The organism is Xylophilus sp. PBN-3R, assembly GCF_057747805.1.
The window spans coordinates 657,501-714,687 of the sequence record NZ_CM173225.1; the positions used below are offsets into that span (position 1 = coordinate 657,501).

Consider the following 57,187-nt stretch of genomic DNA (forward strand, 5'->3'; position numbering starts at 1 on the left):
ATGAGCTGTGGATAGGGGTGAAAGGCTAAACAAACTTGGAAATAGCTGGTTCTCTCCGAAAACTATTTAGGTAGTGCCTCGCGTATTACCTTCGGGGGTAGAGCACTGTTTTGGCTAGGGGGTCATGGCGACTTACCAACCCAAGGCAAACTCCGAATACCGAAGAGTACAGCGCGGGAGACAGAGCACCGGGTGCTAACGTCCGGACTCAAGAGGGAAACAACCCAGACCGCCAGCTAAGGTCCCTAAAATTGGCTAAGTGGGAAACGAAGTGGGAAGGCTAAAACAGTCAGGATGTTGGCTTAGAAGCAGCCATCATTTAAAGAAAGCGTAATAGCTCACTGATCGAGTCGTCCTGCGCGGAAGATGTAACGGGGCTAAGCCAGTTACCGAAGCTGCGGATGTGCAATTTATTGCACGTGGTAGGAGAGCGTTCTGTAGGCCTGTGAAGGTGTCTTGTAAAGGATGCTGGAGGTATCAGAAGTGCGAATGCTGACATGAGTAGCGTTAAAGGGGGTGAAAAGCCCCCTCGCCGTAAGCGCAAGGTTTTCTACGCAACGTTCATCGGCGTAGAGTGAGTCGGCCCCTAAGGCGAGGCAGAGATGCGTAGCTGATGGGAAACAGGTCAATATTCCTGTACCGATCAATAGTGCGATGTGGGGACGGAGAAGGTTAGCTCAGCCAACTGTTGGACATGTTGGTTCAAGCCTGTAGTCGTGCCTGGTAGGCAAATCCGCCGGGCTTAGATGAGGGGTGATAACGAGTCTGCTTACAGACGAAGTGAGTGATACCCTGCTTCCAGGAAAAGCCACTAAGCTTCAGCTATTGACGACCGTACCGCAAACCGACACTGGTGCGCGAGATGAGTATTCTAAGGCGCTTGAGAGAACTCGGGAGAAGGAACTCGGCAAATTGACACCGTAACTTCGGAAGAAGGTGTGCCTTTAGTAGGTGAAGGGATTTACTCCTGGAGCTGAGAAAGGTTGCAAAAAATCGGTGGCTGCGACTGTTTATTAAAAACACAGCACTCTGCAAACACGAAAGTGGACGTATAGGGTGTGACGCCTGCCCGGTGCTGGAAGATTAAATGATGGGGTGCAAGCTCTTGATTGAAGTCCCAGTAAACGGCGGCCGTAACTATAACGGTCCTAAGGTAGCGAAATTCCTTGTCGGGTAAGTTCCGACCTGCACGAATGGCGTAACGATGGCCACACTGTCTCCTCCCGAGACTCAGCGAAGTTGAAATGTTTGTGATGATGCAATCTCCCCGCGGAAAGACGGAAAGACCCCATGAACCTTTACTGTAGCTTTGTATTGGACTTTGAACGGATCTGTGTAGGATAGGTGGGAGGCTTTGAAGCAGGGTCGCTAGATCTTGTGGAGCCAACGTTGAAATACCACCCTGGTGCGTTTGAGGTTCTAACCTAGGTCCATTATCTGGATCGGGGACAGTGCATGGTAGGCAGTTTGACTGGGGCGGTCTCCTCCCAAAGCGTAACGGAGGAGTTCGAAGGTACGCTAGTTACGGTCGGACATCGTGACGATAGTGCAATGGCATAAGCGTGCTTAACTGCGAGACTGACAAGTCGAGCAGATGCGAAAGCAGGACATAGTGATCCGGTGGTTCTGTATGGAAGGGCCATCGCTCAACGGATAAAAGGTACTCTGGGGATAACAGGCTGATACCGCCCAAGAGTTCATATCGACGGCGGTGTTTGGCACCTCGATGTCGGCTCATCTCATCCTGGGGCTGTAGCCGGTCCCAAGGGTATGGCTGTTCGCCATTTAAAGAGGTACGTGAGCTGGGTTTAAAACGTCGTGAGACAGTTTGGTCCCTATCTTCCGTGGGCGCTGCAGATTTGAGGAAGCCTGCTCCTAGTACGAGAGGACCGGAGTGGACGCACCTCTGGTGTATCGGTTGTCACGCCAGTGGCATTGCCGAGTAGCTAAGTGCGGAAGAGATAACCGCTGAAAGCATCTAAGCGGGAAACTCGTTTCAAGATGAGATCTGCCGGGGCCTTGAGCCCCCTGAAGAGTCGTTCTAGACCAGGACGTTGATAGGTCAGGTGTGGAAGCGCAGTAATGCGTTAAGCTAACTGATACTAATTGCTCGTGCGGCTTGACCCTATAACTTTGATAGCCCCCCCAAAGGGAAACAGCTTCAAGGTGTTATGCCAAGACGTAATCAAAATATAAGCTGATTCCAAACTCTATGAATTCGCCGTCCTGAACTCAACAGCAGGACAGCAACCCTTTATGCCTGATGACCATAGCGAGTTGGTACCACTCCTTCCCATCCCGAACAGGACAGTGAAACGACTCCGCGCCGATGATAGTGCGGGTTCCCGTGTGAAAGTAGGTCATCGTCAGGCTCTTACAGCCAGCAATACCCCTCAGTCGAAAGATTGAGGGGTTTTGTCTTTGGAGAGTGGAAGTTTTTTATTAAAGGCGCATTCCTGAATGACGAAACCGCACGCTAATTGCCGGCGAATTTCGTAATAATGATCAACCATTTATAAGCGTGGAACAATATGACATTCCTTGCGATTGATGTTGGGAACACGCGCCTTAAGTGGGCTCAGTATGCTCGCGCGCAGCCAGGCGAGCACCCGATCGCGCAAGGCGTAGAGTTTCTCGAAAACATCGACCGTCTGGCAGAGGGGGCTTGGCGAAATCTGACTGCTCCCAAAAGCATGCTCGGCTGTATCGTTGCCGGCGATGCGATGCGACGACTGGTAGAAGAGCAGATGGAAATTTGGGACGTTCTTCCGCAATGGGTTGTGGCGTCTACTCAAGAGGCAGGGGTCGTGAACGGATATGACCATCCTTCTCGACTTGGTCCGGACCGGTGGGTGGCAATGATAGGAGCCAGGCGCCGCATGCTGCAGTCTGGTGTGGCCCGTCCGCTGGTCGTTGTCATGGTTGGAACGGCCGTCACGGTCGATGCGCTGGACGAGTCGGGTCGATTCCTAGGTGGACTGATCTTGCCAGGGCACGGCATCATGTTGCGCGCGTTGGAGAACGGAACCGCAGGATTGCATGTCCCCACTGGTGAGGTTGTTCCCTTTCCGACTAATACGAGCGACGCGTTGACTAGCGGTGGAACGTATGCAATTGCGGGCGCTGTTGAGCGCACAGTTGAGCATTTGCGCTGCAAGTCAGGTAAGGAACCTTTGTGCATGATGGGCGGTGGTGCTGGTTGGAAGATGGCACCGAACATGGTGCGAGCTATCGAATTAGTTGATATGTTGATCTTTGACGGGTTGCTTGAAATAGGTTGGCAACGAGCGCTGTAACCTGAAGACAGGTCATGGGCGCGTCTCCATATCGCAGCTTCATATGAAATAATGCCGGATCTTCAGCCGCTTGCAAGTCCGAACCAGGCAAAGCGTGCTTGCTTTATCAAATCGGGCGTAGATTTGGTGCAACATTTGATCATTTAAAAATATAAGGATTATTTTGAATCCCCATGCGGCGGCACCAGTTGGTTTGGTTTCATTGTTGCGAAGCCTTTGGGTCTACAGGCAGCTAATTATTCAGATGACCAAACGCGAAGTAGTTGGGCGATACAAGGGCTCTATTATGGGGCTTTTGTGGTCTTTTCTGAACCCGCTGTTTATGTTGGTGGTTTATACCTTCGTATTTTCGGTTGTCTTCAAGGCAAAATGGGGGGGCGGTGATGAATCGCGAACACAATTTGCGGTCATTCTTTTCGCAGGGATGATCGTGCAGGCTTTGTTTGCCGACATTCTAAATCGTTCATCTTCGTTGATTCTGGCAAACGCAAACTATGTGAAGAAGGTCGTTTTTCCTCTGGAAATTCTGGTTGTTATTACCGCTGGTTCAGCCATGTTTCATGCGCTTATCAGCATCGTCGTACTTTTGGCGGCGTTTTTGGTATTGAATGGGTATCTTCACTGGACCTGCATTTTTTTCCCATTTATATTTTTGCCGTTGGTTTTTCTTTCCATGGGTTGCGCCTGGATAGTTTCTTCCATTGGCGTATTCGCCCGAGATGTCGGCCAAGTGGTTGGAATTTTTACGACCGTTCTGCTGTTTTTGTCACCGGTGTTTTTTCCGGTTAGCGCGCTTCCTGCCAAGATCCAGCCGTGGATAATGGCTAATCCATTGACTTTCATCATTGAGCAGGCGCGCGCGGTGATGGTATGGGGACGTTTTCCGAACGTCACAGGATTGCTCGAATATATGGCCGGATCGATTCTCTTTGCCTGGGCGGGTTACGCCTGGTTCCAGAAAACACGTAAGGGGTTCGCGGATGTCCTCTGAAGATTGGGCTATCCGGGTTCAGTCCCTTTCAAAGTGTTTTCAGATCTATAACCGTCCTAGTGATCGGCTGAGGCAGTTCGTTATGCCTCGCGTCAATGCTTTGATTGGCAGGCCCCCACCACACTTCTTTAGAGACTTCTGGGCCGTAAAGGATGTCTCATTCGAAATTCGCCGTGGGGACACCGTTGGCATCGTTGGCCGTAACGGTTCCGGAAAGTCAACGCTGCTTCAGCTGATTTGTGGGACCTTGATGCCGACGGGCGGTTCTGTCGAAACTCGCGGCCGAGTAGCTGCGCTACTCGAATTGGGCGCCGGCTTCAATCCGGAATTCAGTGGTCGTGAGAATGTATTTCTCAATGCAACCCTTTTTGGTCTGAATAGTCAGGAGATTCGTGAGCGGTTTGATCGCATTGCTGCATTCGCGGACATTGGCAGTTTCATGGATCAGCCCGTCAAGACATATTCCAGTGGCATGTATGTCCGGTTGGCCTTTGCTGTAATCGCGCATGTGGATGCGGATATTTTGATTGTCGACGAAGCCCTGTCGGTTGGGGACGCGGTATTTACTCAAAAATGCATGCGTTTCATTCGTGCATTCCAGCAACGTGGCACTTTGCTTTTTGTTAGCCATGACATGGGTTCCGTCCAGAACTTATGCAAGAAGTCCTTGTGGCTTGGTCACGGCCAGATGCGGGAGTTCGGAGAATCCAAAGGGGTGGTAGAGGCCTATCTGCAGTACACCTTGCAGGAAGTTTACGGGGAAGAGGCCGAACTGATCGATTCAGAGGCAGGGTCCGCGGAAAAATCCACAATGCCTTTGAGCGAAGTTCAAGTGGACGAACAGTTGGGAAATGTGGTTCCTTATGATTCCCGCGCCGAGGTATCTTCAAGCCGGATAGACGACGCCCGTGGATGGAAAACCGGAACGGCCGAGATCTTGTCCGTTGCACTCCGGAAGGCTGAAGGGGGTATATCAGCAGTGTTTGAAGGTGGGGAGCGCGTTCAAATGGTGGTTGAGGCAATAGCCCATGAACAACTGGATCGTCCAATCGTCGGTTTTATCGTCAAGGATCGCTTGGGCCAGGATCTTTTTGGCGAAAACACGCTTCCCCTTACAGCTCATTCTCCACTTACCGTGCCGGCGGCTACAAAGTTCAAAGCGATTTATACGTTTCGGTTGCCGATGCTGCCCAACGGTTCATATGCGGTGATGGCATCGGTCGCGAATGGGGATTTGTACGATAATGTGCAGCATCATTATTTGCATGATGCGCTGATTATCAATGTTTCTTCCAGCAAGGTGAGGTGGGGTTTGGTGGGAATTCCCTTCGAGAAGATCGCTTTAGAGGTTGATAATGTCTGACGTGTCGCTGCAGCGCTTGTACGAAATTCATCGGGGCAAGGCATCGGATAAATGGAGCATTTATCTTAAGGAATATGATCGCCTTTTGGGTCCTTTTCGTGATGATCCACTGCGGATGCTTGAGATTGGCATTCAGAATGGCGGTTCGCTCGATATATGGTCACGTTATTTCTCCCAGCCAGAGGTGATTGTCGGTTGCGACATCAATCCTGACTGCGCCAGGCTGCAGTACGCAGATCCGCGCATTTCAGTGGTTATTGGTGATGCCAATTTGGATGACATCGAACGCCAGATATTGGAGAAGTCGAATCGATTCGACGTCATAATCGACGATGGTTCGCACATGTCGAGCGATATTGTCCGCTCTTTTGCACGATATTTCCCTCATCTTTCGGATGGCGGCCTATTTATCGCCGAAGACATGCACTGCGGCTATTGGGAGCATTTTCAGGGCGGCTTGTTGTTTCCCGCGTCGTCGATCGAATTTTTCAAAAGGCTTGCTGACATCGTCAGCTTTGAGCATTGGGGAGTGCCTCGAGCAAGAAAGGACCTGCTGGCGAGTTTTCGGCGTGAATATGACTTCGATATAGATGAAGAAGTATTGAGTCACATCCACTCTGTCGAGTTCATCAATTCCCTCTGTGTAGTGCGTAAAGCGCCGCTTTCTGAAAATGTGGCGGGCTTGCGGTTCATCGCGGGAGATGACGAATTGGTGGTCGGGGGCCATCGCCATCTGCACATGGCACCAGGAGCGCCGGTGGACGAGTCGGGTAATGTCTGGTCATCCCGGACCGATCTTCCCGAAGATGTTGCCGTCGCTGCGCAGCGGGATATCGAGCGGCTCAAGCAGCAGGTTGTCGAATTAAAAGCCGAAACCAACGCGTTGGCGAACAAGCTTGATGCCGAATGCGCAGAGCAAGCAAGGCGTGATTCGCTTGCGCGGGATGCGCTGCTTCGATATGCCGGCCTTGAAGGCGAGATTGCCGCTTTGCGCAGATCGTCCAGCTGGCGAATTACGGCTCCCTTGCGCCGGCTGGGGACGCAGAAGCTGCGCGCTCGGCGACTGGCTCGTGTCGTACCCGCCGGCATCGCGATGAACGGCGGATTGGTACCTACGGTCAAGAAAGCGGTCAGCATCCTGCGTATGTCGGGGTTCGGCGGGCTGCGACGTGCTCTCGGACTGGTGGAAAAGGCCACGGTTGGCATCGATGCGTCGGCGCTGGAAGGCGGCATGCCTGAGGGCGGACGTTACGCCGAATGGATCGAGGCGCACGACAAAATGAACCCCGAACGCAGGGATTCTTTGGTGGTTCGGATGGGCCGCTTTGCGTTTCGTCCCAAGATTTCTATCGTCATGCCGAGCTATAACGGCGACGCCCGATGGTTGCGCGAAGCCGTAGAGTCGGTAAAACGACAAATCTACCCTCACTGGGAACTTTGCATTGCCGATGACGCTTCGTCGCTGGCTGAATCAAAGGCGCTGTTGTCCGAGCTGGCCGCGACCGACGATCGAATCAAGCTGTTGTTCCGCAATACGAACGGCCATATCTCGGCTGCCTCCAACAGTGCCCTGACGTTGGCTACCGGCGACTGGATCGCCCTGATGGATCACGACGACCTGCTGCCCGAACATGCCTTGTTTTGGGTAGCCGACCGTATCAACCAGCAGCCGGACGCGCAGCTCATCTATTCCGACGAAGACAAGGTGGACGAGGCGGGGCGTCGTTCGCAGCCATATTTCAAGCCGGACTGGAATATCGACCTGTTTTATTCGCAGAACGTCTTCTGTCACCTCGGAGTAATACGAGCTGATCTCATGCGTGAGGTCGGCGGATTTCGGTTGGGGTTCGAGGGAGCACAGGACTATGACCTGATCCTGCGCTGCATCGAGCACGTTTCGCCGGCGCAAATTCAACACATTCCGCGCGTGCTTTACCACTGGCGCATGCATGCGGCCAGCACCGCACAATCAGGCGACGCGAAGCCTTATGCAGTGTTGGCGGGCGAGAGGGCTCTTAACGAACATTGCCAGCGCATGGGGCTGGATGCGATGGCGGAGCATGTGGGACCCGGCTACCGCATGCGTTATGCGCTGCCGGCCGAGCGGCCATTGGTCACGCTGGTGATCCCAACGCGCAATGCCCATGAGCTCTTGCGGCAGTGCGTGGACAGCATCACGTCACGGACCACGTACAAGTCCTACGAAATCATCATCGTCGACAACGGGTCGGACGAACCCAAGTCACTCGCCTACTTCGCCGAACTGGCTCAGCGGCCAAACTTTTCGGTGATCCGCGACGACAACGAATTCAACTATTCGGCCCTTAACAATCTGGCCGTACGGCACGCCCAAGGTTCTGTCATCGGGCTGATAAACAACGACATCGAGGTCATTTCACCCGACTGGCTTGGTGAGATGGTATCAATTGCCCTTCAGCCCGGAGTGGGAGCGGTCGGTGCGCGCCTGCTGTTCCCGGATCGTCGCCTGCAGCACGGGGGAGTAGTGCTGGGCATCGGTGGCGTGGCCGGACATTCGCACAAATATCTGGATGAATGGCAATCGGGCTACTTCAGCCGTGCACGCCTGATTCAGTCTTATTCGGCGGTCACGGCCGCCTGCCTGCTGGTGCGCAAGGAGCATTACCTGGCAGTGGGCGGGCTTAACGAAAAAGAATTGAAAGTCGCGTTCAACGACGTCGATTTTTGCCTTCGCCTGCGCGAAGTCGGTTTGCGCAATGTCTGGACTCCCTATGCGGAACTCTTTCACCACGAGTCGGCGACCCGGGGCGCAGAGATATCTCCAGCCAAGCAGCGTCGCTTCAATTCAGAGGTGGACTACATGCTTCGGCGTTGGGGACCGTGGTTGAGCAACGACCCTGCCTACAGTCCCAATCTGACTCTGATCCGTGAAGACTTTTCGTACGCAGCAGCACCCCGGCTGCATTCTTACAGGGCGGGTTAAGTCTTGAGCCCTAACGTGTCCGCTGGCAAGAATCTCGCGCGTCGGGTAATCGCCGTCGACCTGGACGGAACGCTGGTGCGTTCAGACATGTTGGTCGAGAGCCTGTTCCTATTTCTCAAGGCGCACCCGCTGCAGTTGTTCCGAGTGCTGGGATGGCTGTTGCACGGCAAGGCGTTCTTTAAACGTCAGTTGGCCAATCATGTTCTGCCGGATGTCCGCCTGCTGCCCTATAACCAGCTACTGATCGATTGGCTGGTGACCCAGCGGGCTGCAGGTGCCTCGCTGGTACTGGCGACGGCGTCAGACCTGCGTATCGGCCACGGCATTGCCAAGCACCTGGGTCTTTTCGACGATGTGATGGGCACGGAAGGCCACAACCTTGCGGCCGGCCGGAAACGTGACGCGTTGATCGAACGGTTCGGCGAGGACGGGTTCGAATACGTCGGAAACTCCAAGGCTGACCTGGCCATATGGCAGGTGGCCAGCCTTTCGCATGTTGTCGAACCCGAATCGGGTGTCATGCGCAGGTTCAAGGCTCTGGGCCGGCCAGTCGGTGAAGTGTTCGATGACCGTGTGCCGTATCTGCGAGTTCTGCGCCGCGCTTTGCGCATGCATCAGTGGGCCAAGAACCTGCTGATCTTTGTGCCGCTGTTCGCTTCGCATCGGCTGACGGGTTTGGGGTTTGCAGAGTGTTTGCTGGCCTTCCTGTGTTTCGGCGCATGCGCTTCCAGCGTGTATCTGCTGAACGACATGCTGGACCTGCCGGAAGATCGGCAGCACCGCAGCAAATGCCGGCGTCCGCTGGCTGCTGGCACCTTTCCGGTGTTTCACGCGATGCTTTGGATGCCGACGCTGCTGGTGGGTGCCTTCGGCATGGCCCTGATCGGGTTGCCGCTGTTCTTTTCGGGTGTACTGCTGGGTTACTACCTGCTGACCCTGGCGTATTCGTTCGGACTCAAACGCATCGTCATGCTTGACGTCGTAGCGCTTGCCATGCTCTACACCGTGCGGGTCATCGCAGGCGCCGCAGCCGTGGCATTGCCCATGACGTTCTGGATTCTCGCGTTCTGTGTCTTCATTTTCCTGAGCCTTGCGTTTGTCAAACGCTATACGGAGTTGTATGACGCCCATCAGGAGGGCAGCACCCGCAAAGCGCTGGGACGTGGTTACGTTGCCAGCGACTTCCCGCTGCTGGGCTCACTCGGCACCGCGGCCGGTTACCTGTCGGTTCTGGTGCTGGCGCTCTACATCAACGACAGCACCGCGCAGCGCTTGTATCGCCACCCCCATGTAATGTGGATGGCCTGCCCGCTGCTCCTGTATTGGCTCAGCCGGGTCTGGCTGCTGGCGCATCGTGGCCAGATGAACGACGACCCGATCGTGTTTGCTTTGCGAGACCGTGCCAGTCGATGGGTGGGGCTGTGTTTCATCCTCACCTTCGTGCTGGCGGCTCTTTGATGCCGCCGCTGCTTTCCTGGGGCCGATATCCGAAGTTCCCCCAGACCCCCCACGCTGTCGCCTGGCCGTCCGAAGTGCCCGGCGGCATGGCCGCGGCGCTGGCGGCCGGTGCCGGCCGCACGCTGGCTTACGGCAAGGGCCGCAGCTACGGCGATTCGTGCCTGGCCGAATCGGACCATGTGCTTTCGACGCAGGGCATGGACCGGGTGCTGTCGTTCGACTGGACGACCGGGGTGGTGCATGCGCAGGCCGGTTTGACGCTCGATGCGCTGATCCGCACGGCTCTGCCGCACGGCTGGTTTTTACCGGTCACGCCGGGCACCAAGTTCGTCACGCTGGGCGGCGCGCTGGCCAACGACGTGCACGGCAAGAACCACCATGTGATGGGGACGTTCGGCCGCCATGTGCGCCGTTTCTGCATGTTGCGGTCGGACACCGGCGTGCGCGACTACCTGCCCGGGGACGCGGACGGCCTGTTCGCCGCGACCGTGGGGGGGCTGGGCCTGACCGGCGTGGTTTTGTCGGTCGAGCTGCAATTGCGCCGCGTCGCGTCGGCGCTGATCGAACAGCGCAACATCCGTTTCGGCGGCCTCGACGAGTTCTTTGCCATCTCGGCCGAACACGACACATCGCATGAATACGCCGTGGCATGGATCGACTGCCTGGCGACCGGCGCCTCGGCCGGCCGAGGCCATTACACGCTGGGCAACCACGCGGCGGCCGGACCCCTGGAAGCCGCGGCCGCCACGGCCCGCAGCATGCCTTTCGACCCGCCGTTCTCGCTGGTCAACGCGCCCAGCCTGCGGGCTTTCAACACGCTGTATTACCACCGGCAGGCTGAGCGCGAGACGCAGGCGCAGGTCTCCTACGATCCGTTTTTCTATCCGCTCGACAAACTGCTGCACTGGAACCGCATGTACGGCCGGGCAGGGTTCCAGCAGTACCAGTGCGTGGTGCCGCACCAGGACGCGCGTGCGGTCATCGCAGACGTGCTGAAAGCCATCGCAGCCAGCGGCTCGGGGTCGTTCCTGGCGGTGCTCAAGCGCTGCGGCGATGCGGTATCGCCCGGAATGTTGTCGTTTCCCATGCCGGGCGTTTCGCTGGCGCTCGACTTCGCCCAGCACGACGCCGCCAACCGGCGTTTGTTCGCCACCCTCGACGGCCTCGTCCACGAGGCCGGCGGCCGCCTGTATCCCGCCAAGGACGCGCATATGGGCGCGGCCGATTTCCAGCGTGCCTATCCGGCCTGGCGCGAGGTCGAGCGCCGGCGCGACCCGCAGCTCATGTCGCGTTTCTGGCAGCGCGCCACCGTCGAAACCTCATCCCGACCTCTATGAAAAAAATCCTCATCATCGGAGCCACTTCCGGCATGGCCGAAGCCGTCGCCCGCCGATATGCCGCCCAGGGCGTCAGTTTCGCGCTGGTGGCGCGTGATCTCGGAAAGCTGGCCGTCGTGCGCACCGACCTGCAGGCGCGCGGCGCAACCGATGTCACGCCGGTGGTCTGGGACGCCCGCGACGTGCCGGCGCTGCCGGGCGCGATCGCCGCGGCCTGGGACGCACTGGGCGCGGTCGACCTGGCGCTGATCGCGCACGGCACGCTGCCCGATCAGGTCCGGGCCGAATCCGACCTCGACTACGCGCTGGAGCATTACCGGCTGAACGGCGAAAGCGCGGTGGCCTGCATGCTCGGATTGGCGAGCCGCTTCGAGGCCCAGGGCCACGGGGTGCTGGCGGTCATCGGTTCGGTGGCCGGCGACCGGGGCCGCGGCAGCAACTATCTGTATGGCTCGGCCAAGGCATCGGTCGATGCTTTCGCTTCCGGGCTGCGGGCGCGCTTGTTCAAGAAAGGCGTGCACGTGCTGACCATCAAGCCGGGTTTCGTCGCCACCCCGATGACCGCGGGCCTCGCCTTGCCGGCCAAGCTGACGGTCGGCCCGGACCGCGTCGCCGCCGATATTGAGAAGGCGGTCGCCGCCAGGCGCGACGTGCTGTACACGCCCTGGTTCTGGTCGCTGATCATGCGGATCATCCGGGCGGTGCCGGGGCCGATCTTCAAGCGGAGCAAGTTGTGACCGGACTCAAATCGTCCGCGACGCGCACAGGTTCTGACAGTTTCGGGCGGGTGCCGGCTGTTTGGCAGTTTCTGGCCTTCGGTCTGGTGCTGTTCGGTGTGAAACTCTGGCTTATCCGTCATTACGGCAACGGGACGCCTTTCTGGGACCAATGGGACGCAGAAGCGGCGGCATTGTACGAACCCTTTCTGACCGGCAACCTTGATTGGCGCAATCTATTTTCCGCGCACAACGAACATCGAATCTTCACCACCCGGCTGGTCGGGCTGGCGCTGCTGCAGATCAACGGACTTTGGAGCCCGCTGCTTGAAATGGTCGTCAACGCGGCACTGCATGTTTGCGTGCTCGGATTACTTGTCCATTTGCTCGCCAAGGTAATCGGTTGCAGTTTTCTGCCCGCCTTGCTGGTTTTCGTCGCCATTGTCTTCGCAGTTCCTTATGCCTGGGAAAACACGTTGGCCGGGTTTCAGACGCAGTTTTATCTCGTGCTGCTTTTCAGTATTCTCGCGATCTGGTGCCTCATGCGTGCGGAGGCTTTGACGCCTGGCTGGTGGTGCGGATTATCGTTATGTTTCGCCGCATTCTTTTCGCTGGCCTCCGGGTTGTTCGCGGCCGCTGCCGCCGTCAGTGCGCTGGTATTGCGGGCGATGGTCACGAGACCCGGACGCCGCGATCTTTTCGCCATCGGCCTGCTTCTCGTCCTGTTCGTCGCCGGATACAAGGCGACGCCTGCGCTCGCCCGTCACGAATATTTGAAAGCCAGCAGTCTTCACCAATTTTTCGATGCCTTGATGCAGGTGATGGCGTGGCCTGGATCGGGTCAAAACCCGGGACAGCGGGTCACGATGGCGCTGCTGCGCAATCTGCCGTGGATTATTTTCGTGATGGCGGTCATACGGATGCGGCTGGCGCGCGCCGATGCGGGATGGTTTCTGGTGGCCCTGGGTCTCTGGGTATGCGGCCAAGCCGCGAGCATTGCCTATGGAAGGGCATTGGACGCAAGGAGCTCCCGTTATCTCGATCTGCATGCGATGGCGTTGGTGGTCAATTTAGCCGCCTTGATGTGGCTGATGGTGACGACGAAAGGGCGCTGGAAACTGGCTTGGGGCGCCTACGCGCTCGGATGGCTGATATACGTAGGCGCAGGCTTGGCGCGGCCGATGCTCGGGCCACTGCCCGCTGCGCTGGAGAGTCGCTATGAAAGCACCCTGATCCAGGAAAGATCGGTACGCGCCTATCTCGCGAATCCTGACCGTGCCGCGTTTGCAGCGCTGCCGTTCTTTCACATTCCTTATCCCGATGCCGACCGCCTGGCCGGCCTTTTGGATAATCCGGTGATCAAGTCGATACTGCCGGAAAACCTGCAGCAACGCCTGATTCCCACGCAGGTCGAAGATGTTCAACCGGGATTTTCGGCGGGCGGCGTATATCCGACGACCCCGGACTGCCTGTGCGGCGCATCCGGAAGTTATGCCGGTGAAGGCGTCCAGAGTGAAATACGCCTGCATTATCTTCCGCCGCTGGCGGACGGCGCGAAGCGGGGGATCGCATTTCCGGTCGCCGGTTATCCGTCCAAGGCCGGCAGTATCGAAGTCATGCAAGATGGTGTGGCGCATCGTGTTCGGCTGGTTCTGGATCCTGGAGAAAGCTGGGTCATGGCGCATGCGTCGATCCGTTCGGCGCCTTTTGAAATCCGCGTGCAAGACAAAAGTGCAACGTCGTGGCTCGCCGTGGGTCGGCCCACCATTACCGGGTGGCTGGACAGATATGTCCAATCGATGCTCGATGCCTCGCTCCTATTCATTGCCGCTGGCGCTGCTTTATTGTGTTTTTTAATGGTGCTGCAGCTGGCGCGGACAGCGAGCGGGAATCCAGAAGGAACACGTGCGCAGGTGCGCCATCAGTGACTGACATATTCTGATTCATGGAGCTAGCGTGAATAATCGATCACACCATCAAAAAATCATTCTCCCCGGCGGCGCCGGCCTGGTCGGCCAGAACCTGGTCGCCCGCCTGCTGGCCAAGGGCTACACCGACATCGTCGTCATCGACAAACATGCTGCCAACCTGGCCGTGCTGAAGCGTGTGCAACCCGCCATCACCACCGAACTCGGTGACTTGTCAAAACCCGGCCAGTGGCAGCGCCATTTCGCCGGCGCCGACGTCGTGGTCATGCTGCAGGCCCAGATCGGCGGCCTGGTCTACCAGGAGTTCATCGACAACAACGTCACGTCGACCGCACTGGTGCTGGAAGAAATCCGCAAGAACGCCGTACCGCAATTGGTGCACATCAGTTCGTCGGTGGTTGAGTCGGTGGCCGACGACTTCTACACGCGCTCCAAGAAAGAGCAGGAGCAGCTGGTGCTGGCCAGCGGCATCGAGTGCCCGATCCTGCGGCCGACGCTGATGTTCGGCTGGTTCGATCGCAAGCACCTGGGCTGGCTTTCGCGTTTCATGGGAAAGGTGCCGCTTTTCCCGATACCTGGCGATGGCAAATACATGCGCCAGCCGCTGTATGTCGGTGATTTCTGCGCCGTGATCATCAGCTGCATCGAGAACAACATCCGCACCGGCATCCACAACATCACCGGCCATGAGCAGGTCGACTACATCGACATCATCCGGCAGATCAAGCGTGCAACGCGAGCCAGGGCGCGTATCGTCAAGATACCGTTCGGGCTGTTCCATGCGCTGCTGACCGCCTGGGCCCTGTTCGACAAGAACCCTCCGTTCACCACCCAGCAACTCGAGGCTCTGGTGGCCAAGGACGAGTTCGAGGTGACCGATTGGCCAGGCCTGTTCGGCGTCCGCTACACACCCTTTTCGCAGGCGCTCGACGAGACTTTCAACGACCCGACTTACAGCGCAGTGGTCCTCGATTTTTGATATGTCACAGCAACAAAGAATCGCCGTTCTAGGTGCGGGCCCGATGGGGCTGGCGGTCGCTTATCAATTGGCTCTTGACGGCCACCGTCCCGTGGTTTTCGAGGCCGACGACCGTGTCGGCGGCATGACCGCCACCTTCGATTTCAACGGCCTGCAGATCGAGCGCTACTACCACTTCCACTGCACCTCGGACACCGCTTTCCTGCAGGTGCTAGATGAGCTCGGACTGGCCGCCAAGATGCGCTGGGTCGCTACCAGGATGGGTTATTGGTACCGCGACATGTTGCAACCCTGGGGTACTCCCACCGCGCTGCTGACCTTCAAGGGTTTGAGTCCGGTCGCCAAGTTCCGTTATGCGCTGCATGCCTTCCTGTCGGTCAAACGAAACGACTGGAAGCCGCTGGACCATGTGGAAGCCACCGGCTGGATCAAGCGCTGGGTGGGCGCCGAGGCCTGGGAAGTGATGTGGCGCCGGCTGTTCGACTACAAGTTCTACGACTACAGCGACAACCTTTCGGCCGCCTGGATCTGGAGCCGCATCCGCCGCATCGGCCGATCGCGCTACAACCTGTTCAAGGAAAAGCTGGGCTACCTCGATGGCGGTTCGCAAACATTGCTCGACGGCATGAAAGCCGCCATCGAATCGCATGGCGGCGAAGTCAGGCTTAAATCGCCGGTATCCCGTGTCGTCATCGAGAGCGGTCGGGTGACAGGCGTGCAAACCGCCGCCGGGACGGAGGCTTTCGACAAGGTCGTCAGCACGGTGCCGCTGCCTTATGTGCCAAACCTCATTCCCGACCTGCCGGCCGACATTCGGGCGAAGTTCGCGGCCCTGAAAAACATCGCAGTGGTGTGTGTCATCACCAAGCTGAAGAAACCATTGACCGATAACTTCTGGCTCAACATCAACGACCCGGAAATGGATATCCCCGGTTTGGTGGAATACAGCAACCTGCGCCCGCTCGACGACCATGTGCTGTACGTGCCGTTCTACATGCCCGGCGAACATCCGAAATATCAGGAGCCTGACGAGGTGTTCCTCGAAAAAGTGCGGCGCTATTGCATGAAGATCAATCCGGCCCTCGTGGCGGAAGACTTCATCGACATGCGGGCCAGCCGTTACCGTTATGCCCAGCCGATCTGCGATCCCGGCTACCTGGACCGATTGCCTCCGGCGGCGCTTCCGGTGCAGGGCCTGTGGGTGGCCGACACCTCGTATTACTACCCCGAAGACCGTGGCATTTCGGAAAGCATCGGGTTCGGCCGCAAGCTGGCGCAGGATGCTGCCGCCGCCAAATGATGACGACACTTTCTTCTCCCCAGTTGATGCAGTTCATGCGTTTCCTGGTGGCGGGCGGCATCGCCGCTGGAGCCAATTTCGGCTCGCGTTTCGTCTTCAGCCGCTGGTTCGACTATCCGGTGGCGATCGTGCTTGCCTACCTGGTCGGCATGGCGGTGGCCTTCTGGCTGATGCGCCAGCGGGTGTTCGTCGATGGGCGTGGCCCGATGCTGCCGCAGATCGCCAAGTTCGCCGCGGTCAACCTGGTGGCAGTGGCGCAGACCCTGGTCATCAGCCTTGTGCTGGCCCGCTGGGTATTTCCCGCAATCGGTCATGTCGAGCATGCGCAGGCGCTGGCGCACCTGATCGGTGTGATGGTGCCGGTCGTCAGCAGCTATTTCGGGCATCGCCTGCTGACTTTTCGATGAACTCGCGGGTTTCGCTGTCCGGCCGGTCGTCGCGTTTTGTACGCTGGCTGGTGGTTTTTGTCCTGGGCGGCGCAGCCCTGTATCTGGCGGCCGTGATCTGGAGTGGCTGGAGTCAGGTCGAGCATGCCTTTGCACGGCTAGGGTGGGTCGCATTGACAAGCGGTGCCGCGGTCGCCAGCCTGGCCTATCTGCTGCGGTTCTGGCGTTGGCACATGGCACTCGCTGCGTTGCAGAGCGCGGTGCCGGTAGCTTTCAACCTGCGGGTCTACCTGTCGGGCCTGGCCTTGACCACATCGCCCGGCAAACTTGGTGAAACCTTGCGGTCGGTATTGCTGGCCGCACACGCGGTCCCGGTGCGGCGCAGCCTGGCGTGTTTTCTGGCCGACCGGCTGTCCGACGTGCTGGGCGTATGCCTGCTGGGGGCCTGTGCCGGCGCCTGGTTGGGCAGGCCTTTGAATCTTGCTGCTGCGGCCCTGGTGGTCTTGCTGGCGGGAAGCCTGGTCTTCCGTGCCGGCGTGCGTCGACCGGTCGGGCTGCAGGCCTGGCACCGGCACCTGCCCCGATGGATGCAGGGCTCAGGCGCACTAGCGGGCGGTACGCTCGAAGACTGGGCATCGCTTTGGCGGCCGCAACGGGTGCTGCGGTTCAGCGGAATAGCGGCTGCGGCCTATGGTTTGCAGGCGCTCGTCTTCGGCTTTTTCTGCGAGGGCCTGGAGATCACGGTCGAGCCTGCACGAATGCTGGAAATCTTCGTGAACGCCACCTTGCTCGGGGCTGCCAGCATGGTGCCCGGCGGGCTGGGCACCATGGAGGCCACCATGGTGGTGCAGCTTGTAGGCGAGGGCGCGACGACGGCCGATTCAGTGTCGGTCGCCATTGCGACGCGTCTTGCCACGCTGTGGACCGGCGTTGTCATCGGACTTGTTTCGCTGGCGAGCGTCAGCCGGTCACTGCGTGAGAACCGGCCGTAATGACAGTGCGTATTTCGGTAGCGCTCTGCACTCACAACGGCGCGCAGTTCATCGCCGAGCAGATCCGCAGCATCTGCACACAGACGCGGATGCCCGACGAAATCGTGCTATCCGACGACGCGTCGTCCGACGACTGCGTCGACCGGGCCAGGGACGCCTTTTCGGAGTGCCTCCGGGACCGGCCCGGCACCGCGGTCGACTTGCGGATCATCTGCAATGCGTCGCCGCTCAGGGTGACTCGAAACTTCGAGCAGGCAATCCGGGCGTGTTCCGGCGATCTGATCGTCCTTTGCGACCAGGATGACCGCTGGCACGGGCGACGTATCGAGCAGATGGCCGACCTGTTCGCGCAGCGCCGAGATCTGCTGCTCCTGCACAGCGATGCCCGCATGGTCGATGGCGAGGGAGCCCCGCTGGGCCGAACCTTGTTCCATGCCCTGGAGGTCAAGCCTTTCGAACTCGCCGCCATCCATGCGGGGCGTGGTGTCGACGTCTTCCTTCGGCGCAACCTGGTCACCGGTGCGACGACCATGCTGCGTCGCGAAATGCTGGACTTCGCGTTACCGATTCCGGTCGAATGGGTGCACGACGAATGGCTGGCGCTGATGGCCGCGGCAGCCGGAGCGATGGATGTGGTCGAGGAGGCGTTGATCGACTACCGCCAGCATCAGAACAACCAGATCGGCGCTAGACGGTTCAGCCTGCGCGAAAAGATACGGTTGGCGACGGAGTCGCGCGGGCAGCGTTACGCTGCAAGGGCCCGGAAATCGCAATTGCTGCTCGACCGCCTGTTGTCGCTCGGTGATCGTGTGGGTCCGTCCACGCTGGCCAAGGTCCGCGGAAAACTGACGCATCAGCGATTTCGCGCCGCCTTGCCGGCAAACCGGATCGCCCGGATATTTCCAATCACCCTGGAAGCGCTGTCCGGACGTTACTTCCGTTTCAGCCGGCCCCTGCAGGCGCTGGTGCAGGATCTTTTCGAACGGCCCTGACATTTAACGGTCCAGGCCGGCCGGGCGGCTGCCGCGCAGCAGCGCACGCCAGAAGGCCGGCGACGTCCAGGTCTTGAGCAGGCTGGAGACATGCCACCAGAGATGCCGCCGGTCGCCATGGCTTGCGCGCTGGGCGTCGTGTATCACCGTCACCGATGCAGCCGGAACCAGTGGCCAGCCCAACGCCTGCAGGCGGACGCACAAGTCGAAGTCTTCGCAATACATGAAGAAGCGCTCGTCGAAACCGCCGACCTGCCGGTAGGCGTCCGATCGCAACAGCATGAACATGCCGGCGACCCAGGCCGGCCGAGTCGGAGCGGTGTATCCGGGCAGGCGCCTCAGCACCAATTCCCAGGGGGTGAGCAGTCTGCGGTAAGGCTCTGGCGCCGGTTTTCCTGGTTCTTGAATGCGAGGGGCCAGCAGGCCGGCCTTGGCATCGCCGATGGTCAGCAGGCTTTCGATGACGTCGCCGTCCAGCCGGATGTCGGGGTTGGCAACCAGAAACCACTCGGTGTCGCAATGTTCGAAGGCGGCGTTGTGGTTGGCACCGAACCCTTTCGGCGCCGGGTTCTGCCGGCACACCCACTCGAAACGCCAGGCGGGATCGGGGTGGATGGATTCCGGCAGGTTCAGGGTCAGCACGACTTTTGCAAGATGCGCATGGCTCCACCGGTCGAGCTGCTGAAGCAGCGGCAACACCAGCGACCACTGGCCGTGGCTCACGACCGAGACGGTGACCCGGCCCGGCTTTTTTGTCATTTCCTTCATGGTCTAATTTGGCTCGCGGCTTCCTGCTTCCGCACCCTCGATGATCATTCTCATAGTTCTCAGTTTTCTGATGGCAGTCCTGTCCGTCTATGTGCTCGTCAGACGCGCAAGACGACATGCCGAACAGTATGCCGCCGACCTGCCGCAGCGATTTCATCGCGGAGCTGTGCCGCGCGTGGGCGGCGCCGGCATTCTGGCGGGCCTGGCCGTCGGCTGGCTGGTGGCCGGGATTGCGCCGGGCGACCCGTTCCAGTTGCGCTGGTCTGCCAGCGGCGCGCTGATCGCACTGGGATCGCTGCTGCCTGCCGTGGTGGGCGGCATCGTGGAAGACATTACCCAACGTGTGCGCATCTCGCTGCGGCTCGCGCTCACCCTGGGTTCGGCCGGTTTTTTCTGTTATTTCTATGGCCTCTCGATCCAGCGCACCGACCTGGCCTGGGTGGACCAGGCCTTGCGGGCCTGGCCGTTGCTCGGCGTGCTGTTCGCCGTGTTCGCCATCGGCGGCCTGCCGCATGCGTTCAACCTGATCGACGGCTACAACGGCCTGGCTGGCACGGTGGCCGTGGCCACCTGCGCGGCCATCGCGCACGTGGCACTGCAGGTCGGCGATCGGCAACTGGCCGCGATGATGGTCTGCCTGTGCGGCGCCACCGGCGGTTTCCTGATCTTCAACTATCCCAGGGGCAAGATCTTTGCCGGCGACAGCGGGGCCTACGTGTGGGGCATGGTCATCGCCGTGGGTTGCGTGGCGCTGGTCGAGCGCAATGTGGCGGTGTCACCCTGGTTCCCCATCCTGCTGCTGGTCTACCCGGTCAGCGAGACGCTGTTCTCCATCTATCGCAAGCTGGCGCGTGGCCAGTCGCCCGGTACCGCCGATGCCCTGCATTTTCACCAGCTGATCTTTCGTCGTATCGTGCGGCCGGTGCTGCTCGACGACGAGGACCGCCAGCTGCTCAGGCGCAACAACAAGACCGCTCCGTATCTCTGGATGTTCTCGGCGCTTTCGGTCCTGCCTGCGGTGGTCCTGTGGCGTCACTCGGTGGCGCTCGGCGTCTGCAGCCTGCTGTTCGTGCTGGCGTATGTGGCCGCCTACCTGACCATCGTGCGCTTCAAGGTGCCGGGCTGGCTGCGCTTCTGACCCAGTCCTGCCTTCGTCTTCCATCAACCGTTTTTTGCCACCATGGACAACCTCGAATCCATCGCCCCACGTGACAAGGCCGAAATCCTGGCCCAGGCCCTGCCTTACATCCGCCGCTTCCACGGTAAGACCATGGTCATCAAATACGGTGGCAACGCCATGACCGACCCCGCATTGCAGGCCGACTTCGCCGAAGACGTCGTGTTGCTCAAGCTGGTCGGCATCAACCCTGTCGTGGTGCACGGTGGCGGCCCGCAGATCGAGACGGCCCTGAAACGGCTGGGAAAGAAGGGCGAATTCGTGCAGGGCATGCGGGTCACCGACCCCGAGACCATGGAAGTCGTGGAGTGGGTGCTGGCGGGCGAAGTGCAGCAGGACATCGTCGGCCTGATCAACCAGGCAGGCGGCAAGGCGGTGGGCCTGACCGGACGCGACGGCGGCATGATCCGTGCGAAGAAGCTGCGCATGCCGGACCGCGAAGACCCGAACAAGTTCCACGATGTGGGGCAGGTCGGCGACATCGTGCAGATCGACCCGTCGGTGGTGAAGGCACTGCAGGACGACCAGTTCATCCCCGTCATCAGTCCCCTGGGCTTCGGCGAAGAGAACGAAAGCTACAACATCAACGCCGATGTCGTGGCCGGCAAGCTGGCCACCGTATTGCAGGCAGAGAAATTGCTTCTCCTCACCAACACGCCCGGTGTCCTGGACAAATCGGGCACGCTGCTGACCGATTTAAGCGCACGCGAGATCGACGAGCTGTTCGCCGACGGCACCATTTCCGGCGGCATGCTGCCCAAGATCGAAGGTGCCCTCGATGCGGCCCGCAGCGGCGTCAACTCGGTGCACATCATCGATGGCCGAGTGCCGCATGCCCTGCTTCTGGAAATCCTGACCGACCAGGCCTTCGGCACCATGATCCGTTCGCACTAAGCGCTCGAAATCGTTTTGCCGATACCACGATCAAGAATTCCTGTTGTGTCAGACACTGTGCGAGAATGAACAAAGATTACGCACGGTTACAGATATGTCCGAAGCTGCATTGAATTCTATCGAGGAGCCGCAATCCGCTGATGCTCCCGCCGCTGGTACACGCAAGCGTCCCAAGCCGGGGGAGCGTCGTGTGCAGATACTGCGCGCACTGGCAGAAATGCTGGAAAAGCCGGGCGCCGAGCGCGTCACGACGGCGGCCCTGGCTGCACGTCTCGATGTGAGCGAAGCCGCGCTGTACCGACATTTCGCCAGCAAGGCGCAGATGCTCGAGGGACTCATCGAATTCATCGAACAATCGGTCTTCAGCCTGGTCGAGCAGATGGGTGAGCGTCGCGAAGCAGGGCATACGCAGGCCGGCCTGCTGGTCGGCATGCTGCTGCAATTCGCCGAAAAGAACCCGGGCATGACCCGGGTGATGGTCGGCGACGCACTGGTGTTCGAGAACGAGCGCCTGCAGCAACGCATGAACCTGTTCTTCGACAAGTTCGAGGCCGCCCTGCTGAAGTCGCTGGGCGATGGTGCCGAGACGTCCGATGCCGCCTTGCGTGCGTCGGTGCTGTGCGCTTTTTCGGTCGGTCGACTGCAGCGTTTTGCGCGCTCGGGTTTCCGCCGGCTGCCTTCGGAGCACCTCGACGCGAGCCTTGCCACCATGCTGTAAGGGGCAGTGCGGACTTGATCCGCGCTGTTTGCATGTGTAATTGGGCACATGCCCATACACATGTCGCCCGACGCCATTCATCCCTTCGACCTTTCCACCGGCCTGCAGCCCGCAGGGCCGCACCATTGGCGTGGCCAGCCCGGGCGGTACTACTGGAACATGGTGGGCCCTTTCGGTGGCACCACGGCGGCGACGTTGCTCAGGGCAGTGCTGGCTCATCCTGAACGTATCGGTGACCCGGCGGCCCTGACGGTCAACTACGCCGCACCGCTGGCCGACGCGCCATTCCTGCTGGAAGCACGACCGGTGCGCACCAACCGGGCCTCCCAGCACTGGAGCCTGGTGCTGACCCAGCCGGACGCCGATGGCAGCACCCTCACCGTGTGCACCGGCAGCGCCCTGACGGCGATCCGCCGTGAGACATGGTCAGGGTCTGAACTGCCCATGCCGCATGTCGTCGCGCCAGAAGCGCTTGCCCGCCGCCCGTCGACAGCCAACCTGGCCTGGGTCGAACGCTACGACATCCGGTTTGCCGAAGGCTCGCTTCACCAAGAGGCTGTATCGCCAGCCGACGACAGCATCAGCCGGGTATGGATGCGCGACGAGCCGCCGCGCCCGCTGGACTTCCTGGCGCTGGCCGCCAAGAGTGACCTGTTCTTTCCGCGCCTTTGGCGCCGCCGCGGCCAGCGTTCGCCGGCGGGCACCGTCTCGATGACGGTTTATTTCCACGCCGACCAGGCCACGCTGGACGCCAGCGGCGACGGCTACCTGCTGGGCGAGGCCCGCGGCCAGGAATACCGCCACGGATTCTTCGACCAGCGTGCGCAGCTCTGGAACAGCCAGGGCAAGGTGCTGACCACGACCCATCAACTGGTCTACTACCGCGACTGAGCGGCGGCAAAATCTCCGCTTCCGGCGCTTCGCCAATCCAGAACCAGACCTTCCCGAGATCTTCCATGAGCGACATCCTCAGCCATACCGAAGCCGGCGTCGTCACCCTGACGCTGCACCGACCCGACAGCAAGAATTCGCTCACCCGCGGCATGTACACCACCTTGTCCGACGCCCTGGACGGCGCAGCCGGCGATCCGGCCGTGCGGGTGGTGGTGCTGCAGGGTAGCGAGACCGTGTTCTCGGCCGGCAACGACATTTCGGAATTCCTGGCGTCGCCGCCCACCAGTGCCGACGAGCCGGTGTTCCGTTTCATGCGCACCATCGCTGCGTTCCCCAAGCCGCTGCTGGCGGCGGTATGTGGGCCGGCGGTGGGCATCGGGACCACCTTGCTGTTCCATTGCGACCTGGTCTACGCAGGCGACAACGCGGCATTCTCGATGCCTTTCGTCAACCTGGGTGTGTGCCCCGAAGCGGGTTCCAGCCTGCTGGCGCCGCGCATGTTCGGTTATCACCGGGCTGCCGAGGCACTGCTGCTGGGCGAGCCCTTCATGGCCGAAGCCGCGCAAGAGGTCGGGCTGGTCAACCGCGTGGTGCCGCCGAGCGAGGCCTCGTCCGTCGCCGCCAGCCAGGCCCGCAAGCTGGCGCTGAAGCCGCTGGCGTCGCTGGTGGAGACCAAACGCCTGCTGAAGCTGGACACGGTAGAAGCCGTGGCCCGGCAGATCCAGGCCGAGGCCGACAGTTTCGCCCGCATGGTGCAGGCGCCGGCTGCGCTGGAAGCCTTCTCTGCCTTCATGGAAAAGCGCCGCCCGGACTTCTCGGCGCTCTGAAGCCACAACCGGGAACCCGGCCTCAGGCGGCGGGCGTCAACTGGCCGTCGCGGCTGGGCAGTTCCCGAGGCCGGCCGCTTTCGTCGATCGCCACATAAGTCAGGGTGGCCTCGGTTACCTTCACATAACGGCCCTGATCGACATAACGTTCGGCGAACACCTCGATCTCGACCGTGACCGAGGTGGTGCCCACCTTCACCACCTTGCCGAAGAACGACAGGATGTCGCCGACCCGCACCGGCTGCTTGAAGATGAATTCCTTCACGGCCACCGTCGCCATCCGGCCACGGGTGTAGCGCGCGGGAATGATGGAGCCGGCGACATCGACCTGGGCCATCACCCAGCCGCCGAAGATATCGCCGTTCAAATTGCAGTCCGACGGGCGTGGTGTGAGCTTCAACACCAGTTCCTTGTCGGAGGGCAATGCCACGCCGTGGGGCATGCGCAAGTCGGTCATGGGCACAATCTCCTGCCTAAGGCAAAAACAAACCAAAGAAATACAACGGACGTGATTGTCCGGCCACAAGATGAGAAGTTACGGCGAGGCGGCATCACGGCCGTCGCCAACCCCGGCCGCAAGTGTTCCGCCGGCGGTCGTTCCCGCTCGCAGATCCGATCTCGAAACCCTCGGTCGCCTGATGCCCTACCTGTGGCGCTACAAGTGGAGGGTGGCGGCCGCGCTGGCCTTCATGGTGGCGGCGAAGGTCGCGAACGTGGGTGTTCCGGTGCTGCTCAAGACGCTGGTCGACCGCATGACTCCGCACGGCCCGCTCGGCGTCGAGGCAGTGGCCATCGTGCCGGTGGCTCTGCTGATGGGTTACGGGCTGCTGAGGTTGTCGACCTCGCTGTTCACCGAGTTGCGCGAACTGGTGTTCGCCAAGGCGACAGAAGGTGCTTCACGCAGCATTTCGCTGGAAGTGTTCCGCCACCTGCATGCCATGTCGCTCAGGTTCCACCTCGAGCGGCAGACGGGCGGACTGACGCGCGACATCGAGCGCGGCACACGTGGTGTGCAGTCGTTGGTGTCGTATTCGCTCTACAGCATCATTCCGACGCTGATCGAGGTCACGCTGGTGCTGAGCTTGCTGGCGGTGAAGTTCGACGTCTGGTTCGCCGTCATCACGGCGGCAGCGCTGATCGTCTACATCGTTTTCACGGTCAGCCTGACCGAATACCGCACCAAGTTCCGGCGCCGCATGAACGACCTGGACTCGGCGGCACATAGCCGCGCCATCGATTCGCTGCTCAACTACGAAACGGTGAAGTATTTCGGCAACGAAGACTTCGAGGCGGGCCGCTACGACGAAAACCTGGAGCGATACCGGCAGGCAGCGGTCAAGAGCCAGCGCACCCTGTCGCTGCTCAACGGCGGCCAGCAATTCATCATCGCCGTCGCACTGGTGGGCATGCTGTGGCGTGCCACCGAGGGCGTGGCGGCGGGCCGCATGACACTCGGCGACCTGGTGATGGTCAACGCCTTCATGATCCAGCTCTACATACCGTTGGGTTTCCTGGGCGTGATCTACCGCGAGATCAAGCAGAGCCTGACCGACCTCGACAAGATGTTCGGTTTGCTCGAGCAGGCGCGTGAAGTCGCCGATGTGCCCGGTGCGCAGGCGCTGGTCGTGCCGCCGCACGGTGCATCGGTGAGGTTCGAGGACGTCGACTTTGCCTACCATCCGTCCCGGCCCATCCTGCACGGCGTGAGCTTCGAGATCCCGGCCGGCGAAACGGTGGCAGTGGTGGGGCCTTCGGGCTCGGGCAAGTCCACGCTGGCGCGGCTGCTGTACCGGTTCTACGATGTCGATTCCGGCCATATCCGCATCGCCGGGCAGGACCTGCGCCAGGTCACGCAGGACAGCGTGCGCCGGTCCATCGGCATCGTGCCGCAGGACACGGTGCTGTTCAACGACAGCATCGGCTACAACATCGGCTACGGACGACCGGATGCCGACCAGCACGAAATCGAATCCGCTGCACGCGCCGCGCGGATCCACGACTTCATCGTGGCCCTTCCGCAGGGCTACGAAACGCCGGTCGGCGAGCGCGGGCTCAAGCTTTCAGGCGGTGAAAAACAGCGGGTCGCCATCGCCCGCACCTTGCTCAAGAACCCGCCGGTGCTGATCTTCGACGAAGCCACTTCGGCACTCGATTCGGCCAACGAGCGGGCCATCCAGTCCGAACTGCAGACGGCCGCCGCCGGCAAGACCGCGCTGGTCATCGCCCACCGCCTGTCCACCGTGGCCGATGCCCACCAGATCCTGGTGATGGACGCCGGACGCATCGTCGAACGCGGCACGCATGCAGAACTGCTGGCCGCCTCCGGTGTCTATGCCCGCATGTGGTCGCTGCAGCAAAGCGGCGACGCCGCCTGATCGAACCGACCTTTTGCCTTCAACGAAACCGCAACATGAAACCTGTCGTCCTGATGCTCAACACCCTGGGTGATGCCTACCGCGCCCAGATCGAAAAACACTACGAACTGATTTACGCGCCGACCGACGCCGAACGCGCCGCCAGCATCGCTGCGCGTGGCGCCGACGTGACGGTGGTGCTGACCATCGGCACGGTCGGGCTGAAAGCCGCCGAGATCGACGCCATGCCCCGGCTGGCGCTGGTCTGCACCCTGGGCGTCGGCTACGAGCGGGTCGACACCGAACACGCCCGCGCGCGTGGCATCGCGCTGGCCAACGGCGCCGGCACCAATGCCGACGTGGTGGCCGACCAGGCATTTGCATTGCTGCTGGCCACGGTGCGGCAGGTGCCCGCCAACGACAGGTCCGCGCGCCAGGGCGTCAGCCGGGACCACCTGCCGATGCTGCCGCAACTCGCCCACAAACGCATGGGCATCCTGGGCCTGGGCGCCATCGGCGCCAAGATCGCGCAGCGTGCGGTGGGCTTCGACATGCCGGTGGGTTATCACAGCCGCAAGCCACGCGCCGATTCCCCGCATCGCTATTTCGCGAACCTGGCCGAACTGGCCGATTGGTGCGACGTGCTGGTGGTGGCGGCGCCCGGCGGTGCCGAGACCCATCACGCGGTCGATGCCGATGTCCTGAAGGCCATCGGCGCCAGGGGTTACCTGGTCAACATCTCGCGCGGTAGCGTGGTCGATACCGAGGCGCTGGCCGCTGCGCTCAAGGCCGGCGGGCTGGCAGGCGCCGGGCTCGACGTCTATGAAAGCGAACCCGAGCCGCCGCTGCCGCTGGTCGAACTGCAGAACGTCGTGCTCAGCCCGCACATCGGTGGCCGTTCGCCGCAGGCCGTGCAGAACACCATCGACCGTTTCCTGGCCAACGCCGACGGTCATTTCAGCGGCCGTGGCGTGGTTTCGCCGATCTGATCACCCGATCCCCGAACGTCCTGATTTCATAATCCCGCGATGGAAACCAAGTGGCTCGAAGATTTTGTCAGCCTGGCTGAAACCCACAGTTTCAGCCGGTCGGCGCAGCTGCGGCATGTGACCCAGCCGGCGTTTTCGCGTCGGATCCAGGCGCTGGAAGCCTGGGCGGGCACCGACCTGGTCGACCGGAGTTCGTATCCGACCCGGCTGACCCCGGCGGGGGAGACGCTTTATGCCCAGTCGCTCGAAGTGCTGCAGGCGCTGCAAGCCACCCGGGCCATGCTGCGCGGCCACACTTCGGCCGGCAAGGACGTCATCGAATTCGCAGTGCCGCACACGCTCGCCTTCACCTTTTTCCCCAGCTGGCTGACGGGGCTGCGATCAGGTTTCGGGCCTATCAAGAGCCGGCTGATCGCGTTGAACGTGCATGACGCGGTGTTGCGGCTGGTCGAGGGCAGCTGCGACCTGCTGATCGCCTATCACCATCCTGACCAGCCCTTCCAGCTCGATCCCGACCGATACGAAATGGTCAGCCTGGGCGAAGAGACGGTGGCGCCTTTCGTGCGACCAGACGCTGCAGGCCAGCCGATGTTCTGCCTGCCGGGCCGCAGCGTCCAGCCTTTGCCCTACCTGGGCTACGCGCCAGGCGCCTACCTGGGACGGGTTGTCGAGGGGCTGCTCAAGCAGTCCGACACGCCGATCCATCTCGACCGGGTGTACGAGACCGACATGGCCGAAGGCCTGAAAGCCATGGCACTCGAAGGTCACGGCGTCGCGTTTCTACCGCATAGCGCGGTGAGGCGTGAATTGCGCAGTCGCCGCCTGGTCAGCGCCGGGCCCACCGACCGCACCGATCTGGAGGTAAAGCTGGACATCCGGGCCTATCGGGAGAAGCCCGCTGCACCAAAAGAAGCAGGTGCTCGCACCCGAACGGGGAGTCGTATCGGCAAAATGGCGGGAAAACGCGTTGCCGATGCTCTGTGGACTTACCTATCGTCCCAACAGACGTTTCCATCTCATGACGATATTGCATAACCTTCGCATTAAACGGCATTGGCGGGAGCGCGTGCCCAGCCCCTACAGTCCGGCCACTCTCAGAGGTGCGGACGCCAGTCGTAACGGTATTTTTACCGGGCACGAAGGCTGCTTTCCACAACGTTAGGATCGGCATTCGCCCTAATGCACCATAGACGGGCGTAGCGCTTAATCTAGACATTCATTTCGCTTTGATATTTAGGAGTACGCATGAAAAAGCAACTGTTGACGCTGGCAGCCATCCTGGCCCTTTCGTCGGGAGCCATGGCCCAAAGCAACGACACGCTGGCCAAGATCAAGTCCTCGGGTTCCATCACCCAGGGCGTGCGTGAATCCTCCGGTGCACTGGCCTACACGCTGGGCAACGGCGTGTACACCGGTTTCCACTACGAAGTCTGCGCGAACATCATCAAGGACCTGCGTCGCGACCTGGGCATGAGCTCGCTCGAGATCAAGTACCAGCCGGTCACCTCGGCCAACCGTATTCCGCTCGTCAAGAACGGCACGGTCGACCTGGAATGCGGTTCGACCACCAATGACGCTTCGCGCCAGAAGGAAGTCGCCTTCGCCAACACGCTGTACGTCGAAGAAGTGCGTATCGCGGTCAAGGCCGACTCGCCGATCAAGTCGATCGCCGACCTGAACGGCAAGACCGTCGCCACCACCACCGGCACCACTTCGGTCCAGCTGATCCGTCAGAACAAGCGTGCCAAGAGCATCGAGTTCAAGGAAGTCACCGGCAAGGACCACGCCGACAGCTTCCTGCTGCTCGAGTCGGGCCGCGCCGATGCGTTCGTGATGGACGGCCAGATCCTGGCCGGCAACATCAGCAAGTCCAAGGCTCCGAAGGATTTCAAGATCCTGCCGGATGTCCTGTCGGTCGAGCCGATCGCCATCATGATCCGCAAGGATGACCCGGCCTTCAAGAAGGCCGTGGACGACAGCATCGCCGCACAAGTCAAGTCGGGCGAAATCGCCCGCCTGTACGACAAGTGGTTCCTGAAACCCATCGCTCCTACCAACACGGCCGTCGGCCTGCCTTTGTCCGCTGCCACCAAGGCTGCCTGGGCCAACCTGAACGACAAGCCGAAAGAACAGTACGAGCAGCAATAAGCGATTCGTCGCCTAGTCTGCAAAGCGCCCGCCCAAGACAAGCGGGCGCTTTTTGTTTAATGAAGGTGTTAGCGGTGCCACCGGTACCGGTACGTAAATCAAAATAAGGAGAGCTCGATGGGATCGAGTTGGGACTGGGAGGTCTTCCTGCGGGACCCGGGTGGTGCAGACCCCACTTACTGGCAGTGGATGCTGTCGTGCTGGGGCTGGACGGTTTCGGTTTCGATCTGCGCCTTGCTGCTGGCGCTGGTCGTCGGCACCGCCATCGGCATCATGCGCACGCTGCCCGAGAAGCCGGGCCTGGTGCGCCTGGGCACGATCTGGGTCGAGGCTTTTCGCAACGTGCCCTTGCTGGTGCAGATCTTCATCTGGTACCACGTGGTGCCGGCCTTCATCCCCGCGATGAAGAGCCTTCCAAGTTTTGTGCTGGTGGTGCTGGCGCTGGGTTTCTTCACCTCGTCGCGTATTGCCGAGCAGGTGCGCTCGGGCATCCAGACCCTGCCGCGCGGTCAGCGTTATGCCGGCATGGCGATGGGTTTCACCACCTCGCAGTACTACCGCTACGTGCTGCTGCCGATGGCTTTCCGCATCATCATTCCGCCGCTCACCAGCGAGGCAATGAACATCTTCAAGAATTCGTCCGTGGCGTTCGCGGTGTCGGTGACCGAACTGACCTGGTTCGCCATCCAGGTGGGTGAAGAGACATCGCGCCCGATCGAGATCTACTTCGGCGTGACCGCGCTGTACGTCGTCTCCGCTTTCGCCATCAACCGGATCATGGCGTTCATCGAAAAACGCACCCGTATCCCGGGTCTGGTCGCAGCCAGCGGCGGAGGCCACTGACATGCTCAACCTAGACTTTTCGTTCTACAACTGGGACGTCATCAACAACTTCATCCTGAAGGGTATCGGCTTCAGCCTGACCCTGACGGTGGTTGCCACCATCGGCGGCATCTTCTTCGGCACCCTGCTGGCGCTCATGCGCCTGTCGGGCAAGAAGGTTCTGATCGCGCCTGCCACGTTCTACGTCAACGGCATGCGCAGCATTCCGCTGGTGATGGTGATCCTGTGGTTCTTCCTGCTGGTGCCCTTCATGATCGGCCGGCCCATCGGCGCGGAGGTTTCGGCCTACGTCACATTCATAGCATTCGAAGCCGCCTACTTCAGTGAAATCATGCGGGCCGGCATCCAGTCGATCTCGCGTGGCCAGGTCAATGCCGGCATGGCCGTGGGCATGACATACGGCCAGAACATGCGCCTGGTGATCCTGCCGCAGGCGTTCCGCAACATGCTGCCGGTGCTGCTCACGCAGACCATCGTGCTGTTCCAGGACACCTCGCTGGTCTACGCCATCGGCGCCTACGACATGCTCAAGGGCTTCGAGACCGCCGGCAAGAACTACGGTCGCCCGATCGAGGCCTACCTGCTGGCCGCCGTCATCTATTTCATCATCTGCTTCGCGCTCTCCTATTCGGTGAAGCGCCTGCACAAGAAGATCGCCATCATCCGCTGACAGGAGAGCAAACATGTCCGACAAAATGATCGAAATCAAGAACGTCTCCAAGTGGTACGGCCCGGTCCAGGTGCTCAACGACTGCTCGGTGAACATCAACAAGGGTGATGTGGTGGTGGTGTGCGGCCCGTCGGGTTCCGGCAAGTCCACGCTGATCAAGACCGTCAACGCACTGGAGCCCTTCCAGAAGGGCGAGATCACCGTCAACGGAATTCCGCTCCACGACCCCAAGACCAACCTGCCCAAGCTGCGCAGCAAGGTCGGCATGGTGTTCCAGCATTTCGAGCTGTTCCCGCACCTGTCCGTCACCGAGAACCTGACCATCGCGCAGATCAAGGTGCTCGGCCGCAATGCCGACGAAGCCAAGACCCGCGGCCTGAAGATGCTCGACCGCGTGGGCCTGATGGCGCACAAGGACAAGTTCCCAGGCCAGCTGTCCGGTGGCCAGCAACAGCGCGTGGCGATCGCCCGCGCGCTGTCGATGGACCCGAACGTCATGCTGTTCGACGAACCCACCTCGGCTCTCGACCCCGAAATGGTCGGTGAGGTGCTGGACGTGATGGTCACGCTGGCCAAGGAAGGCATGACCATGATGGTCGTCACCCACGAAATGGGTTTCGCCCGCAAGGTCGCCAACCGCGTGATTTTCATCGACGTCGGCGGCCGTATCCTCGAGGACTGCACGAAGGAAGACTTCTTCGGCAACATCGAGGCTCGCCAGCCGCGTACCAAGGACTTCCTGAACAAGATTCTCCAGCACTGATTCGTCAGCGCCGCAAACAAAAAAACGCCCCGCATGCGGGGCGTTTTTCATGGGGCTGCAATGTTTACTGCTTGACGGCTTCGATCTGCGCCACGATGCGGACGTTCTTCGGGAAGCCGTACTGGATGCCGTAGTCGACGCCGAACTGGGTGCGGTCGATGGTGGTCTCGAAGTCGCCGCCGCAGACTTCGCGTTTGATCATCGGGCTGTCGTAGCAGGCGAACTGGTTGGCCTTGAAGGTGGCCGGGTTGGTCTTGCCCTTGATGGTCAGGTTGCCCGAGACCGACACCACCTTGTCGCCGTCGAAGGTGAACTTGTCGCCGACGAACTTGGCGGTCGGGAACTTGGCTGCATCGAATACGTCGGCGCTTTGCAGGTGCTTTTCGAAGGGTGCAAAACCGGTGTTGATCGAGGTGATGTCGATGGTCAGCTCGACCTTGCCGGTCTTGGCTGCCTTGTCCAGCTGAACGGTGCCTTCCTTCTTGTCGAAGCGGCCGCGGTTCACGCTGGCGCCGAAATGGCTGATCTCGAAGGTTGCGAAGGTGTGGCTCGGATCGACCGCGTAGGTCGCGGTTTCCGCGTGGGCCACGCCGGCGATCAGGGTTGCCGCGGCGGCGATGGCGAAGAGGGATTTGCGCATGTCGGTATCTCGGGTTGGGGAAAAAAGGAATGAAGCGATCGAGGAGGGGGTTTCAGATCTTGCCGACGCCGGTCAATGCGAACTTGAACTTCACTTGAACGTCGTCGGCCACCATCGAGGTGTCGGCCCACTCGTTCTCGCCGATCTTGAAGGCCAGGCGCTTGATGGTGAAGCTGCCGGTCGCGGTGGTGGCCGCGCCGCTCTGGGTCATGGTCACCGGCACGGTGATGTCCTGCGAAGAACCCTTGACGCTGAGCTTGCCTGCCACTTCGTACTTGCCGCCGCCCAGCGACTTGATGGCGCTGGACTGGAAGGTCGCTTGCGGAAACTTCGGCACGTTGAACCAGGTGGGTTTGGGCAGTTCGGCGTCGGTTTCCTTCACGCCGAGGGTGGCGCTGCCGGTGTCGACGGTGAAGGCGACCTTGCTGGCCGCCAGCTTGGCCGGGTCGAAGCTCACCTGTGCATCGAACTTCTTGAACTGGCCTTCCACCGGAACACCCATCTGTTTGCTGACGAAGGTGATCTGGCTCTGCGCCGGCACCACCGCCTGCTGTGCAAAAGCATTGGCGCCGCCCAGCAATGCAGCGGACGCGAAAGCCAGGCGGCTCAGGGTCGTCGAATATTTCATGGAGTCGTCCGTCGGTAGAAAAGGAGAAAAAGGTTCAGCCACGGCCCGGCAACATGCGCCAGATCAGGCCGTCGCGGTCGATGAACTGGTGTTTGACCACCGCTGCCACATGCAACACCACCAGGGCGGCGAGGGCATACGCGGTGATCTGGTGCCAGGGTTTGATGGCGGCAGCCAGCTCGGGGCTGACCGGCATGATGCCGGGCAGCGGAAGCACGCCGAACCAGACGATGGGGAAACCGGCCGCCGAGCTGTACGCCCAACCCACCAGCGGCACGATGAAGAACAGCGCGTACATCAGGTGATGCGTGCCGTGATGCGCGATGTGTTGCCAGCGCGGCATGGCCGAGGCCATTGCTGCGGGCAGGGCCGGAGGGCGGTGGGTGAAACGCCACACCAGTCGCAGCACCGACAGCGCCAGGATGGTGACGCCCGCCCATTTGTGCCAGTTGTAGAGCTTGAGCCGCTGCACCGAGAAGGGCAGGTTCGTCATGTAAAGCCCCACCACGAAGATACCCACCAGTGCGACCGCGAGCAGCCAATGCAGGGCGATGGCCGTGGGCCCGTAACGGGTCGAGCGCGATGTGGAATTCGTCATGTCATTGAAGTGGTTGGCGCCGGGCTGTTGCGGTGCAGCATAGCGCTACGGTGCTGGCAGTTTAGGGGCGCTGCCATGCACCGCGTTTCAATGAAATTGACGCAAGCATTCAATGTTTTTGAATGCTCCTGGCCGCACCGCTTATTTCTTGCGGGCGGCGATGTCCTTTTCGGCGCGGTTGACCAGGTCCGTCCCCACGGTAGCCTTCCACTTCTCATACACCGGCTTGGTCACCTTGGCGAAGGCGTCGTGTTGTGCCGGCGTCAGTTGCGTGACGGTGACGCCCAGGCCGGTGAGTTCCTTGACCAGCGGTTTGTCTGCCTCGACGAGGCCCTTGCGGGCGATACCGATTTCTTCCTTGCCGGCGTCGATGGCGGCCTGCCTGACGATGGCCTGGTCGGCCGGGCTCCAGCTGGCCCAGATGTCCTTGTTGACCACAAAGATCAGCGGGTCGGCCACGTAGCCCAACAGCGTCAGGTATTTCTGGCCGACGGTATGCAGCTTGGCAGCCATGTAGACGGCCATCGGGTTTTCTTGCCCATCGACTGCGCCGCTGGCCAGCGCCGGCTGTGCGTCGGCCCAGCTCATCTGCGTCGGGTTGGCGCCCAGGGCGCTCATGGTCTCCAGGAACAGCGGCGAGCCGACGACACGGATCTTCATGCCCTTCAGGTCGTCCGGTGCCTGAATGGCGCGTTTGCCGTTGCTGATCTCGCGGAAGCCGTTTTCGCCCCAGGCCAGCGGCAGTGCACCGGCCTTGTCGACCGCGGCGAAGATCTCCTTGCCGACCTCGCCTTGCGTCAGCGCGTCCACCGCCGCGAAGTCGGGCATCAGGAAGGGCAGGGCGAACAGGTTGAGCTGCTTGACCTGCGGCGACCAGTTGATGGTCGATCCGACCGCCAGATCGATGACACCCTGGCGCAGCGCGGTGAATTCACGGGTCTGGTCGCCCTGAACCAGCGAAGTGCCGGGGTACAGCTTGATGTTGATGCGCCCCTGGGTGCGTTCCTTCACCAGGTTGGCCCAGATCTCGCCGCCCTTGCCCCAGGGGTAGGCCGGGCCCAGCACCAGCGACATCTTGTATTCGGCCTTGTAGTTGGCCGGCACCTGGGCGTGGGCGCCGAAAGAGGCGGCGAAGGCGGTGGCCGCCACGGCCAGGCTCAGGATCGAACGGCGAAAGGTCATCTTTGTCTCCTCTTGTTGAATCACGAAATCAGTAGCCGAGTCTTGCCGGCAGCCACAAGGCCAGCTGGGGGAAGGCGATCACGGCCACCATCACCAGGAACATGGCGAACAGCATCCAGCCGACCCAGCGCACGGTCTCTTCCATGCGCACGCCGGCGATGCGGCAGGACACCATCAGGTTGACCGCCAGCGGCGGCGTGAACTGGCCCAGCGCCACTTTCAGCGTGAGGATCACGCCGAACCACACCGGGTCCCAGTGGTAATGCTGCACGATGGGCCAGAGCAGCGGCACGAAGATCAGGAAGATGGACACGCCATCCAGGAACATGCCGACGGTGATGAGCATCAGGATGAGCAGCGACAGCACGCCGTATTCGCCCAGCCCGGAATCGACGATGGCGTTGGTGATGGGATCGATCACGCCGAGCGTCGACAACGAATACGCAAAGATCCCGGCCAGCGAAACCACCAGCAGGATGACGGCCGACAATTCGCCCGATTCCCGCAGGATCACGAACAGGTCGCGAACCCGGATGGTGCGGTGGATCACCATGCCGACGAACAGCCCGTAGAAAACCGCCACCACCGCCGCTTCGGTCGGCGTGAACCAGCCGGCCCGCATGCCGCCCAGGATGACCACCGGTGCGGCAAGTCCCCATACCGCTTCGCGAGCGCTTTTCCAGAATGGCGGGCGTGGCAGCGACGATTCGAGTGCGCCCATGCCGTTGGCGCGCGCCATCCAGACGGCGGGCACGATCAGCGCGACGCCGGCCAGCAGGCCCGGGATCATGCCGGCGGCAAAAAGCGCCGGCACCGACGCGCCCGGCACCAGAACCGAATACACGATGAAGGCGACCGAAGGCGGGATCAGGATGTCGGTAGCCGCTGCCGCGCCCACCACGCTGGCGGAGAACGCCCTGGGATAACCGGCGCGCGACATGGCGGCGATCATCACGCCGCCGACCGCCGCTGCGTTGGCCGGGCCGGAACCCGAGATGCCGCCCAGGAACATCGCCACGATGATGGCCACCGCAGGCAGCATGCCGGGACCGCGACCGACGATGGCGATCGCGAAATTGACCAGCCGCAAGGCCACGCCCGAGCGGTCGAAGATCGAGCCGACCAGCACGAACATCGGAATCGCCAGCAACGGATATTTTCCCAGGCCGGCATAGAAGTTCTGCGGCACGGCGAGCAGGCCGAACCACTGCGTGCCAAGGTTCGCCAGTGCGATGGCGGCGGCACCCGCCAGGCCCAGCGCGGCGCCGATCGGCACGCCCGCCAGCATCATGAGGATGAAGGCGGTGAAAAGCAGCGTGGCGATCATTCGGCAGCCTGCCTTCCGCGCCGCACGAACAGGCCCAGCGCCCGCAGCGTGATGCCCAAGGCGATCACAGGCAGCCAGATCGAGTACCACCACTGCGGCACGCCGATGCCCGGCGAGGTTTCACCGAACCGGAAGTCGTCCCACACCATCCGCACGCTGGTCACGGTGACGATGAAGAACAGCAGCGCCACCATCAGCGCGCCGAACCGCGCCAGGCCGCGGCGGCGGGTCATGGAGCCGGCTTCGGCGAAATATTCGATGCGGATATGCCGGTCGCGTGCTACTGCGGCCGAACCGCCGACCAGCGCCAGCACGATCATCAGGAACACCGAAAATTCCTCGGTCCATGCGAAAGAGGTGCTGGTGAAGTAACGCACCAGCACGTTGGCGAAAGTGATCAGCGCCAGCAGCCCCATCACGATGACGGTGGCCCAGTCCTCGATGGCCAGTGGCACTCGGGTGGCTTCTTCGGGGGTGGGGGAGGTGTCGTCCAGCAGAGGGCTGGATTCGGAAGGCAGGGACATGGGACGGCAGACAGGCGCGGGCGCGGACGGGCGGGGTCGCGATGCTATGGCCGTAACCTGCTGTTGCATATCCGGGCTTACCTGGGGAGTCGCATCGGCGCTGATGCGAGAATTCCGCCCCATGACCGCCGCCCAAACCATGACCGATTCCATCACCCTTGTCCGCCCCGACGACTGGCATCTGCACCTGCGCGACGGCGCTGCGCTGACCACCACCGTGGCCCATGCCGCCGCACAGTTCGGGCGGGCCATCGTCATGCCCAACCTGCGCCCGCCGGTCACCACCGCGCAGCTGGCCGGCGAGTATCGCCAACGCATCCTGGCAGCACTGCCCGCCGGAGCCGCTTTCGAGCCGCTGATGACGCTCTACCTGACCGACCGCCTGCCGCCCGCCGAGATCGAACGCGCCGTTGCCGCCGGAGTCAAGGCGCTCAAGCTCTACCCAGCCGGCGCCACCACCAACAGCGACGCCGGCGTGACCGACATCCGCAATGCCTATCCCACGCTCGAAGCCATGCAGAAGCACGGCATGCCGCTGCTCGTGCACGGCGAGATCACCGACCCGTCCACCGACCTGTTCGACCGCGAGGCGCTGTTCATCGACCAGAAGCTGATTCCCCTGCGCAAGGACTTCCCCGAACTGAAGATCGTGATGGAACACATCACCACCCGGGAAGGCGCTTATTACGTGCGTGACGCCGGCAAATTCACGGCCGCCACCATTACGCCGCATCACCTGCTGTTCAACCGCAATGCGCTGTTCATCGGCGGCATCCGCCCGCACTATTACTGCCTGCCGGTGCTGAAGCGCGAAGTGCACCGCGCCGCGCTGGTCGAGGTTGCCACCGGTGGCAGCGACCGGTTCTTCCTTGGCACCGACAGCGCACCGCATGCAGCGCAATTAAAGGAACACGCGGTCGGTTGCGCCGGCTGTTACGTGGCCCATGCAGCCATCGAGCTGTATGCCGAAGCCTTCGACCGTGCCGGCGCGCTGGACAGGCTCGAAGCCTTCGCCAGCCTCAACGGGTCGGCCTTCTACGGGATGTCGCCCAACACCGACCGCATCACGCTGCGCCGCCAGGCCTGGACGGTGCCGGAAAGCTATCCCTTCGGCGACGCACAGGTGAAGCCCCTGGGCGCCGGCGAATCGCTGGCCTGGTCCATCGCCCGCGATTGATCACGGCGACCGCGCTCGACTGGTCGGCGCCCTGGTTCGGGCCATGGCGCGAGCCGGGCGAAGCGGCCTGGGCCGATGTGGTGCGTGGCGCGGCAGTGTTCGCGGCGCTCAACGACCGGACGGCCGCTCCGCGTTTCGTGGCCGCCGATGCGCTGCCGGCCAGCACGCCCTATGAAAGTTTTGTCCGCGATACGGCTGCGGTACCGACGCGCGACAACCTGCACGACTTCCTCAACGGCATCGTCTGGTGCCTGTACCCGCGCACCAAAAGCCTGCTGAACCAGTGGCAGGCCGAGGCCATCGCCCGTGACGGCGTGCAGGGCCGGCGCGGCCCGCTGCGTGATGCCATCACGCTTTTCGACGAGAACGGTCTGGTGTTCAGTGCGCCGGAGTTGCTGCAGTCCGCACTGCAGGCGCGTGACTGGCACGGGCTGTTCGTCACACACCGTGCCTTGTGGCCGCAGGCTCGCATCTGGTTGTTCGGCCATGCGCTGGTCGAGAAACTGGTGGCCCCGCGCAAGGACATCACCGCCCATGTGTTGTGTGCTCCGCCGGGGCTGTCCGATACCGCGCAGGCCGATGGCTGGCTGGCCGAAACGCTGAACGTGCCGATGCTGTCGGCCAAGCCGTTCGCCCCCCTGCCGGTGATGGGTGTCCCGGGCTGGTGCACCGACAGCGAAGATCCCGGTTTCTATGCCGACCGGACGGTCTTCCGCCCGGCAAGGCGCTGAACTTTTGCCCCTATCATCGCTCTCACACCCGCCCTCGCAGGGCAGCATAAAAACAAACGACTCCAGCGAATCTGCGAAACGGCGCGACTTGAAGATCGCGGCACCGGTCGCATCTGCAGCGCGCAGGGTTTTTTCGATTTCCCTACGGAGCCTCCATGAAACGTGTCTTTCTTTTTGTCCTGACCAACCTCGCCATCGTGGTGGTGCTGGGCATCGTCGCCAGCGTGCTCGGCGTCAACCGGTTCCTCACCGCCAACGGCCTCAACCTCACGGCACTGCTGGGCTTCGCGCTCATCATGGGTTTCGGCGGCGCGTTCATCTCGCTGCTCATCAGCAAACCCATGGCCAAGTGGTCATCGGGTGTACAGGTCATCACCGCGCCGCGTTCGCCGGATGAAGCCTGGCTGCTGCAAACCGTCCAGAAGCTGGCGACCAAGGCCGGCATCGGCATGCCCGAAGTCGGCGTTTTCGAGGGCGAACCCAACGCCTTCGCCACCGGCGCATTCAAGAACTCCGCCCTGGTGGCGGTTTCCACCGGCCTGCTGCAGGGCATGACCCGCGACGAGGTCGAGGCCGTGCTCGGCCACGAGGTCGCCCACATCGCCAACGGCGACATGGTGACCATGGCCCTGATCCAGGGTGTGATGAACACCTTCGTGGTGTTCCTCTCGCGGGTCATCGGTTATGCGGTCGACAGCTTCCTGCGCAAGAACGACGAAGAACGCTCGGGCCCCGGCATCGGTTATTACGCCACCACCATCGTGCTCGACATCGTGCTGGGTTTCGCTGCGGCCATCGTCGTCGCCTGGTTCTCGCGCCAGCGTGAATTCCGTGCCGATGCCGGCGCGGCCCGCCTGATGGGCCGTCGCCAGCCGATGGTCGCCGCCCTGCAGCGCCTGGGCGGCATGACCCCCGGCGAACTGCCGAAGAACATCGAGGCCATGGGCATCACCGGCGCCATGGGCAAGCTGTTCGCCACCCACCCGCCGCTGGAAGAGCGTATAGCCGCACTGCAATCCGCACAGGGTTGAACCGAAGACACCGCGTTCGACAAGCTGGACGCGGATTCGGATCCGGCCACGACCCCGTGGCGGGGTAGCCCAGACTGGCATGGTTCGCTGCGATTCCGGTGGCGACGCTTCCAGATTGGACGATCCATGCAGCTTTCTCCCCTCGCACAGCCACCGCAGCAAGCACGGCCCCTGCATCCGTTGACGGATGTACGGCGCAATGGCGAACCCCACCCGCGGGACGCCGATCTTCGGCTCACACGCGACAACAGCCGCGCGCTGCCTTCCGGACAGGTGGCGCCGGACGGGCAAGGCCGGCTCCAGGTTTCGGCCGACATCCAGGAGTTGCTCGGCCTGGGCGACCGTTTCGTCGATCTGAACGCCTCGGGAACCGAGGAAGACGAGAGCGACGACGGAGCCGGTGGGGACACCATTTTCGGGTCCCGGATTCGTATCCGGCGTGCCGACGCCGTGGCGGCTGCCACGACGGCCGCCGTCACTTCCACCACGGCCGTTCCGGTTTCCGCCATCGACACAGCCCGCCAGCGGTATCTCGCCCATACGACCTTCCAGCTGCTGCAGGAACTCACCCAGCGGGCCATCGGTCATGGTCCGAGCGACCCCGGCGAGCTGTCGGGCCTGCACGTCGCACCGGAAACGCGACGACTTGGCGCGATGGTCCGCGCGCTGCAGAACCAGCCGGGCCGCGAGGCCGACGCGCTGCGTCTGCTCAACACGGCCATGTCGCTCAACAATTTCTTCATCGAATACCGCACGCTGATCGCCCACCTGCGCACGCGCCGGCCTAATCCTAGGCCGGTGCTGCAGGATTACGCCGCCGAACTGGCCCGCGAGCCGCTTCGGTATGCGCTGCAGGCTCCCATCGGCCCGGACGGCCTGCGCCAGTACGACGCGGCGCATTACGCCCAGTCGATGGCCGCACTGCGCCAGCCGGGCCACGTCCATGAGGCCGCGCTCCATGCGCGGCTGGTCGAGTTCCGGCGTTTCAGCAGCCTGCCGGTGCCCGAGATGCTGGAAGAGGCTGCCCAGCGCGCCATCGGGCGCGGGCCGGCCGACGCCCGTCCGCAGCCCGACATGGCCATGTCGCCGGAATCGCACCGCCTCAACGAGATGGTGCGCATCCTGAAAATGACGCCCAACCGCAAGGCCGACGCCGTTTTGCTGCGCCATGCCGGGCGATTGCTGCGGGAGTTCTTCATCGATTTCCGCTGGCTGATGCAGACCCTCAGAACCCGGCGGCCCGACCTGGAGCCGGTGCTGGACGACTGGAGCGTCGAGATGGCGCGTGGTCCGGTGCAGAACGCGCTAGCCGTGCCGGGGGTCCAAAACCCGGATTTCGTGGTGGACGAACGCACCGCCTGGAACCTCGGAGCATCGGTCAGGCGACCGCTGCCTTTCCACGTCGAGACCCTCGACCGGCGGATGGGCGCCTACCGCGAAAAGCAGTTCCTGGAAGGTTTTCCGGCGTTTTTCGAGCGGATGTCGCGCCCCCGCCAGGCGGGCGGTTTCACGGCCGACCGCATCGTGGGTGCCAACAGCGACGAGAGCGGGGAAAAGGTGCAGAACCTGCTGAAGGGCGACATCGTGTTTTCCAGCACCGAGGCAGAACTGGCCGCCAACCTGCGCCATGTGCCGGCCGGTGTCATGGGCAGAGTCGATGTATCGCGCTTCTACACCATGGCCGGCGGCGGCATCGTGACGCACAACGGGGCGAAGTATCCGTCGCGGGGCGTCAATACCATCCAGGATGTCTGGTGGCAGTCGCCGGACGGCATATCGACCCGGGTGTTCGTCACCGACCGCATGGGCATCCACAGCTACAGCATCGACGACGGGCTGAGCTGGCACCCGACCGGCGCGCCTACCTCGCCGGCGCTGGACGCCCAGCGGGCCGACCACTGGGCCGCCTTCCTGGGTCAGCGCCGTCTCAAGGCCTTGGCGGCACCCGCCGCCCGGAACGACGAGCCGCCTAGCGCGGGCGGTGCATCCTGAACAGGTTGTCCGGCGTGATGCTGAAGTAATCCGCCGGCCCGCCGCCGCGCAGGATCGGCTCGCCGGCAGCGGTGTCGTACACGCCGTCGTTGAGCAGGCGGCGGTCGATGTGCACACCGACCACCTGGCCCAGCACCAGCCAGGCTCCGACTTCATGGCCTTCGGTGTTCTGCAGCGGCACCAACTGGGTCAGGCGGCATTCGAAGTTGACCGGGCTTTCAAGCACGCGCGGCGCCTTCACAATGCGTGATGCGACCGGCGTCAGGCCGGACAGCCCGAACTCGTCCACTTCGTGCGCCACGGCGGCGCAACTGGTGTTCATCTGCTCGGCCAGCGGGCGTGTCGCCAGGTTCCAGACGAACTCCCGGGTCTCGGCGATGTTGCGCACGCTGTCCTTCCAGCCGATGCTGGAGAAACCGATGATCGGCGGTGTGTAGTTGAAGCCGTTGAAGAAGCTGTACGGCGCCAGGTTGTGCCGGCCGTCGCCGTCACGGGTCGATACCCAGCCGATGGGGCGCGGCCCGACGATGGCGTTGAACGGATCGTGCGGCAGGCCGTGGCCCGCTGCAGGTTCATAGAAATGACTGTCGTCCTGCGCCATGACGGTTGCTCCGGTAATCAAAGGGTTGCGGTTTTGTCTGCGATCGATTGCGCCAGCGCCTCGGCCACCTTGATGCCGTCCACGCCGGCCGACAGGATGCCGCCGGCATAACTGGCGCCTTCGCCGGCCGGGTAGAGGCCACTCAGGTTCAGGCTCTGGTAGTCGTCGCCGCGGGTGATCTTCACGGGCGACGAGGTTCGGGTCTCGACGCCGGTCAGCACGGCATCGTGGCGGTTGAAGCCGGGGATCTTGCGGCCGAAAGCAGGAAAGGCCTCGCGCATGGCTTCTATGGCATAGCCCGGAAGCGCCTGATGCAGGTCGCCCAGCAAGACGCCGGGTTTGTAGCTCGGCTCCACCTCGCCGAGCTGTGTGGAAGGCGTGCCGGCCACGAAGTCGCCGACCAGTTGGCCGGGTGCGTGGTAGTTGCTGCCGCCCAGCAGGTAGGCGTTGGATTCGAGCCGGCGCTGCATCTCGATGCCGGCCAGCGGATGCGGCTTGCCCTGTGTTTCTTCAGGCAGGTCGAGGTGCCGGTAGTCGGTCGGGAAGTCGCTCGGGTCGATGCCCACCACGATGCCCGCGTTGGCGTTGCGTTCGTTGCGCGAATACTGGCTCATGCCGTTGGTGACCACACGGCCCACCTCGCTGGTGGCGGCCACCACGGTGCCGCCCGGGCACATGCAGAAGCTGTACACCGCCCGGCCGTTGCTGGCGTGGTGCACCAGCTTGTAGTCGGCCGCCCCCAGCATCGGATGGCCGGCATGGCGACCCCAGCGTGCGCGGTCGATCACGCCTTGCGGATGCTCCACCCGGAAGCCGATGGAAAAGGGCTTGGCCTCGATATGCACGCCACGCCGCCACAGCATGGTGAAGGTGTCGCGTGCGCTGTGCCCGAGCGCCAGCACCACGTGGTCGGCACGCATTTCATGGCTGATGCCGGTGGCCTGGTCGAGCACGGTCAGGCCGCGCAGCTGCCGGCCCTTGGGGCCGCCGTCCTCGATGTGCAGGTCGGTCACCTTGTGTTCGAAACGGATCTCGCCGCCCATCGCAACGATCTGCGCGCGGATGTTCTCGACCACCTTCACCAGCTTGAAGGTGCCGATGTGCGGACGGGCGTCGACCAGGATCTCGGGTGGTGCGCCGGCGGCGACGAATTCGTTCATCACCTTGCGGCCGAGGTGGCGCGGATCCTTGATCTGGCTATAGAGCTTGCCGTCGGAAAAGGTGCCGGCGCCGCCTTCGCCGAACTGCACGTTGGACTCGGGCAGCAGTTCCTGGCGGCGCCACAGGCCCCAGGTGTCCTGGGTGCGCTGGCGCACGCTGCGGCCGCGTTCCAGCACGATGGGCTTCAGGCCCAGTTGCGCCAGCACCAGCGCGGCGAAGATCCCGCAGGGGCCGAAACCGATCACCACCGGCCGCACCGCTGCGTCGAAGGGCGCAGCGGCAGGCGGATACCAGGCCATGTCGGGCGATGGGCCGACATGCGGGTCGGTTTCGTGTTGCTGTAGGAGGCCCGCCACGGTGGCCGGGTCGGCCATCGTGGCATCGACGATGTACACCGCGCGCAGATCCTGCTTGCGGGCGTCGAAGCTGCGTTTGTGGATGTGCAGCCGGGCGATGGCGCCGGGCGCGACGCCCAGGGCGGCGGCGGCTGCGTCGTGCAGGGTGGCCGCGTCGTGGTCGAGCGGCAGCTTGATTTCTGAAATTCGGATCATGTCGTGGGGCCCGTGTTTATCGGGCGGCTCCGATGATAAATCGGCCGGGCATAATGCGCCCCGTGAAGCACGCTGGACCGCCGCTGGTGCTGGCCCGAAAGGGGTGACGATTCGTCGTCACGTGGAAACACCGCACTGGAGGAACGTCCGGACTGCACAGGGTGGCGCAGGAGTTAACGACTCTCCACCGCGAGGTGAGGATCAGAGCAACAGAGACGAGTCGGGGCGATCACGGAGCATTTTGGGTTTCACCCGAAACGCTTCGCGCTCCGGGTGAAACGGGCAATCTCTGCGCGCAGCAATACCAAGTAGGTCAACGTCGAGGCGACCCGCCGAGTTGACGGGTAGGTAGCACCGAGCCGCGGGAGCGATCCCCGGCCCAGATTAATGGCGGTCACACCGCCGATTCCGCAAGGTTTCGGTGGCGCACAGAATCCGGCTTACAGGCGAGCTTCACACCAATTTTCAAACACGCTCGTGAGGGGTCAGAAAACGCCACTCCCCGGGCTGCAGGCCGGCCAAACTGATGCGGCCGATCCGGATGCGTTTCATGCCCATGATCCGCAAACCTTCGCCTTCCACCATCTGTGCGATGCGTCCGGGCCAGTGGCCTTTGGTTGCAAAACGCAGGCCGGTGATGCCTTCGCTCTGGCGGTTGATGCTCACCTTGGCCGGCAGCATGGCGCGGCCGTCGATCACCGGCGCGCGGTTCAGGCGGTGCAGGCGCTCTTCCGTCACGTCGCCGGCCACATCCACCATGACTTCGTGTTCGATCACACCCGCGTCTTCGGTCAGCTTGCGGCGCACCTTGAAGTCCTGGCTATAGATCACCAGGCCGGTGGCGGCGGGCTCGAGCTCGGTCATGCATTCCTGCTGGAAATGCTGGCGTGCCGGGCGGATGCCGCTCTGGTCGGCACTCGACTGGTTGCGCGGCGCCACCAGCTGCATGGCGGGTTTGCGGCCGTCGGCCCAGGTTTCGAAGCCGGCGGGTTTGTACAGCACGATGGTGACGTCGGCGATGGGCTCGGCCACCGCCTTTTCATCCAGCGTGACCTTCTCGTTGAATACCTTTGCGCCCGGCACGTCGACCACCTGGCCGTTCACCCGCACCCAGCCGCCTTCGATGAAAAGCTCGGCTTCGCGGCGTGAGCAGCCGGCCAGATCCGCGACGATCTTGGAGAGGCGGGTGGGTTCGTTCGGGGCGTTGGCGGGCATCAGGAAAAGCAGTCGGGCAAAGCGGCAGTTTAGTTGCCCAGCAGACGGCGCAGCCGATCGACGTGCGCGGTGAGCGAACGCGCCGCAATCGGCCACACGGCGGGCGGCACATCCGAGTAGGCGTGTCGCACCCAGTCCTCGGTAGTGCCGTCGGGCAGTGCCAGCATGGCGGCTGCCACCTTGGCTTCACGCGCCAGGCGGTGGGCTTTCAGCCGGCCGATGGCGCCGACCGCGTCTCCCAGCACATGGCCGTGGGCCGGCAGGATGTATTCGATGCCTTCCTGGCGGCAGGCGTCGGCCAGGCGGTCGAGCGAATGCAGGTAGTCGTCCATGTCGCCGTCGGGCGGGCTGACGATGGTGGTGCTGCCGTTCAATACGTGATCGCCGCTGAACAGCAGCGCGTCTTCTTGCAGCACCAGGCACAGATGGTTGGCGGCGTGGCCGGGGGTGTGCATGGCCCGCAGCGTATGGACCTCCGCTCCATCCGTCGACGCCAGCACCAGGCGCTCGCCGTCGTGCAGCGCGCGGTCGGGCGTGAAACGGCTGTCGGGCCTCGCGGTGGCTGCCGAAGGCATTCCGAGGATGGGTGGCGAAGGCTTGCACATGGCCTGCAGAGGCAGCGCGCCCGGCGAATGGTCGGGGTGCGAATGGGTGCAGACGATGAAACGGATGTCACCCGCCGCCGCATCGAACAGGCGCTGCAGATGGGCCGTGTCGTCCGGGCCCGGGTCGATCACCAGGTAACCCGTGGCCGCGCTGCCGACCAGGTAGCTGTTGGTGCCCGGGCCGGTCATCACGCCGCCATTGGCTGCCGTCAGCCGCTGCAGGTTCTTCAGCAACGGCACGGCGACGTCGTGGCGCCAGGTGAGTTCATGCGCCAACTGGCCGTCGGGTGTCACCAGCCCCAGTTCGCCATAGGCCGGCTCGATGTCGGTCACCCGGCATTCCTGGCCATTCAGCAGTCCGCCGCGCGGTGAATAGCTCCAGAGTGGGGCTTCGACGCCGTCGCGCGCGCCACAGGCATCGAGCGCGCTGCGAGTGTCGGCATAACGCTGCAGATGCTCCAGGGTGCGAATGGTCGGGAACATCATCGGCAGGCTGCTTTGTCGGTGGCGCTGCAAGGCGTCGACCGGACGCAGCCATACCGGCTCGAACTGCTCGGTTTCATCGGCGACCGGCTCCTGCCCCTGGGGCATGCGCGCCACCAGGAAGGCGGTGTCGAAACGCTTCGGCGTGCCGGGGCTGGTGATCCAGTGGGCGAGGGGCCAGGCCTGGTCGCAGGCCAGGGTGAGCCCGAGTGCGGCGCACTGCGGCAGCAGGGGCTGATGGCGGTCAAGCCGCGCGATGTCGATTGCATCGGCGGGCCGGCCGTCGGCATGGCGGGCCAGCAGGATGCCGAGTTCCTCGAAACTCTCGCGCAGCGCGGCGATCGCCTGGGTCAGGGCTTCGTCGGGCTGGGTGGCCCGACGTTCGGCCTGGGAGTGGGCCCGGTGATCGGCGGGATCGACAGCACCGCCGGGAAACACATGCACGCCCGGGCCGAAACGCGCGGTGGCCGAGCGGCGGGTCATCAGCACTTCGAGGCCGGCCGGCGTGTCGCGCAGCAGCAGCAGGGTGGCCGCGGGGCGGGGCGTGACGGGCGTCTGGGCGGGGTGGATCAGTTGACTGGGGCGGACCATGCGCCGATTGTGCGTTTGGCCGTGGCGACCCGCATCGGGGCAGACCTGAACATCTGGTGGCGTTCTCCGGCCCGGGCTGTTGCAGACTCCGGCCCTGCCGCCGCTTGGGCGGCATCGAAAGAGTCTCCCATGCTGCGTCAATCCCTTTTCGTTCTATCCGCCGCCCTGCTGGCGACGGCTGCCCATGCCGAGACCATCGGCGAGGTCGATACCGTCTTCAAGCTGATCGGCCCCGACCATAAGATCGTCGTGGACGCCTACGACGACCCGAAGGTGCAGGGCGTGACCTGTTATGTGTCGCGCGCCAAGACCGGCGGCATCAAGGGCGCGGTGGGCCTGGCCGAGGACAAGGCCGAGGCCGCCATCGCCTGCCGCCAGACCGGCCCGATCGGTTTCGTCGCGGGCAAACCCCTGCCGCAGCAGGAAGAGATGTTCAACGAGCGCATCTCGCTGGTCTTCAAGAAGCTGCGGGTGGTGCGCATGGTCGATCGCAAACGCAACACGCTGGTCTACCTGAGCTATTCGGACCGTGTGATCGAGGGCTCACCGCAGAACAGCGTGACGGCGGTGCCGGTGAGTACGCCCATCCCCGCGAAGTAAGGAAGTTCAGCCCCTGGCGCGGCACGGCGCAAGGGCGTCGAGTGCCGGCTTGTAGGTCGGGGTGGTGACGTCCATCACTCCCAGCACCGACGGGTACAGGTTGTCGTGGGTCAGGGCCTCGTTGCGGCGTTTCTCCAGGCAGCCGAGGTCGGTATGGCCGCGCGCGGCGAGTTGCGGATCCATCCACAGCACCATCGGCACGTGTTTCTGGACTTCGGGCGCGAAGGCGTAGGGGACACCATGCAGGTACATGCCGTATTCGCCGAGCGATTCGCCGTGGTCAGACACATACAGCATGCCCGGCGCATAACGTTCGCGGCGCGCCTTCAGCCAGTCGATGGTCGCGGCCAGGAAGCGGTCGGTCTCGGCGATGGAGTTGTCGTAGACGTTGATCAGCGCTTGGTGGTCGCATTGCGCAAGCGCCTGGGTGGCGCACTCGGGTGCGAAGCGTTTGGTGTCCGGGGCCGAACGGCGCCAGTAGGCCGGACCGTGGCTGCCCATCATGTGCATCACCACCACCACGCCCCGTGCGCGGCGTTCGGCGGGCAGGCTGGCGATGCGTTCGTCCAGGCCGGCCAGCATCACGCGGTCCAGGCATTCACCGTCGGAGCACAAGGTGCGTGCCGCTTCGGCAGCCGGCGCGAAGGCGGTTTCGGTCGACTGATTGGGAATGCGCGCACAGACGCCCTTGCAACCCGCCTGGTTGTCCAGCCACAGGATCGCCAGGCCGGAGGCCTGCAGCACGTCGGTCAGGTTCTCGGTTTCGGCCTTGCGGCTTTCCCAGCCGACCTTGCCCAGCGGCGAGAACATGCAGGGCACCGAATGCAGGGTGTTGGTGCCGCAGGAATGGACGTCGGTGAAACTGATCACGCCACGTTGCGCCAGGGCAGGCGTGGTGTCGCGGGCATAACCGTTCAGTCCGAAATGGTCGGCACGGGCGGTTTCGCCCACCACCACCAGAAACAGTGGCGGCCGCGAGGCATTGGCCGCCAGCGCGTAGCTCGGGCCGAGCGCGGCTCCAGCGGTCATGGTGACCAGCGGACCCATGCGGTGCTTGCGCCAGGGTTTGGTCACCGCCGACAAGGTCGAGATGACCGGCGCCACCGGGTTGACGTTGAAACGCAGGTCGAGGTGGTTGCGCAGCAGCGGCGCCAGTTCGCGATACATGCCGAGCGTGGCGCCGGCGGTAAGCGCCAGCAGCAACACCGAAAACAGAAGGTTGCGCCAGATGGCGGCCCAGGCCCGCTGTGGTTTCAGCTGCAGCCGGAACAGCCAGACGGCCGGCGGCCCGGCCACCAGCAGCAGTTGGCCGACCAGGTTCAGGCCGATCAGGTCGCGTGCCTCGGTGGCGTTGGTCTGCATCACGTTGGCGACCATGCCGGGGTCGACCACAATGCCGTAGGCCATCATGAAATGCTGCACGCTTCCGGCGACCAGCAGCAGCACCAGCATGGCCGGTTTGAACACCCGGTGGCCGGCGAAGAATGAAAAAAGCGTGGCGGTGGCGCCATACACCATGAAGGCGATGGCGATGGCCAGCACCAGGGGGCGCCTGCCCATCTCGCCTTCACCCGACAGCTTGTGCAGGGCGCTCCAAAGGGACAGGTTGCCGACCAGCGTCACCCAGAGCGCAACGACCAGCGAGGCCAGGCGCGGCGGCAGGGGTTGGTCGAACCAGCCGGTCCGAACGGGGTGGGTGGTGACTCGGGGCAGCAGCCGCACGGCGGCCGGTGGAGAGGATGCGAGCGGAAGATCGGACATTGGCCCGCCAAGTTAGCGACAGGCGGTGAAAAGAACCTGAACCGTTCGTTCATAAAACGTTCATGTTTTCCTCCGCCGGACCGCGCCCTAAACTGAGGCCTTCCATGCTTTCGACTGACCTTCGCCATGCGCATCCTGCTCGTTGAAGACGATCTTCCGCTGGCTGCCGCTGTCTGCGGTTACCTGCGCGCCAAGTCCTTCGTGGTCGACGAGGCACCCAGCCTCCACGCGGCCCGTGCGGCGCTGGCCGGCGCGCGTTACGCGGCGGTGCTGCTCGACCTGCACCTGGGCGACGGCGACGGCCTGTCGCTGATGCCCGCGCTGCGAGCCCTGACAGACCGCCCGGCCGTGATCGTGCTGACGGCACGTGACCAGGTCAGCGACCGCATCCGCGGACTGGATGCGGGCGCCGACGACTATCTGGTCAAGCCCTACGACCCCGGTGAACTGCTGGCCCGCCTGCGCGCCATCGAGCGCCGCCGCGGCGCTGGCGGCGACACTTCGGTGGTGGTGCTGGGCACGCTCGAGATCGACCTGTCGCGCGACCTGGTGCGCAGCCGCGGGGCGCCGATCACCCTGACATCGAAGGAGTGGGCGCTGCTGCGGGTGATGGCCAGCCGGCCCGACCGCATCCACACCCGCGAGAGCCTGCAGGATGCGCTGTACGGTTTCGACAGCGAGACCGACAGCAACACGCTCGAAGTGTTCATCAGCCGCCTGCGCCGCAAGCTCGGGCGAGACCATATCCAGACGCTGCGGGGCCTGGGCTACCGGCTCTCGTATTCGCCCGACGAACCGGCCGCCCCATGAAGATCAGCGTTCGACCGGGCACGCTGGCACAGCGGCTCACCCGTACCCTGCTGCTGTGCGTGGCCTCCGTCTGGGTGGCCTGCCTGGGCGGCGCGGTGGCCTTCGTGCACTACGAGATCAACCGCAATTTCGACAACGAGCTCGAGGAAAGCGCGCTGCGACTGCTGGACGTGGTGACCCACGACCTGGATGTCGCCGGCATGCCTCCGCCGGGCGCGCCGCCCATCCTCGAGCCTCCGCCGCAGGCCAGCGGCGACACGCTCATCTTTCGCCTGATCGACGAGAGCGGCCGGGTGCTGCTGCTGCCGCGCGAGATGCCAGGTGAACATTTCTTCGACCTGGTGCCGCGCACCCGCGGTTTCTTCAACACCTCGGGCTGGCGGGTTTTCACCGCCCACCATCCGCAACGCGGCTTGCTGCTGCAACTGGCCGACCCGCGCTCCGAGCGGCGGCTGGCGGTGCGGCGGGTGCTGGTGGGCCTGGCGCTGCCCATGCTGGCGGTGATGGGGGTGCTGGCGGTGTTGCTGGGCACGGTGGCGCGGGGCGAGCTCAAGGTGCTTCGGCTGCTCGAATCCGAGATCGCGCGGCGCGGCGGCGACGACTTGCGGCCGCTGGTGGTCGACGGCATGCCGCGCGAACTGCAGTCTGTCGGGGAACACGTCAACCGGCTGCTCGACCGGTTGTCCGATGCGCTCGATGTGGAGCGCGCCCTGTCCGCAAACGCCGCACACGAACTGCGCACGCCGCTGGCGGCGGCGCGGCTGCGGCTGCAGACCGCACTGGAAGGATCGCTTGCCCGTGCCGACGTCGAGGCCGCTCTGGCGTCGCTCAACGTGCTGTCGCAACGAACCGAAAAGCTGCTGCAGCTGTCGCGTGCCGAATCCGCCGCCATCCTGAGCCACCAGCCGATCGATCTCGGCTGGCTGGCCGGCACCATCGCGGAAGAATTCTGGCAAGGCCCGGCACAGCAAAAGCGCCTGGTGCTGGTGCTGCCCGACAGCCCGGAGCCCATGCCGCGCGGCATGGGCGATGTCGACGGCCTGGCCATCGCCCTGCGCAACCTGGTGGAAAACGCGCTGCGCTACAGCGACGGACGAGTGGAGTTGCGGGTGGAGTCGCCGGCCCGGCTGGTGGTGCGCGACTACGGTCCGGGGGTGCCGCCGGCACGCCTCGAATCCATGCGGACCCGTCATGTCCGCGACGCCGCGCAGCCCACCGGCTACGGGCTGGGTCTGTCCATCGTCGGCACCATCGTCGAACGCCAGCGCGGCGAGCTCGAACTGCTCTCGCCGCCGCCCTCGGGCGGCTCCGGTGTCGAGGCCCGCATTCTCCTGGCGACCGCCTGATCAGCTGCAGATGCGGTAACGGCCGCGGTCCAGGTGGAAATGGTCGCGGTGGGCCGCGTCATAGGCCGGGCCCAGCACCGCCGAAAAGAAAGGGCAGGCGCTTTTCCCGGCATCCAGCAGGAACAGCGCCGCGGCCGATTTTGCTTGGCCATCGGCTTGCCAGTCCTTCAACACCGAGATGCGCCGGCCGTCTGCCAGGCGGAAGCCGGCCACGTCGAGTGCATTTGCGCGCGCATGTTCGCTGCGCCGTCCGGCGCCGCTGCCGGCAATGTCGCGGCAGGCGTAGCTGCCCAGGTGGTCGATGGCAAGCACCGGGCTGCCCAGCCGCGCCTGTGCCGCGGGTTGCAGGCCATGGCGTTCCCAGAGCGTCAGCGCGACGACCGCCGGGCAGGCCAGCGGAGCGTTGCCGGACAGGCGCACACCGCCGAACGCCGACAGCCGCGTTGCGCCCTGCCAGCCGCAGCCGGTCGGGTCGTCGCGGTCTGCCAGTGGCACGTTGCGTACACCCGCGGCATCCAGCCACGTCAGGCAGGCTTCAGGCGGCTGGCCGGCCAGGCGCATCAACTTGAACCGGGTCAAGGCGTTCGGCGCCTCGGCCAGGTCCAGCGGGGCCCAGGGGTTGAAGCGTGTCGGCACCAGGAGCCGGCCACTCCACAGGCCCCACGCCGCGGCGCCGGCCATGACGAGCATCAGCAGGACGCCGAGTCGACGCGAGGTGAACATCAGATGGCCAACGGATCGACGTCGATCGCCCAGCGGATGACGCCCTTGTGTTCGGGGCGGCTGCGGGCCGTGTGCAGCTGCGGCTGCCAGGCGGCGAGGAAACGCTGCAAGGCGGCGCGGCTGCTGCTTTCGACCAGCATCTGCGCCCGTTCGACATTGGCGACACGCTGCAGCGACATCGGCACCGCATCGAAGCTCACCACGGTGCCGTCGGCTTCCAACCCCGCATCGATGGCGGCCGTGCGCGCGGCACGCAGAAAGCCCTGCGCGATTTCCTGGGTGCGCGCTTCGGCTCGCACCAGGGCTTGGGCAGCCCAGGGCGGCAGGCCGGCGCTGCGACGCTCGTCGATCTGCTCGGCGGCAAAGGCGGGGTAGTCGTGGCGGCGCAGCGTGGCGAACAGCGGATGGGTGGGGTGGAAGGTCTGCACCCACATCTCGCTGGCGGAGCCGTGCGCGGCATCGCGGCCAGCCCGTCCGCCGGCCTGCATCAGCAGGGCGAACAGCCGCTCGGGCGCGCGGAAGTCTGCCGAAAACAGCGCGCCGTCGGGGTTGATGGCGGCCACCAGCGTCACCTGGCGGAAGTCGTGGCCCTTGGCGATCATCTGGGTGCCCACCAGCACATCCACATCGCCCGCATGCACTTGCGCCAGCTGGGTTTCGAGGGCGCCGCGCAGTCGGGTGGTGTCGGCGTCGATGCGGGCGATGCGCACCGGCGAGCCGTCGGGCCTCAAGGTGTCCGCCAGTCGTTCGGCCAGCAGTTCCTCCAGGCGCTCGGTGCCCCGGCCGACCGGTGCGATGTCGAGGTTGCCGCATGCCGGGCAGGCACGCGGCACCGACTGGGTGTATCCGCAGTGGTGGCAGCGCAGTGTCCGGTCCACCTTGTGGAACACCCGGAACGCGCTGCAGTGCGGGCATTCGCTCTTCCAGCCGCAGTCGTTGCAGGCCAGCACCGGTGCGTAGCCGCGCCGGTTGAGCAATATCAGCGCCTGTTCGCCACGTGCGATGCGTTCACGGATGGCCTGCAGCAGAACCGGCGCGAAGACGGTGCCGCGCTGCTGGTGTTCCATGTTGACCAGCCGCACGGTGGGCAGGGCGCCTGCGCCTACCCGCTGGGGCATGTCGAGCCGTCGGTAGCGGCCGCCGGGGTCGTCCTGCGTGGCGGGCCTGCTCAGGTACCAGCTTTCGAGCGAAGGTGTGGCCGACCCCAGGATCACCCGCACCCCTTCGTGATGGCCGCGCCATACCGCCAGATCGCGTGCCGAATAACGGGCGCCTTCCTGCTGCTTGTAGCTGGGGTCGTGTTCTTCATCGACCACGATGAGGCCCAGGTGCGGCATCGACGCGAACACCGCCATGCGGGTGCCGAGCACGATGCGCGCCTGGCCCGCATGCGCCGCCAGCCAGCTCTTCAGGCGCTGCGGGTTGGTCATTCCGCTGTGCAGGGACACTACGGCCGATTCGCCGAAGCGGGCACGGAAACGGGCTTCCAACTGGGGCGTGAGGTTGATCTCCGGAACCATCACGAGCGCCTGCGCCCGGTCATCGCGTTGCAGCAGCGACTGCACGCAGCGCAGGTAGACCTCGGTCTTGCCGCTGCCGGTGGCGCCGAACAGCAGGAAGGCGCCATTGGTCGGGCCCGTTTCGATCCTGTCGAGTGCGGCAGCCTGTTCGGGCGTGGGTTCGGGCATGGCGACGTCGGAGGGAACCGCGGCATCGACCAAGGTCGATTTGCGCGCCAGGCGCCGTTCCAGCTGGCCGGTGTCCAGCCCCCGCAGTTGCGGCGGCAAGGCTGCCAGCGCCACCTCGCCTGCGCCGCGCTGGTAATAACGCGCGGCAAAACCAACCAGCGCCCGCCAGTGGGCACCCAGAACCGGCAGTCCTTCGAACGCGGCCGCAATCGACTTCAGCTCGACGCCGTCGGCCGGCGCCTCGGCCGCGCCGTCCCAGACGACACCCATCACCTCGCGGCTGCCGAGCGGCACACGAACCAGGGTTCCGGCCGGCAGAAGTCGGTCGAAACGGTAGCTCAGCACCCCCGCCATGGCGCTGTGGGCGGGGGTTTGAACGAGCACGGGAACGAGATGAGTCGCGGGAAGAGTCACAAGAAAAGTCACGAAAAGCTGCAAGCAGATATTCGATCTGGCAGCGTTTTTTGGTTGGGTGCTGTCGATCTGTGGATAACTTTGTTGACAGACGCCAGCAAGTATCGTTGCTTTTTCAGACGGCCCTGGCCCAAAGCATGAATCAATACTGCATGGGTAGAAAAATACTTATTAAAATCAATGGCTTGTAAGCTCTTGCTTTCAAGCTACGGCAAAAAACGCCGGTAGATCGACTATTCATCCATCTGTGTACAAGTGGGGCCTTGGTGGGCACGTAATCACTTATGGAGACGCTGTTTTCGATGCACCGATGCTGTGCTTTTGCAACCCTGATAGGGTTTTCACCGTTTGTGTGGATAACTTTGTTGATAGCACCCATAGAACAGTGCCAAAGCCGCGCGCAGCAAGGCTTTCAACGGTTTGCCAAAAAAAACGGCAAGCGCTATTTTTGTTATGAATCAATGACTTGGCGCTGCCTCTTGGCGTCTTCTTGGAAATCACAGACATTCCGGCGCCTAAAACCCCGGATCACGATTTTTGTGCATAAGCAAGGCCCGGCAGCCAAATTTTTCGCTTGACACGCTCTACGGTAAAAGTGCGCCTGCTTACAGAAACCCGGCACTTCGCCCTGAACCCAGCAGCCACGCGGGCTGGCTGGGGTAACACCCGTTCGACATGCGAAGAATCGGGCTTTGGATCCCGGCAAAAAAGGCGGTGAAGCGCAAAAAGACCGCCGGTGCAATTTTCAGGTGCCGGATGCCCGTAAGTCCCGCCGGCGATGTTCGGAAAATACCGCAAGCCGTTGATTCAGAAGAACTTTTCAGGGAAACTCGTTTTTCTGTGGACAACTTTGTTGAAAGGCGGCTCCGGATGTCCCGAAATCCGCGCCCAGCAAGGCTTTCCCTGCGATGCCCAGGAAATAGGCAACCGGCCTGGTCCCTTTTGAATCAACGACTTACGGGTGCGTCCGCATCGTCCTCTGGAACAGCGGCGCCGCGCCGTTTCGGACAAGCCGTCAAAAACTAAATTTTGGCGGTCAGGCCGCCCGCAGTGCACACGAATGGGTATGCACCGCCTCGACCAGTGCCGCGACATTTTCGGGCGGCGTGTGCTGGCTGATGCCATGGCCGAGGTTGAAGATATGGGTCGGGCCTGTGGTGCTTGCATCGGTATGCGGCCGGCCGAAGCTGTCGAGCACACGCCGGGCCTGTTCCTGCACCTGTTCCGGCCTGGCGAACAGCACGTTGGGGTCGATGTTGCCCTGCAGCGCCTTGCCGGGTCCGCCGACGGCACCACCGACGAGGGCGCGGGCCTTGGCGAGGTTGACCGTCCAGTCGAGGCCCAGCACTTCGCAATCGAGGCCGCCCATCTCCGGCAGCCAGATACCGCCGCCCTTGGTGAAGACCAGGCGCGGCACGTCCTGGCCGTCCGGGCCGTGGCGCTTGAGGCCGGCCAGCACCTGGGCGGTGTAGGCCATGCTGAATTCCTGGAAGGCCCCGTCGGCCAGCACGCCGCCCCAGCTGTCGAAGATCATCACCGCCTGCGCGCCGGCGTCGATCTGTGCGTTGAGGTAAGCGGCCACCGATTGCGCGTTGACCTGCAGGATGCGGTGGAGCAGGTCGGGGCGCGCGTACAGCATGGTCTTGATGCGGGCGTAGTCGGACGAGCCCGCGCCTTCGACCATGTAGCAGGCCAGCGTCCAGGGGCTGCCCGAGAAGCCGATCAGCGGCACCCGGCCATTCAACGCAAGGCGGATGGAACTGACGGCGTCGAACACATAACGCAGCTTGTCCAGGTCGGGCACGGCGAGCGCGGCCACCGCGGCCTCGTCACGCACCGGATGTGCAAAACGCGGGCCTTCGCCTTCCGCGAACGACAGGCCCAGGCCCATGGCGTCGGGCACGGTCAGGATGTCGGAGAAAAGGATGGCAGCGTCGAGCGGGAAACGTTCCAGCGGCTGCAGCGTGACTTCGGTGGCGTAGTCGCGGTTGGTGGCCAGCCCCATGAAACTGCCGGCCTTGGCCCGGGTCGCCTTGTATTCCGGCAGGTAGCGCCCTGCCTGGCGCATCAGCCAGACCGGCGTGTGCGCGGTAGCCTGGCGGCGGCAGGCGCGCAGGAAGGTGTCGTTGATCAGCGGGGCGAAGGAGGTCGGGGTCGGTGTGGAAGCCATCCGCCGATTGTCACCGCCTGCGCACGGCCTCACAGGTCGGAGATCGCCGCTTTCAGTTCGTCGCGGCCGATGAGTTCGGTCAGCACCTTCGGCGGCCGGCCGGGGGCGTGGAGCACATACACCGGCACGCCGCTGCGGCCCAGGGCGCGCAGGGCCTGCGTGATGGCCGGGTCCTGGCGGGTCCAGTCGGCGCGCAGCAGTGCGACACGCTTGCCGTCCAGCGCGGCCAGCACGGCGGTGTCTGCCAGCGTGGTGCGTTCATTGACCTGGCAGGTGACACACCAGCTGGCGGTGAAATCGACGAAGACCGGCCGGCCTTCGGCCAGCAGGCTGCGGGTCTTTTCTTCGCTCCACGGCTGCCAGCGGGCGTACGCATCGGCCGTCGCCTGCACCGGCGGCAAGGCCAGCACGGTACGAGGCGCCATCACCCAGGCGGTGGCTGCCAGCACCAGGGTCAGCGCACCGCCGACCCACCAGCGAGTGCGTCCGGCCAGGCCCAGCGCCCACACCCAGGCCGAGCCCGCCACCAGCAGCACCAGCAACGCACCGGCACCGTCGATGCCGCTCTGCTGGCCCAGCACCCACACCAGCCAGGCCACGGTGGCGAACATCGGAAAAGCCATCAGGCGCCGGAAGACATCCATCCACGCGCCCGGCCGCGGCAGGGTCCGCGCCACCGCCGGAACCCAGGCGGCAGCCAGGTAGGGCAGCGCCATGCCCAGCCCCAGCGCCGCGAAGACCGGCAGCGCCTGCATCGCCGGCAAGCCGAGCGCCAGGCCCAGCGAGGCTCCCATGAAAGGTGCGGTGCAGGGCGAAGCGATTGCCACCGCCAGCACACCGGACAGGAAGGCATCGGCCGCCGGATGGCGCAGGGCCATGCCGGCCAGTCCGCG

49 protein-coding genes, 2 rRNA genes and 1 other RNA gene (2 of these 52 only partly in view) are annotated in these 57,187 nt (G+C 63.2%); 35 read left to right on the forward strand and 17 right to left on the reverse strand.

What is annotated here, in order from left to right; translation table 11 throughout:
- From AC3ANW_RS03110 to AC3ANW_RS03180, 15 genes are all read left to right on the forward strand, one after another.
- Positions 1–2,127, forward strand: a 23S ribosomal RNA gene (locus AC3ANW_RS03110) (it extends 752 nt beyond the left edge of the window).
- Between the two features lie 132 nt (positions 2,128–2,259).
- Positions 2,260–2,372 (forward strand): 5S ribosomal RNA (rrf, locus tag AC3ANW_RS03115).
- Between the two features lie 159 nt (positions 2,373–2,531).
- Entirely contained in the window at positions 2,532–3,296 is a 765-nt protein-coding gene (locus AC3ANW_RS03120) for a type III pantothenate kinase (protein ID WP_488343748.1), read from the forward strand.
- A 244-nt stretch (positions 3,297–3,540) separates the two neighbouring features.
- The gene (locus AC3ANW_RS03125; RefSeq protein ID WP_488343749.1) at positions 3,541–4,287 is read left to right on the forward strand and encodes an ABC transporter permease; all 747 of its coding nucleotides are present in this window, start codon (positions 3,541–3,543) and stop codon (positions 4,285–4,287) included.
- On the forward strand, positions 4,277–5,650 hold the full coding sequence (locus tag AC3ANW_RS03130; RefSeq protein WP_488343750.1) for an ABC transporter ATP-binding protein: 1,374 nt from the start codon (positions 4,277–4,279) through the stop codon (positions 5,648–5,650). The genes AC3ANW_RS03125 and AC3ANW_RS03130 overlap by 11 nt, the downstream gene beginning before the upstream one ends.
- Positions 5,643–8,612 carry a glycosyltransferase gene (locus tag AC3ANW_RS03135; RefSeq protein ID WP_488343751.1) on the forward strand — a complete coding sequence of 990 codons (2,970 nt, stop codon included), beginning with the start codon at positions 5,643–5,645 and terminating at the stop codon, positions 8,610–8,612. The genes AC3ANW_RS03130 and AC3ANW_RS03135 overlap by 8 nt, the downstream gene beginning before the upstream one ends.
- Positions 8,613–8,699: 87 nt before the next feature.
- Positions 8,700–10,070 (forward strand): UbiA family prenyltransferase, encoded by a 1,371-nt coding sequence (locus AC3ANW_RS03140; RefSeq protein WP_488345341.1) that lies wholly within the window; start codon positions 8,700–8,702, stop codon positions 10,068–10,070.
- On the forward strand, positions 10,070–11,407 hold the full coding sequence (locus AC3ANW_RS03145) for an FAD-binding oxidoreductase (RefSeq protein WP_488343752.1): 1,338 nt from the start codon (positions 10,070–10,072) through the stop codon (positions 11,405–11,407). The genes AC3ANW_RS03140 and AC3ANW_RS03145 overlap by 1 nt, the downstream gene beginning before the upstream one ends.
- Positions 11,404–12,144: an SDR family oxidoreductase gene (locus AC3ANW_RS03150; RefSeq protein WP_488343753.1), complete on the forward strand. Its 741-nt coding sequence runs from the start codon at positions 11,404–11,406 to the stop codon at positions 12,142–12,144. Before AC3ANW_RS03145 ends, AC3ANW_RS03150 begins: the two co-directional genes overlap by 4 nt.
- Positions 12,141–14,051 carry a DUF2339 domain-containing protein gene (locus AC3ANW_RS03155; protein ID WP_488343754.1) on the forward strand — a complete coding sequence of 637 codons (1,911 nt, stop codon included), beginning with the start codon at positions 12,141–12,143 and terminating at the stop codon, positions 14,049–14,051. Before AC3ANW_RS03150 ends, AC3ANW_RS03155 begins: the two co-directional genes overlap by 4 nt.
- A 28-nt stretch (positions 14,052–14,079) precedes the next feature.
- Positions 14,080–15,030 (forward strand): NAD-dependent epimerase/dehydratase family protein, encoded by a 951-nt coding sequence (locus AC3ANW_RS03160; RefSeq protein ID WP_488343755.1) that lies wholly within the window; start codon positions 14,080–14,082, stop codon positions 15,028–15,030.
- A gap of 1 nt (position 15,031) precedes the next feature.
- Positions 15,032–16,330, forward strand: a complete 1,299-nt coding sequence (locus AC3ANW_RS03165) for an NAD(P)/FAD-dependent oxidoreductase (RefSeq protein WP_488343756.1) — start codon at positions 15,032–15,034, stop codon at positions 16,328–16,330.
- Complete coding sequence (locus AC3ANW_RS03170) at positions 16,330–16,737, forward strand: GtrA family protein (protein WP_488343757.1); 408 nt, start codon at positions 16,330–16,332, stop codon at positions 16,735–16,737. The genes AC3ANW_RS03165 and AC3ANW_RS03170 overlap by 1 nt, the downstream gene beginning before the upstream one ends.
- Positions 16,734–17,708: a lysylphosphatidylglycerol synthase transmembrane domain-containing protein gene (locus AC3ANW_RS03175; protein ID WP_488343758.1), complete on the forward strand. Its 975-nt coding sequence runs from the start codon at positions 16,734–16,736 to the stop codon at positions 17,706–17,708. The genes AC3ANW_RS03170 and AC3ANW_RS03175 overlap by 4 nt, the downstream gene beginning before the upstream one ends.
- Positions 17,708–18,700, forward strand: a complete 993-nt coding sequence (locus tag AC3ANW_RS03180) for a glycosyltransferase (protein ID WP_488343759.1) — start codon at positions 17,708–17,710, stop codon at positions 18,698–18,700. The genes AC3ANW_RS03175 and AC3ANW_RS03180 overlap by 1 nt, the downstream gene beginning before the upstream one ends.
- A 3-nt stretch (positions 18,701–18,703) precedes the next feature.
- Here the strand turns inward: AC3ANW_RS03180 and AC3ANW_RS03185 are convergent, their stop codons facing one another.
- Entirely contained in the window at positions 18,704–19,468 is a 765-nt protein-coding gene (locus AC3ANW_RS03185; RefSeq protein WP_488343760.1) for a glycosyltransferase family 2 protein, read from the reverse strand.
- 40 nt (positions 19,469–19,508) lie between these two features.
- Between AC3ANW_RS03185 and AC3ANW_RS03190 the strand changes: the two genes are divergently transcribed.
- From AC3ANW_RS03190 to AC3ANW_RS03210, 5 genes are all read left to right on the forward strand, one after another.
- Positions 19,509–20,606, forward strand: coding sequence for a glycosyltransferase family 4 protein (locus tag AC3ANW_RS03190; RefSeq protein WP_488343761.1), 1,098 nt, complete (start codon positions 19,509–19,511; stop codon positions 20,604–20,606).
- A gap of 42 nt (positions 20,607–20,648) precedes the next feature.
- Entirely contained in the window at positions 20,649–21,539 is an 891-nt protein-coding gene (gene argB / locus AC3ANW_RS03195; RefSeq protein WP_488343762.1) for an acetylglutamate kinase, read from the forward strand.
- Positions 21,540–21,633: 94 nt separating this feature from the next.
- Positions 21,634–22,257 carry a nucleoid occlusion factor SlmA gene (slmA, locus tag AC3ANW_RS03200; protein WP_488343763.1) on the forward strand — a complete coding sequence of 208 codons (624 nt, stop codon included), beginning with the start codon at positions 21,634–21,636 and terminating at the stop codon, positions 22,255–22,257.
- A gap of 60 nt (positions 22,258–22,317) precedes the next feature.
- On the forward strand, positions 22,318–23,148 hold the full coding sequence (locus AC3ANW_RS03205; RefSeq protein ID WP_488343764.1) for an acyl-CoA thioesterase: 831 nt from the start codon (positions 22,318–22,320) through the stop codon (positions 23,146–23,148).
- Positions 23,149–23,213: 65 nt separating this feature from the next.
- Complete coding sequence (locus AC3ANW_RS03210) at positions 23,214–23,978, forward strand: enoyl-CoA hydratase (RefSeq protein WP_488343765.1); 765 nt, start codon at positions 23,214–23,216, stop codon at positions 23,976–23,978.
- A gap of 22 nt (positions 23,979–24,000) precedes the next feature.
- On the opposite strand, the gene AC3ANW_RS03215 is transcribed toward AC3ANW_RS03210, so the two are convergent.
- The gene (locus tag AC3ANW_RS03215) at positions 24,001–24,435 is read right to left on the reverse strand and encodes an acyl-CoA thioesterase (protein ID WP_488343766.1); all 435 of its coding nucleotides are present in this window, start codon (positions 24,433–24,435) and stop codon (positions 24,001–24,003) included.
- Between the two features lie 70 nt (positions 24,436–24,505).
- On the opposite strand from AC3ANW_RS03215, the gene AC3ANW_RS03220 reads away from it, so the two are divergent.
- The 7 genes from AC3ANW_RS03220 (at position 24,506) to AC3ANW_RS03250 (ending at position 31,745) form a co-directional block, all read left to right on the forward strand.
- Positions 24,506–26,353, forward strand: coding sequence for an ABCB family ABC transporter ATP-binding protein/permease (locus AC3ANW_RS03220; protein ID WP_488343767.1), 1,848 nt, complete (start codon positions 24,506–24,508; stop codon positions 26,351–26,353).
- 35 nt (positions 26,354–26,388) lie between these two features.
- Positions 26,389–27,321, forward strand: coding sequence for an NAD(P)-dependent oxidoreductase (locus AC3ANW_RS03225; RefSeq protein WP_488343768.1), 933 nt, complete (start codon positions 26,389–26,391; stop codon positions 27,319–27,321).
- A gap of 39 nt (positions 27,322–27,360) precedes the next feature.
- Positions 27,361–28,356, forward strand: a complete 996-nt coding sequence (locus tag AC3ANW_RS03230) for a LysR substrate-binding domain-containing protein (protein ID WP_488343769.1) — start codon at positions 27,361–27,363, stop codon at positions 28,354–28,356.
- A 210-nt stretch (positions 28,357–28,566) separates the two neighbouring features.
- Positions 28,567–29,469, forward strand: coding sequence for an amino acid ABC transporter substrate-binding protein (locus AC3ANW_RS03235; RefSeq protein ID WP_488343770.1), 903 nt, complete (start codon positions 28,567–28,569; stop codon positions 29,467–29,469).
- 117 nt (positions 29,470–29,586) lie between these two features.
- A complete protein-coding gene (locus tag AC3ANW_RS03240; protein WP_488343771.1) occupies positions 29,587–30,312 on the forward strand; it encodes an amino acid ABC transporter permease in 726 nt (241 codons plus the stop codon).
- Between the two features lies 1 nt (position 30,313).
- Positions 30,314–30,982, forward strand: a complete 669-nt coding sequence (locus tag AC3ANW_RS03245) for an amino acid ABC transporter permease (RefSeq protein WP_488343772.1) — start codon at positions 30,314–30,316, stop codon at positions 30,980–30,982.
- Between the two features lie 25 nt (positions 30,983–31,007).
- Complete coding sequence (locus tag AC3ANW_RS03250; RefSeq protein WP_488345342.1) at positions 31,008–31,745, forward strand: amino acid ABC transporter ATP-binding protein; 738 nt, start codon at positions 31,008–31,010, stop codon at positions 31,743–31,745.
- 64 nt (positions 31,746–31,809) lie between these two features.
- On the opposite strand, the gene AC3ANW_RS03255 is transcribed toward AC3ANW_RS03250, so the two are convergent.
- The 6 genes from AC3ANW_RS03255 to AC3ANW_RS03280 all read right to left on the reverse strand — a co-directional run bounded on the left by AC3ANW_RS03255 (position 31,810) and on the right by AC3ANW_RS03280 (position 36,644).
- Complete coding sequence (locus AC3ANW_RS03255; RefSeq protein ID WP_488343773.1) at positions 31,810–32,385, reverse strand: YceI family protein; 576 nt, start codon at positions 32,383–32,385, stop codon at positions 31,810–31,812.
- 52 nt (positions 32,386–32,437) lie between these two features.
- On the reverse strand, positions 32,438–33,013 hold the full coding sequence (locus AC3ANW_RS03260; protein WP_488343774.1) for a YceI family protein: 576 nt from the start codon (positions 33,011–33,013) through the stop codon (positions 32,438–32,440).
- A gap of 34 nt (positions 33,014–33,047) precedes the next feature.
- Complete coding sequence (locus AC3ANW_RS03265; RefSeq protein ID WP_488343775.1) at positions 33,048–33,611, reverse strand: cytochrome b; 564 nt, start codon at positions 33,609–33,611, stop codon at positions 33,048–33,050.
- Between the two features lie 141 nt (positions 33,612–33,752).
- Positions 33,753–34,793 carry a DctP family TRAP transporter solute-binding subunit gene (locus AC3ANW_RS03270; protein ID WP_488343776.1) on the reverse strand — a complete coding sequence of 347 codons (1,041 nt, stop codon included), beginning with the start codon at positions 34,791–34,793 and terminating at the stop codon, positions 33,753–33,755.
- A gap of 28 nt (positions 34,794–34,821) precedes the next feature.
- The gene (locus AC3ANW_RS03275) at positions 34,822–36,120 is read right to left on the reverse strand and encodes a TRAP transporter large permease (RefSeq protein ID WP_488343777.1); all 1,299 of its coding nucleotides are present in this window, start codon (positions 36,118–36,120) and stop codon (positions 34,822–34,824) included.
- On the reverse strand, positions 36,117–36,644 hold the full coding sequence (locus AC3ANW_RS03280) for a TRAP transporter small permease (RefSeq protein WP_488343778.1): 528 nt from the start codon (positions 36,642–36,644) through the stop codon (positions 36,117–36,119). The genes AC3ANW_RS03275 and AC3ANW_RS03280 overlap by 4 nt, the downstream gene beginning before the upstream one ends.
- Positions 36,645–36,783: 139 nt before the next feature.
- Between AC3ANW_RS03280 and pyrC the strand changes: the two genes are divergently transcribed.
- The 4 genes from pyrC (at position 36,784) to AC3ANW_RS03300 (ending at position 41,575) form a co-directional block, all read left to right on the forward strand.
- Complete coding sequence (gene pyrC / locus AC3ANW_RS03285; RefSeq protein WP_488345343.1) at positions 36,784–37,821, forward strand: dihydroorotase; 1,038 nt, start codon at positions 36,784–36,786, stop codon at positions 37,819–37,821.
- On the forward strand, positions 37,818–38,552 hold the full coding sequence (locus AC3ANW_RS03290) for a DUF3025 domain-containing protein (protein ID WP_488343779.1): 735 nt from the start codon (positions 37,818–37,820) through the stop codon (positions 38,550–38,552). The genes pyrC and AC3ANW_RS03290 overlap by 4 nt, the downstream gene beginning before the upstream one ends.
- A gap of 155 nt (positions 38,553–38,707) precedes the next feature.
- Positions 38,708–39,583: a protease HtpX gene (gene htpX, locus AC3ANW_RS03295; RefSeq protein ID WP_488343780.1), complete on the forward strand. Its 876-nt coding sequence runs from the start codon at positions 38,708–38,710 to the stop codon at positions 39,581–39,583.
- A gap of 126 nt (positions 39,584–39,709) precedes the next feature.
- Positions 39,710–41,575 (forward strand): hypothetical protein, encoded by a 1,866-nt coding sequence (locus tag AC3ANW_RS03300; protein ID WP_488343781.1) that lies wholly within the window; start codon positions 39,710–39,712, stop codon positions 41,573–41,575.
- Here the strand turns inward: AC3ANW_RS03300 and AC3ANW_RS03305 are convergent.
- Positions 41,553–42,176 carry a flavin reductase family protein gene (locus AC3ANW_RS03305; RefSeq protein WP_488343782.1) on the reverse strand — a complete coding sequence of 208 codons (624 nt, stop codon included), beginning with the start codon at positions 42,174–42,176 and terminating at the stop codon, positions 41,553–41,555. The two genes, AC3ANW_RS03300 and AC3ANW_RS03305, sit on opposite strands and share 23 nt — an antisense overlap.
- A gap of 17 nt (positions 42,177–42,193) precedes the next feature.
- On the reverse strand, positions 42,194–43,888 hold the full coding sequence (locus AC3ANW_RS03310) for an NAD(P)/FAD-dependent oxidoreductase (protein WP_488343783.1): 1,695 nt from the start codon (positions 43,886–43,888) through the stop codon (positions 42,194–42,196).
- 64 nt (positions 43,889–43,952) lie between these two features.
- Here AC3ANW_RS03310 and rnpB point away from each other — a divergent pair.
- Positions 43,953–44,347, forward strand: an RNA gene (gene rnpB / locus AC3ANW_RS03315) — RNase P RNA component class A.
- 6 nt (positions 44,348–44,353) lie between these two features.
- Here rnpB and AC3ANW_RS03320 read toward each other — a convergent pair.
- Both AC3ANW_RS03320 and AC3ANW_RS03325 read right to left on the reverse strand, forming a co-directional pair.
- Positions 44,354–45,103 carry an RNA pseudouridine synthase gene (locus AC3ANW_RS03320; protein WP_488343784.1) on the reverse strand — a complete coding sequence of 250 codons (750 nt, stop codon included), beginning with the start codon at positions 45,101–45,103 and terminating at the stop codon, positions 44,354–44,356.
- A 29-nt stretch (positions 45,104–45,132) separates the two neighbouring features.
- The gene (locus AC3ANW_RS03325; RefSeq protein ID WP_488343785.1) at positions 45,133–46,782 is read right to left on the reverse strand and encodes an MBL fold metallo-hydrolase; all 1,650 of its coding nucleotides are present in this window, start codon (positions 46,780–46,782) and stop codon (positions 45,133–45,135) included.
- A 129-nt stretch (positions 46,783–46,911) separates the two neighbouring features.
- Between AC3ANW_RS03325 and AC3ANW_RS03330 the strand changes: the two genes are divergently transcribed.
- Positions 46,912–47,382 carry a CreA family protein gene (locus tag AC3ANW_RS03330; RefSeq protein WP_488343786.1) on the forward strand — a complete coding sequence of 157 codons (471 nt, stop codon included), beginning with the start codon at positions 46,912–46,914 and terminating at the stop codon, positions 47,380–47,382.
- 6 nt (positions 47,383–47,388) lie between these two features.
- On the opposite strand, the gene AC3ANW_RS03335 is transcribed toward AC3ANW_RS03330, so the two are convergent.
- On the reverse strand, positions 47,389–49,143 hold the full coding sequence (locus tag AC3ANW_RS03335; RefSeq protein WP_488343787.1) for a phosphoethanolamine transferase: 1,755 nt from the start codon (positions 49,141–49,143) through the stop codon (positions 47,389–47,391).
- A 126-nt stretch (positions 49,144–49,269) separates the two neighbouring features.
- On the opposite strand from AC3ANW_RS03335, the gene AC3ANW_RS03340 reads away from it, so the two are divergent.
- Both AC3ANW_RS03340 and AC3ANW_RS03345 read left to right on the forward strand, forming a co-directional pair.
- Complete coding sequence (locus tag AC3ANW_RS03340) at positions 49,270–49,953, forward strand: response regulator (protein ID WP_488343788.1); 684 nt, start codon at positions 49,270–49,272, stop codon at positions 49,951–49,953.
- Positions 49,950–51,299, forward strand: a complete 1,350-nt coding sequence (locus AC3ANW_RS03345; protein ID WP_488343789.1) for a sensor histidine kinase — start codon at positions 49,950–49,952, stop codon at positions 51,297–51,299. Before AC3ANW_RS03340 ends, AC3ANW_RS03345 begins: the two co-directional genes overlap by 4 nt.
- On the opposite strand, the gene AC3ANW_RS03350 is transcribed toward AC3ANW_RS03345, so the two are convergent.
- The 4 genes from AC3ANW_RS03350 to AC3ANW_RS03365 form a co-directional block, all read right to left on the reverse strand.
- A complete protein-coding gene (locus AC3ANW_RS03350; protein ID WP_488343790.1) occupies positions 51,300–52,022 on the reverse strand; it encodes an extensin-like domain-containing protein in 723 nt (240 codons plus the stop codon).
- Entirely contained in the window at positions 52,022–54,064 is a 2,043-nt protein-coding gene (gene priA, locus AC3ANW_RS03355; RefSeq protein ID WP_488345344.1) for a replication restart helicase PriA, read from the reverse strand. Before priA ends, AC3ANW_RS03350 begins: the two co-directional genes overlap by 1 nt.
- A gap of 1,096 nt (positions 54,065–55,160) precedes the next feature.
- Positions 55,161–56,294, reverse strand: a complete 1,134-nt coding sequence (gene hemE / locus AC3ANW_RS03360) for a uroporphyrinogen decarboxylase (RefSeq protein WP_488343791.1) — start codon at positions 56,292–56,294, stop codon at positions 55,161–55,163.
- 29 nt (positions 56,295–56,323) lie between these two features.
- Positions 56,324–57,187: the end of a protein-disulfide reductase DsbD family protein gene (locus AC3ANW_RS03365; protein ID WP_488343792.1), read on the reverse strand. 1,335 nt of this gene lie beyond the right edge of the window; 864 of the gene's 2,199 nt are visible here — the last part of the coding sequence; its start codon lies off the right edge, out of view — the gene reads right to left on this strand; it ends in the stop codon at positions 56,324–56,326.

Bases quoted from the DNA above. Each gene is read 5' to 3' on its own strand.
- AC3ANW_RS03305 (WP_488343782.1), bottom strand. From the start codon at position 42,176: ATGGCGCAGGACGACAGTCATTTCTATGAACCTGCAGCGGGCCACGGC.
- AC3ANW_RS03300 (WP_488343781.1), top strand. From the start codon at position 39,710: ATGCAGCTTTCTCCCCTCGCACAGCCACCGCAGCAAGCACGGCCCCTG.
- AC3ANW_RS03340 (WP_488343788.1), top strand. From the start codon at position 49,270: ATGCGCATCCTGCTCGTTGAAGACGATCTTCCGCTGGCTGCCGCTGTC.
- AC3ANW_RS03245 (WP_488343772.1), top strand. From the start codon at position 30,314: ATGCTCAACCTAGACTTTTCGTTCTACAACTGGGACGTCATCAACAAC.
- AC3ANW_RS03120 (WP_488343748.1), top strand. From the start codon at position 2,532: ATGACATTCCTTGCGATTGATGTTGGGAACACGCGCCTTAAGTGGGCT.
- AC3ANW_RS03180 (WP_488343759.1), top strand. From the start codon at position 17,708: ATGACAGTGCGTATTTCGGTAGCGCTCTGCACTCACAACGGCGCGCAG.
- AC3ANW_RS03240 (WP_488343771.1), top strand. From the start codon at position 29,587: ATGGGATCGAGTTGGGACTGGGAGGTCTTCCTGCGGGACCCGGGTGGT.
- pyrC (WP_488345343.1), top strand. From the start codon at position 36,784: ATGACCGATTCCATCACCCTTGTCCGCCCCGACGACTGGCATCTGCAC.
- AC3ANW_RS03325 (WP_488343785.1), bottom strand. From the start codon at position 46,782: ATGGTCCGCCCCAGTCAACTGATCCACCCCGCCCAGACGCCCGTCACG.
- AC3ANW_RS03140 (WP_488345341.1), top strand. From the start codon at position 8,700: ATGTTGGTCGAGAGCCTGTTCCTATTTCTCAAGGCGCACCCGCTGCAG.
- AC3ANW_RS03255 (WP_488343773.1), bottom strand. From the start codon at position 32,385: ATGCGCAAATCCCTCTTCGCCATCGCCGCCGCGGCAACCCTGATCGCC.
- hemE (WP_488343791.1), bottom strand. From the start codon at position 56,294: ATGGCTTCCACACCGACCCCGACCTCCTTCGCCCCGCTGATCAACGAC.
- AC3ANW_RS03185 (WP_488343760.1), bottom strand. From the start codon at position 19,468: ATGAAGGAAATGACAAAAAAGCCGGGCCGGGTCACCGTCTCGGTCGTG.
- AC3ANW_RS03125 (WP_488343749.1), top strand. From the start codon at position 3,541: ATGACCAAACGCGAAGTAGTTGGGCGATACAAGGGCTCTATTATGGGG.
- AC3ANW_RS03150 (WP_488343753.1), top strand. From the start codon at position 11,404: ATGAAAAAAATCCTCATCATCGGAGCCACTTCCGGCATGGCCGAAGCC.
- AC3ANW_RS03235 (WP_488343770.1), top strand. From the start codon at position 28,567: ATGAAAAAGCAACTGTTGACGCTGGCAGCCATCCTGGCCCTTTCGTCG.
- AC3ANW_RS03190 (WP_488343761.1), top strand. From the start codon at position 19,509: ATGATCATTCTCATAGTTCTCAGTTTTCTGATGGCAGTCCTGTCCGTC.
- slmA (WP_488343763.1), top strand. From the start codon at position 21,634: ATGTCCGAAGCTGCATTGAATTCTATCGAGGAGCCGCAATCCGCTGAT.
- AC3ANW_RS03210 (WP_488343765.1), top strand. From the start codon at position 23,214: ATGAGCGACATCCTCAGCCATACCGAAGCCGGCGTCGTCACCCTGACG.
- AC3ANW_RS03335 (WP_488343787.1), bottom strand. From the start codon at position 49,143: ATGTCCGATCTTCCGCTCGCATCCTCTCCACCGGCCGCCGTGCGGCTG.
- AC3ANW_RS03135 (WP_488343751.1), top strand. From the start codon at position 5,643: ATGTCTGACGTGTCGCTGCAGCGCTTGTACGAAATTCATCGGGGCAAG.
- AC3ANW_RS03270 (WP_488343776.1), bottom strand. From the start codon at position 34,793: ATGACCTTTCGCCGTTCGATCCTGAGCCTGGCCGTGGCGGCCACCGCC.
- argB (WP_488343762.1), top strand. From the start codon at position 20,649: ATGGACAACCTCGAATCCATCGCCCCACGTGACAAGGCCGAAATCCTG.
- AC3ANW_RS03175 (WP_488343758.1), top strand. From the start codon at position 16,734: ATGAACTCGCGGGTTTCGCTGTCCGGCCGGTCGTCGCGTTTTGTACGC.
- AC3ANW_RS03310 (WP_488343783.1), bottom strand. From the start codon at position 43,888: ATGATCCGAATTTCAGAAATCAAGCTGCCGCTCGACCACGACGCGGCC.
- AC3ANW_RS03205 (WP_488343764.1), top strand. From the start codon at position 22,318: ATGTCGCCCGACGCCATTCATCCCTTCGACCTTTCCACCGGCCTGCAG.
- AC3ANW_RS03220 (WP_488343767.1), top strand. From the start codon at position 24,506: ATGAGAAGTTACGGCGAGGCGGCATCACGGCCGTCGCCAACCCCGGCC.
- AC3ANW_RS03130 (WP_488343750.1), top strand. From the start codon at position 4,277: ATGTCCTCTGAAGATTGGGCTATCCGGGTTCAGTCCCTTTCAAAGTGT.
- AC3ANW_RS03145 (WP_488343752.1), top strand. From the start codon at position 10,070: ATGCCGCCGCTGCTTTCCTGGGGCCGATATCCGAAGTTCCCCCAGACC.
- AC3ANW_RS03165 (WP_488343756.1), top strand. From the start codon at position 15,032: ATGTCACAGCAACAAAGAATCGCCGTTCTAGGTGCGGGCCCGATGGGG.
- AC3ANW_RS03230 (WP_488343769.1), top strand. From the start codon at position 27,361: ATGGAAACCAAGTGGCTCGAAGATTTTGTCAGCCTGGCTGAAACCCAC.
- AC3ANW_RS03275 (WP_488343777.1), bottom strand. From the start codon at position 36,120: ATGATCGCCACGCTGCTTTTCACCGCCTTCATCCTCATGATGCTGGCG.
- AC3ANW_RS03170 (WP_488343757.1), top strand. From the start codon at position 16,330: ATGACGACACTTTCTTCTCCCCAGTTGATGCAGTTCATGCGTTTCCTG.
- priA (WP_488345344.1), bottom strand. From the start codon at position 54,064: ATGGCGGGGGTGCTGAGCTACCGTTTCGACCGACTTCTGCCGGCCGGA.
- AC3ANW_RS03350 (WP_488343790.1), bottom strand. From the start codon at position 52,022: ATGTTCACCTCGCGTCGACTCGGCGTCCTGCTGATGCTCGTCATGGCC.
- AC3ANW_RS03330 (WP_488343786.1), top strand. From the start codon at position 46,912: ATGCTGCGTCAATCCCTTTTCGTTCTATCCGCCGCCCTGCTGGCGACG.
- htpX (WP_488343780.1), top strand. From the start codon at position 38,708: ATGAAACGTGTCTTTCTTTTTGTCCTGACCAACCTCGCCATCGTGGTG.
- AC3ANW_RS03225 (WP_488343768.1), top strand. From the start codon at position 26,389: ATGAAACCTGTCGTCCTGATGCTCAACACCCTGGGTGATGCCTACCGC.
- AC3ANW_RS03260 (WP_488343774.1), bottom strand. From the start codon at position 33,013: ATGAAATATTCGACGACCCTGAGCCGCCTGGCTTTCGCGTCCGCTGCA.
- AC3ANW_RS03265 (WP_488343775.1), bottom strand. From the start codon at position 33,611: ATGACGAATTCCACATCGCGCTCGACCCGTTACGGGCCCACGGCCATC.
- AC3ANW_RS03250 (WP_488345342.1), top strand. From the start codon at position 31,008: ATGATCGAAATCAAGAACGTCTCCAAGTGGTACGGCCCGGTCCAGGTG.
- AC3ANW_RS03345 (WP_488343789.1), top strand. From the start codon at position 49,950: ATGAAGATCAGCGTTCGACCGGGCACGCTGGCACAGCGGCTCACCCGT.
- AC3ANW_RS03280 (WP_488343778.1), bottom strand. From the start codon at position 36,644: ATGTCCCTGCCTTCCGAATCCAGCCCTCTGCTGGACGACACCTCCCCC.
- AC3ANW_RS03215 (WP_488343766.1), bottom strand. From the start codon at position 24,435: ATGACCGACTTGCGCATGCCCCACGGCGTGGCATTGCCCTCCGACAAG.
- AC3ANW_RS03320 (WP_488343784.1), bottom strand. From the start codon at position 45,103: ATGCCCGCCAACGCCCCGAACGAACCCACCCGCCTCTCCAAGATCGTC.